The organism is Ruminococcus sp. 8Y-12 (assembly GCF_058119865.1).
Genome location: NZ_CM176623.1, coordinates 576,712 through 634,382 on the forward strand (window position 1 = coordinate 576,712; position 57,671 = coordinate 634,382).

51 protein-coding genes (2 of these 51 only partly in view) are annotated in these 57,671 nt (G+C 49.0%); 15 read left to right on the top strand and 36 right to left on the bottom strand.

The window, feature by feature from the left end:
- Window positions 1-217 carry the end of a fibronectin type III domain-containing protein gene (locus AC0THY_RS02155; protein WP_489994134.1) on the top strand. 3,869 nt of this gene lie to the left of the window's left edge, so 217 of the gene's 4,086 nt are visible here — the last part of the coding sequence; its start codon lies off the left edge, out of view; it ends in the stop codon at window positions 215-217.
- Window positions 218-271: 54 nt separating this feature from the next.
- On the opposite strand, the gene AC0THY_RS02160 is transcribed toward AC0THY_RS02155, so the two are convergent.
- Both AC0THY_RS02160 and trmB read right to left on the bottom strand, forming a co-directional pair.
- Entirely contained in the window at window positions 272-415 is a 144-nt protein-coding gene (locus tag AC0THY_RS02160; protein ID WP_489992828.1) for a hypothetical protein, read from the bottom strand.
- Between the two features lie 116 nt (window positions 416-531).
- On the bottom strand, window positions 532-1,197 hold the full coding sequence (gene trmB, locus AC0THY_RS02165; RefSeq protein ID WP_489992829.1) for a tRNA (guanosine(46)-N7)-methyltransferase TrmB: 666 nt from the start codon (window positions 1,195-1,197) through the stop codon (window positions 532-534).
- 269 nt (window positions 1,198-1,466) lie between these two features.
- Here trmB and AC0THY_RS02170 point away from each other — a divergent pair, with 269 nt between their 5' ends.
- The 11 genes from AC0THY_RS02170 (at window position 1,467) to AC0THY_RS02220 (ending at window position 13,903) form a co-directional block, all read left to right on the top strand.
- Window positions 1,467-1,778 carry a hypothetical protein gene (locus AC0THY_RS02170; RefSeq protein WP_489992830.1) on the top strand — a complete coding sequence of 104 codons (312 nt, stop codon included), beginning with the start codon at window positions 1,467-1,469 and terminating at the stop codon, window positions 1,776-1,778.
- Between the two features lie 3 nt (window positions 1,779-1,781).
- Window positions 1,782-2,819 (top strand): V0D/AC39 family V-type ATPase subunit, encoded by a 1,038-nt coding sequence (locus AC0THY_RS02175; RefSeq protein ID WP_489992831.1) that lies wholly within the window; start codon window positions 1,782-1,784, stop codon window positions 2,817-2,819.
- 18 nt (window positions 2,820-2,837) lie between these two features.
- Complete coding sequence (locus tag AC0THY_RS02180) at window positions 2,838-4,775, top strand: V-type ATP synthase subunit I (protein WP_489992832.1); 1,938 nt, start codon at window positions 2,838-2,840, stop codon at window positions 4,773-4,775.
- Between the two features lie 38 nt (window positions 4,776-4,813).
- Window positions 4,814-5,260 carry an ATP synthase subunit C gene (locus AC0THY_RS02185; protein ID WP_489992833.1) on the top strand — a complete coding sequence of 149 codons (447 nt, stop codon included), beginning with the start codon at window positions 4,814-4,816 and terminating at the stop codon, window positions 5,258-5,260.
- Window positions 5,260-5,568 (top strand): V-type ATP synthase subunit F, encoded by a 309-nt coding sequence (locus AC0THY_RS02190; protein WP_489992834.1) that lies wholly within the window; start codon window positions 5,260-5,262, stop codon window positions 5,566-5,568. The genes AC0THY_RS02185 and AC0THY_RS02190 overlap by 1 nt, the downstream gene beginning before the upstream one ends.
- Before the next feature lie 14 nt (window positions 5,569-5,582).
- Entirely contained in the window at window positions 5,583-6,170 is a 588-nt protein-coding gene (locus AC0THY_RS02195; protein ID WP_489992835.1) for a V-type ATP synthase subunit E, read from the top strand.
- A complete protein-coding gene (locus AC0THY_RS02200) occupies window positions 6,163-7,929 on the top strand; it encodes a V-type ATP synthase subunit A (RefSeq protein ID WP_489992836.1) in 1,767 nt (588 codons plus the stop codon). Before AC0THY_RS02195 ends, AC0THY_RS02200 begins: the two co-directional genes overlap by 8 nt.
- Before the next feature lie 12 nt (window positions 7,930-7,941).
- Entirely contained in the window at window positions 7,942-9,339 is a 1,398-nt protein-coding gene (locus tag AC0THY_RS02205) for a V-type ATP synthase subunit B (RefSeq protein ID WP_489992837.1), read from the top strand.
- A complete protein-coding gene (locus AC0THY_RS02210; protein WP_489992838.1) occupies window positions 9,336-9,956 on the top strand; it encodes a V-type ATP synthase subunit D in 621 nt (206 codons plus the stop codon). The genes AC0THY_RS02205 and AC0THY_RS02210 overlap by 4 nt, the downstream gene beginning before the upstream one ends.
- 207 nt (window positions 9,957-10,163) lie before the next feature.
- Window positions 10,164-12,044, top strand: coding sequence for a C40 family peptidase (locus tag AC0THY_RS02215; protein ID WP_489992839.1), 1,881 nt, complete (start codon window positions 10,164-10,166; stop codon window positions 12,042-12,044).
- A gap of 179 nt (window positions 12,045-12,223) precedes the next feature.
- Complete coding sequence (locus tag AC0THY_RS02220; RefSeq protein ID WP_489992840.1) at window positions 12,224-13,903, top strand: C40 family peptidase; 1,680 nt, start codon at window positions 12,224-12,226, stop codon at window positions 13,901-13,903.
- 235 nt (window positions 13,904-14,138) lie between these two features.
- Here AC0THY_RS02220 and AC0THY_RS02225 read toward each other — a convergent pair whose 3' ends face one another.
- The 4 genes from AC0THY_RS02225 to trxB form a co-directional block, all read right to left on the bottom strand.
- Window positions 14,139-14,303 carry a hypothetical protein gene (locus AC0THY_RS02225; RefSeq protein ID WP_489992841.1) on the bottom strand — a complete coding sequence of 55 codons (165 nt, stop codon included), beginning with the start codon at window positions 14,301-14,303 and terminating at the stop codon, window positions 14,139-14,141.
- A 450-nt stretch (window positions 14,304-14,753) separates the two neighbouring features.
- The gene (locus AC0THY_RS02230) at window positions 14,754-16,364 is read right to left on the bottom strand and encodes a C40 family peptidase (RefSeq protein WP_489992842.1); all 1,611 of its coding nucleotides are present in this window, start codon (window positions 16,362-16,364) and stop codon (window positions 14,754-14,756) included.
- A gap of 521 nt (window positions 16,365-16,885) precedes the next feature.
- The gene (locus tag AC0THY_RS02235; RefSeq protein ID WP_489992825.1) at window positions 16,886-18,127 is read right to left on the bottom strand and encodes an IS4 family transposase; all 1,242 of its coding nucleotides are present in this window, start codon (window positions 18,125-18,127) and stop codon (window positions 16,886-16,888) included.
- Between the two features lie 358 nt (window positions 18,128-18,485).
- Entirely contained in the window at window positions 18,486-19,400 is a 915-nt protein-coding gene (gene trxB, locus AC0THY_RS02240; RefSeq protein WP_489992843.1) for a thioredoxin-disulfide reductase, read from the bottom strand.
- Between the two features lie 289 nt (window positions 19,401-19,689).
- Between trxB and AC0THY_RS02245 the strand changes: the two genes are divergently transcribed.
- Together AC0THY_RS02245 and AC0THY_RS02250 are read left to right on the top strand one after the other, a co-directional pair.
- Window positions 19,690-20,079: a Fur family transcriptional regulator gene (locus AC0THY_RS02245; RefSeq protein WP_489992844.1), complete on the top strand. Its 390-nt coding sequence runs from the start codon at window positions 19,690-19,692 to the stop codon at window positions 20,077-20,079.
- Window positions 20,080-20,182: 103 nt separating this feature from the next.
- On the top strand, window positions 20,183-20,725 hold the full coding sequence (locus AC0THY_RS02250) for an NADH peroxidase (protein WP_489992845.1): 543 nt from the start codon (window positions 20,183-20,185) through the stop codon (window positions 20,723-20,725).
- Between the two features lie 135 nt (window positions 20,726-20,860).
- On the opposite strand, the gene AC0THY_RS02255 is transcribed toward AC0THY_RS02250, so the two are convergent.
- The 4 genes from AC0THY_RS02255 to AC0THY_RS02270 form a co-directional block, all read right to left on the bottom strand.
- The gene (locus AC0THY_RS02255) at window positions 20,861-21,481 is read right to left on the bottom strand and encodes an ECF transporter S component (RefSeq protein WP_489992846.1); all 621 of its coding nucleotides are present in this window, start codon (window positions 21,479-21,481) and stop codon (window positions 20,861-20,863) included.
- A gap of 106 nt (window positions 21,482-21,587) precedes the next feature.
- Complete coding sequence (locus tag AC0THY_RS02260; RefSeq protein WP_489992847.1) at window positions 21,588-23,174, bottom strand: DEAD/DEAH box helicase; 1,587 nt, start codon at window positions 23,172-23,174, stop codon at window positions 21,588-21,590.
- A gap of 271 nt (window positions 23,175-23,445) precedes the next feature.
- A complete protein-coding gene (locus AC0THY_RS02265) occupies window positions 23,446-24,600 on the bottom strand; it encodes a toxic anion resistance protein (protein WP_489992848.1) in 1,155 nt (384 codons plus the stop codon).
- Window positions 24,601-24,655: 55 nt separating this feature from the next.
- Window positions 24,656-25,897 carry a 5-bromo-4-chloroindolyl phosphate hydrolysis family protein gene (locus AC0THY_RS02270; protein WP_489992849.1) on the bottom strand — a complete coding sequence of 414 codons (1,242 nt, stop codon included), beginning with the start codon at window positions 25,895-25,897 and terminating at the stop codon, window positions 24,656-24,658.
- A gap of 349 nt (window positions 25,898-26,246) precedes the next feature.
- Between AC0THY_RS02270 and trhA the strand changes: the two genes are divergently transcribed.
- Window positions 26,247-26,933, top strand: a complete 687-nt coding sequence (gene trhA, locus AC0THY_RS02275) for a PAQR family membrane homeostasis protein TrhA (RefSeq protein WP_489992850.1) — start codon at window positions 26,247-26,249, stop codon at window positions 26,931-26,933.
- Between the two features lie 91 nt (window positions 26,934-27,024).
- Here trhA and AC0THY_RS02280 read toward each other — a convergent pair whose 3' ends face one another.
- The 26 genes from AC0THY_RS02280 to AC0THY_RS02405 all read right to left on the bottom strand — a co-directional run.
- Window positions 27,025-29,481 carry a hypothetical protein gene (locus tag AC0THY_RS02280; protein WP_489992851.1) on the bottom strand — a complete coding sequence of 819 codons (2,457 nt, stop codon included), beginning with the start codon at window positions 29,479-29,481 and terminating at the stop codon, window positions 27,025-27,027.
- A gap of 15 nt (window positions 29,482-29,496) precedes the next feature.
- Window positions 29,497-30,636, bottom strand: a complete 1,140-nt coding sequence (locus AC0THY_RS02285; RefSeq protein WP_489992852.1) for a class I SAM-dependent methyltransferase — start codon at window positions 30,634-30,636, stop codon at window positions 29,497-29,499.
- Window positions 30,637-30,820: 184 nt separating this feature from the next.
- The gene (locus AC0THY_RS02290) at window positions 30,821-31,831 is read right to left on the bottom strand and encodes a hypothetical protein (protein WP_489992853.1); all 1,011 of its coding nucleotides are present in this window, start codon (window positions 31,829-31,831) and stop codon (window positions 30,821-30,823) included.
- A gap of 121 nt (window positions 31,832-31,952) precedes the next feature.
- Window positions 31,953-32,690: a YwmB family TATA-box binding protein gene (locus AC0THY_RS02295; protein ID WP_489992854.1), complete on the bottom strand. Its 738-nt coding sequence runs from the start codon at window positions 32,688-32,690 to the stop codon at window positions 31,953-31,955.
- A gap of 57 nt (window positions 32,691-32,747) precedes the next feature.
- The gene (gene atpC / locus AC0THY_RS02300) at window positions 32,748-33,170 is read right to left on the bottom strand and encodes an ATP synthase F1 subunit epsilon (RefSeq protein ID WP_489992855.1); all 423 of its coding nucleotides are present in this window, start codon (window positions 33,168-33,170) and stop codon (window positions 32,748-32,750) included.
- Between the two features lie 12 nt (window positions 33,171-33,182).
- Window positions 33,183-34,574 carry a F0F1 ATP synthase subunit beta gene (atpD, locus tag AC0THY_RS02305; RefSeq protein WP_489992856.1) on the bottom strand — a complete coding sequence of 464 codons (1,392 nt, stop codon included), beginning with the start codon at window positions 34,572-34,574 and terminating at the stop codon, window positions 33,183-33,185.
- 44 nt (window positions 34,575-34,618) lie between these two features.
- Window positions 34,619-35,476: an ATP synthase F1 subunit gamma gene (atpG, locus tag AC0THY_RS02310; RefSeq protein ID WP_489992857.1), complete on the bottom strand. Its 858-nt coding sequence runs from the start codon at window positions 35,474-35,476 to the stop codon at window positions 34,619-34,621.
- A 16-nt stretch (window positions 35,477-35,492) separates the two neighbouring features.
- The gene (atpA, locus tag AC0THY_RS02315; protein ID WP_489992858.1) at window positions 35,493-37,001 is read right to left on the bottom strand and encodes a F0F1 ATP synthase subunit alpha; all 1,509 of its coding nucleotides are present in this window, start codon (window positions 36,999-37,001) and stop codon (window positions 35,493-35,495) included.
- Window positions 36,998-37,573, bottom strand: coding sequence for an ATP synthase F1 subunit delta (gene atpH, locus AC0THY_RS02320; protein ID WP_489992859.1), 576 nt, complete (start codon window positions 37,571-37,573; stop codon window positions 36,998-37,000). Before atpH ends, atpA begins: the two co-directional genes overlap by 4 nt.
- Window positions 37,561-38,076: a F0F1 ATP synthase subunit B gene (gene atpF / locus AC0THY_RS02325; RefSeq protein ID WP_489992860.1), complete on the bottom strand. Its 516-nt coding sequence runs from the start codon at window positions 38,074-38,076 to the stop codon at window positions 37,561-37,563. The genes atpH and atpF overlap by 13 nt, the downstream gene beginning before the upstream one ends.
- A gap of 102 nt (window positions 38,077-38,178) precedes the next feature.
- Window positions 38,179-38,445 (bottom strand): ATP synthase F0 subunit C, encoded by a 267-nt coding sequence (atpE, locus tag AC0THY_RS02330; protein ID WP_489992861.1) that lies wholly within the window; start codon window positions 38,443-38,445, stop codon window positions 38,179-38,181.
- A 75-nt stretch (window positions 38,446-38,520) separates the two neighbouring features.
- Window positions 38,521-39,249, bottom strand: a complete 729-nt coding sequence (gene atpB, locus AC0THY_RS02335; protein ID WP_489994135.1) for a F0F1 ATP synthase subunit A — start codon at window positions 39,247-39,249, stop codon at window positions 38,521-38,523.
- Between the two features lie 7 nt (window positions 39,250-39,256).
- Entirely contained in the window at window positions 39,257-39,667 is a 411-nt protein-coding gene (locus AC0THY_RS02340; RefSeq protein WP_489992862.1) for a hypothetical protein, read from the bottom strand.
- Window positions 39,664-39,891: an AtpZ/AtpI family protein gene (locus AC0THY_RS02345; RefSeq protein WP_489992863.1), complete on the bottom strand. Its 228-nt coding sequence runs from the start codon at window positions 39,889-39,891 to the stop codon at window positions 39,664-39,666. Before AC0THY_RS02345 ends, AC0THY_RS02340 begins: the two co-directional genes overlap by 4 nt.
- A gap of 332 nt (window positions 39,892-40,223) precedes the next feature.
- On the bottom strand, window positions 40,224-40,664 hold the full coding sequence (locus AC0THY_RS02350) for an RbsD/FucU family protein (protein WP_489992864.1): 441 nt from the start codon (window positions 40,662-40,664) through the stop codon (window positions 40,224-40,226).
- A 101-nt stretch (window positions 40,665-40,765) separates the two neighbouring features.
- Window positions 40,766-46,087: an Ig-like domain-containing protein gene (locus AC0THY_RS02355; RefSeq protein WP_489992865.1), complete on the bottom strand. Its 5,322-nt coding sequence runs from the start codon at window positions 46,085-46,087 to the stop codon at window positions 40,766-40,768.
- Window positions 46,088-46,417: 330 nt separating this feature from the next.
- Window positions 46,418-47,611 (bottom strand): ABC transporter substrate-binding protein, encoded by a 1,194-nt coding sequence (locus tag AC0THY_RS02360; protein WP_489992866.1) that lies wholly within the window; start codon window positions 47,609-47,611, stop codon window positions 46,418-46,420.
- Window positions 47,612-47,744: 133 nt separating this feature from the next.
- A complete protein-coding gene (locus AC0THY_RS02365) occupies window positions 47,745-48,737 on the bottom strand; it encodes an ABC transporter permease (protein ID WP_489992867.1) in 993 nt (330 codons plus the stop codon).
- An 18-nt stretch (window positions 48,738-48,755) separates the two neighbouring features.
- Entirely contained in the window at window positions 48,756-50,249 is a 1,494-nt protein-coding gene (locus AC0THY_RS02370; RefSeq protein ID WP_489994136.1) for a sugar ABC transporter ATP-binding protein, read from the bottom strand.
- A 373-nt stretch (window positions 50,250-50,622) separates the two neighbouring features.
- Entirely contained in the window at window positions 50,623-51,612 is a 990-nt protein-coding gene (locus tag AC0THY_RS02375; RefSeq protein ID WP_489992868.1) for a substrate-binding domain-containing protein, read from the bottom strand.
- Window positions 51,599-53,395 carry a cache domain-containing sensor histidine kinase gene (locus tag AC0THY_RS02380; protein WP_489992869.1) on the bottom strand — a complete coding sequence of 599 codons (1,797 nt, stop codon included), beginning with the start codon at window positions 53,393-53,395 and terminating at the stop codon, window positions 51,599-51,601. The genes AC0THY_RS02375 and AC0THY_RS02380 overlap by 14 nt, the downstream gene beginning before the upstream one ends.
- Before the next feature lie 3 nt (window positions 53,396-53,398).
- Window positions 53,399-55,003 (bottom strand): response regulator, encoded by a 1,605-nt coding sequence (locus AC0THY_RS02385; protein ID WP_489992870.1) that lies wholly within the window; start codon window positions 55,001-55,003, stop codon window positions 53,399-53,401.
- Window positions 55,004-55,113: 110 nt separating this feature from the next.
- Window positions 55,114-56,169, bottom strand: coding sequence for an AI-2E family transporter (locus AC0THY_RS02390; protein ID WP_489992871.1), 1,056 nt, complete (start codon window positions 56,167-56,169; stop codon window positions 55,114-55,116).
- 73 nt (window positions 56,170-56,242) lie between these two features.
- Window positions 56,243-56,914: an RluA family pseudouridine synthase gene (locus tag AC0THY_RS02395; RefSeq protein WP_489992872.1), complete on the bottom strand. Its 672-nt coding sequence runs from the start codon at window positions 56,912-56,914 to the stop codon at window positions 56,243-56,245.
- Window positions 56,915-56,931: 17 nt separating this feature from the next.
- Window positions 56,932-57,621, bottom strand: coding sequence for a response regulator transcription factor (locus AC0THY_RS02400; protein WP_489992873.1), 690 nt, complete (start codon window positions 57,619-57,621; stop codon window positions 56,932-56,934).
- On the bottom strand, window positions 57,614-57,671 hold the end of the coding sequence (locus tag AC0THY_RS02405; RefSeq protein ID WP_489992874.1) for a sensor histidine kinase. Its footprint extends 1,436 nt past the window's final position; the window shows 58 of its 1,494 coding nt (coding positions 1,437-1,494); the start codon falls outside the window, past its right edge; its stop codon occupies window positions 57,614-57,616. The genes AC0THY_RS02400 and AC0THY_RS02405 overlap by 8 nt, the downstream gene beginning before the upstream one ends.

Sequence of the window (57,671 nt, forward strand, 5' to 3'; positions counted from 1 at the left end):
CGCAAAGAAAAAGACTCTCAGGGTAAAGAAAACCCTTCAGCTAAAGGCAAAGCTGAACAGAGGAAGCGCTGGGAAAATCACCTTCAAGTCCAGCAACCGCAAGGTGGCAACGGTTGACTCCAAGGGCAAGGTGACTGCAAAGAAAAAGGGTAAGGTAACGATCACTGCCACTACCTACAATAAGAAAAAAGCGAAAATTACTATAAAAATTAAATAGCTGGCAAAAAACGGCCAGACTGTGCACATTCCCCGCACAGCCTGGCCGGCCTACCTATTTGGATTTTTTCTTGTCATTGTTCAGGATGCCATTCACTTCATCCAGAGATCTTTTGATCACCAGCATCTTCTTATTCATCCCAGGCTTTATCATTACCGCCTGGCCGATCTTGTCCTTGATCCCCTGTTTTCTCGCCACCTGTCACACATCCTTTTGAGTAGCTGCCACGTACCCCTGCAGCCACCTTTTTCTTCCATTATATGCTTCAGTCCGGAAACGGTTCGTTCATCAGGGGACCCATCCGCCTTCCCTCACTACGCTTCCTTCTCTGCTCCGGTTTGGCGGCTGATGATCATCTTGTGGATCGGATTCCCAAGACCGGAAAACTTTTCCTCATACTCTGTCATCACATTTCCCCTCATCATGTCCTCTTCTCTGTGCAGATCATAGGTACAGGCATCCAGCGTCCATCCTGCCTCCCGGGCCTGCGTCAACGCAAAGTCAAACAGCCCCCTGTTGTCCGTCTTGAACTCCACGGCTCCATCCCGTTTTAAAATCTGATCATAACGTGCCAGGAACTCTCTGGAGGGAAGTCTCCTCTTGGCATGCCGGTCCTTTGGCCATGGATCGGAAAAGTTCAGGTAAATCTTCCCAACCTCCTCCCGCTCAAAAATCAGAGGCAGGTCCCTGGCATCAATGCAGAGATAACAGAGATTGGGAATTTCCTCCAGGGTCTCCCGTTTCTGCACAGCCCTCAGCAGCACACTGGTGTACCGCTCAATTCCCACATAGTTAATGTCCGGGTGCAATTTTGCCATCTCTGTGATGAATTTTCCCTTTCCCATCCCCACCTCAATGTGTATGGGATTGCTGTTTCCAAAAATCTGCTGCCAGGTCCCTTTCTTTTTTTCCGGCTCGTGTATCACATAGGGACTTTCCGCTATGATCTGGTCTGCACCAGGTATATTTCTAAGACGCATCCTTTTATCTCCTTGTACTTCCTTTTTTGTTACTGTTCACAGTAACATGCATAAATCCATGGAAAATCGCCTGCGGCGTTGGGATTTATGCACTCCTGAATCATTTTCTCACGGTCTGAGCAGTATATGCTCAGACCTGAGTGAACAGTAACCTTTTTTCTACCGGGATTCTATCATAAAACTTTACAGATTACAATTTAGTTATGGCTTTTTTTGAAAAATGGTGTATGATAAATAGTAGCAACAGCAGCAGATAGGAGGATACAAATATGGATATGATTGTAAACCGATTATCTGAGATTGAGCTGGCAGCTTCCAGAATCATGGAGGCCGCTGCCCTTGAAAAAAAGGACCTCGAACAACAGTCTCAGGAAAACATCAAAGCCTTTGATGCAAAGATCGACCAGGAAACCAAAGAAAAGCTGCAGAAATTAAAGGAAAACCTGGATGCTCAGATGGAGCAGGAGCTTTTGCAGCTACGGCGGGATACGGATAAAACAATCCAGACAATTGAATCGGACTATAAGGCCAACCACGAACAGCTGGCCCGGCAGCTCCTTCAAAAAATGATAGAGGGGTAGACTATGGGAAACTTGTTATCCTACAGCGGAACCACCACCAAGATACGGGCCATACGCAGCCGGCTGTTGACGCCGGATAACTACCGGGAGCTGGCTTCCTCCAAAAATGTGACAGAGGCGCTGGCTTACCTGAAAAAGCAGCCCGGATACCGGGACCTGTTCGCCGGTGTGGAGGAGTCCGGTCTGCACAGAAGCGATATTGAGAAGATGCTCACCAATGCCATCTACATTGATTTTCAGAAAATATACCGTTTTGCTCCTGTGGAGCAGCGCAAGTTTTTGGACCTCTACTTTCACAGGTATGAGGTCTCACTTCTGAAAACATGTATGCGGATGGTCTTTGACCACAGGGATATGACCCTGGATCTGCGGATCTTTGAGGCCTTCTTTCAGAGGCACTCGGATATTGACTTAAGAAAGCTGTCCGCAAGCCAGTCGGTGGAGGAATTTGTGGCAAACCTGAAGGGCTCGATCTACTATCCCGCTCTGATGCGGCTGTCCAGTCTCCCAAACCCCACACTCTGGGACTATGAGATGGCCATTGACCTGTTCTATTTTAAATGGTTCTGGAACAATGGGGAGAAAACCCTGAGCAAGGCACAGCTTAAGTACTTCAAGGAAGCCTACGGCACCAAGATGGATCTTCTGAATGTGCGGTGGATTTACCGGTCCAGGCACTATTTTCAGATGACCCCTGCGGATATCTATGCCCATCTGATTCCCGTTCTGTTTCACCTGCGGCGGGAGGAGGTCAAGGCAATGGTGGAAGCACCCGGCAAAGATGATTTTGCTGCTGCCGTAAAACGCACCTACTACGGCCGCCACTATGAGGACTACGACGCGGATACACTGGATGAGACTTACAATGTTATCCGGCAGAATGTACAGCGCAAGGCAACTGCCAAAGATCCTTATTCCGTGGCAACCGTGATTTCTTATCTCTTTGAAAAAGAGCACGAAATCGATAAGCTGACGATTGTCCTGGAGTGCGTCCGCTATGGACTGACGCCCAGTGAAATACTGGAATATATTAAACATTAGACTTAGGAGGTGTGACCGGTGATTGTCAAAATGAAATTTCTAAGCATCACGGGTCCCAAGGCCGACATTGACCGTGTGGTAAATAAATACCTCTCCAAATACGAGATACATTTGGAAAACGCACTGTCGGAGCTTAAGACCGTAAAAAACTTAAGACCTTATATTGAAATCAATCCCTACCGGGAATGGCTCTCTAAGGCCAATGAGTTTGCTGAACTTTTAAAAGATGACACCGATGTCCCCACAGAGGACATCACATTAGAGGAATCCATTGATGCCTTAAAGAATCTGGACAGCAGGATGGAAGCAATCCGCAAAAGGCGTTCAGAGCTTGAGGCCCACAGGGAGGAGCTATACACTTCCCTGCACAACATCGAGCCGTTTCTGGATTTTGACTACGATATCCACAGCGTGCTCCGTTTTAAGTATATCCGATACCGATTCGGCAAGATCGCCAAGGATTACTACGAGAAGCTGGAAAAATATGTGTACGAAAACCTGGATACCGTATTTTTCAAATGCCACAGCGACGACCAGTATATCTGGGGCGTCTACTTTGCTCCCGCGGGGCAGACCACCAAGTTGGACGCAGTTTACTCGTCCCTGCACTTTGAACGCGTGTACCTGCCGGATGAGTATGACGGAACTCCTAAGGAGGCCTATGACAAGCTGAACGCAGTGATCAGTGACTACACTGCTAAGATTGCAGAGTGCCAGAAAGAGATCCTGACCATCCTGTCAGATGAGAAGGCTGTTATCCTCTCTGCCAGGGAAAAGCTGGCCTCCCTGTCCACGAACTTTGACGTGCGGAAGCTGGCTGCCTGTACCAAGGAAAAGCCAAAGGTCTTTTACATCCTGTGTGGATGGATGTCCGAGGCGGATGCCAGGGCCTTTGAACAGGATATTTCCAATGACAGCAATCTCTACTGTATTATAGAGGATGACCACAATAATCTGCTGAATCCTCCGCCCACCAAGCTGAAGAATCCCAGGCTGATACGGCCCTTTGAGATGTTTGTGCGGATGTACGGCCTCCCCTCATACAATGAGCTAGACCCCACACCCTTTGTGGCCCTGACATACGCCTTTATCTTTGGAGCTATGTTTGGGGATGTGGGCCAGGGACTCTGCCTGGTACTGGGCGGCGCCCTGCTGTATAAGTTTAAAAAGCTGGATCTGGCTGCCATTATCAGCTGTGCCGGCGTATTCTCCGCCATCTTTGGTTTCCTGTTTGGAAGCTTCTTTGGCTTTGAGGATGTGCTGCCGGCCCTGTGGCTGCGGCCTACGGAGAGCATGACCACGCTGCCCTTTATCGGAAAACTGAACACGGTCTTTGTGGTTGCAATCGCGTTCGGTATGTTCCTGATCCTCATGACCATGATCTTCCACATCATAAATGCCGTCAAGGCCAAAGATGCTGAAAATACCTGGTTTGACACAAACGGCCTGGCCGGCTTTGTGTTCTACACAGCCGTGGTGGCTGTGGTTGCCCTGTTTATGACCGGCCATGCGCTGCCCGCGGGGATCGTTCTGGCAATTATGTTCCTTCTTCCCCTGCTCCTGATTGCTTTAAAAGAGCCTCTCACCAGGCTTGTGGAGCACAAGGCAGAGCTTCTGCCCGGTGGAAAGGGGATGTTCATTGTCCAGACCGTGTTTGAGATGTTCGAGGTACTCCTCAGCTACTTCTCCAACACCCTCTCCTTTGTGCGTATCGGCGCCTTTGCGGTGAGCCATGCTGCCATGATGCAGGTGGTCCTGATGCTGGCCGGCGCAGAGAACGGGGGCTCCCCCAACTGGTTTGTCATTATCCTGGGAAATATCTTTGTCTGCGGCATGGAGGGACTGATCGTAGGCATTCAGGTACTGCGTCTGGAATATTATGAAATGTTCAGCCGTTTCTATAAAGGCGGCGGACGCGAGTTTAAATCCTTTACCAAAAGAAATGCAAAAGCATAACAGAATAAATCTTATTTATTGAAACAGGAGGAAATCTTATGTCAACTTTAGTCTCAATCACATTAGTCATCGCACTGGTACTCAGCATTATTGTTCCATTTGGAGCCTATTTGATCGGCGAGCGCAACAGGGGCCGTTACAAAACCTCCCTTGCTGTAAACTGCTTTTTCTTCTTTGGTACACTGATCCTGGCCAACATCCTGGCCTTCACCAGCGATTCCACTGCCCTGGCAGCCGCATCCGCTTCTGCCGAAGGCGTCTCCGATCTGTCTGTGGGTATGGGGTATCTGGCCGCAGCACTTGTAACCGGATTGTCCTGTATCGGCGGCGGTATTGCAGTTGCCAGTGCTGCAAGCGCTGCTCTTGGAGCCATCAGCGAGGACCAGAGTATTCTGGGTAAATCACTGATTTTCGTAGGTCTTGCGGAAGGTGTTGCCCTTTACGGACTGATCATCTCCTTCATGATCTTAGGTAAACTGGGCTGATGAAGCTGTATCTCATCAGTGATAATGTGGACACCTACACGGGAATGAGACTGGCCGGCGTGGAGGGCTGCGTGGTCCATGAAAAAAATGAGCTCCGGGAAGCCCTGGAGCGGACCATAGCAGACAAGAGCATCGGTATCATCCTTCTGACAGAAAAGTTTGGGAGAGAATTTCCAGACTTGGTGGATGATGTGAAGCTGAACCGAAAGCTCCCGCTGATTATTGAGATCCCGGATAGGCACGGCACAGGACGTAGACCGGACTTTATCACTTCTTACGTCAATGAAGCCATCGGAATAAAATTGTAAAGAAGGTGAAAAGCTTGACAACTGAGGAAAAATTAGAGCATTTCCAGGAAGCCTCCCTGCAGCGCGCCAAGGAGGACAGCATAGGCATGATCTCCGAGTATAAATCCTCCCTCAAAAAGCTGGAGGATGAGCACATCGCTGACAAAAAGCGCCAGGCAGACCTGCAGCTTCGGACAGAGGCCATCAGCCTGAAGCGGGCCAAGAACATGACACTGTCTAAAGAGAGGCTGGAGATCAAACGCCATATCATAAAGAAACACAATGAGTTAAAAGAGAAGCTTTTTGCAGAGGTGAAAATCAAGCTGGAGGAGTATATGGACACCCCCGCGTATCAGGACCTCCTGGTACGCCAGATCAGGGATATCCTGAAATTTGCCGGGAATGATAAGGTTACCATCTATATCGACCCTGCGGACTCCTCCAAGCTGCCCAGCTTGAGCGCAGCCGTCAACACCACCCTCACGCTCTCCCAGTATTCATTCATGGGCGGCACAAGAGCCGTTGTGGAAAACCGCCACATCCTGATTGACAACTCCTTTGCCACAAAACTTGAGGAGGAGAAGGCGGCATTTACGTTTGACGGAGGTATCAGCCATGAATAAGACCGGAATTATCTATGGAATCAACGGCCCTGTCATCTACCTGAAGGGCAATACGGGGTTCCAGATGTCAGAGATGGTGTATGTGGGCAGAGAGCGCCTGGTGGGAGAAGTCATTGCACTTGACAGGGACACTACCACCATCCAGGTGTTTGAGGAGACCACAGGCTTAAAACCCGGTGAGACCGTGGAGGCCACAGGAGATGCCATCTCAGTGATCTTAGGCCCCGGGATTCTAAACAATATTTTTGACGGAATCGAGCGGCCCTTGAGTGAGATCGCCAGATCCACAGGAAAATATATCGGGCGCGGTGTGAGCGTGGACTCCCTGGATACCTCCAAAAAGTGGGAGGTGCACATGACCGTGAAGAAAGGGGATGAGGTGAGCGCAGGAACCATCATTGCCGAGACGCAGGAAACCCCTGCCATACTTCACAAGTCCATGATTCCCCCAAAGCTTTCCGGCCGCGTGGTGGATGTGGTGCCGGATGGCTCTTACACCATCACGGAACCTCTGGTAACCATTCAGCTGGAAAACGGAAATGAAGAAAAAATCTGCCTGGCCCAGAAATGGCCCATCCGTATTCCCAGGCCCGCATCTGCCCGCTACGCAGCCAACCAGCCTCTGATAACCGGCCAGCGTATCCTGGATACCCTGTTTCCCATAGCCAAGGGAGGCACAGCCGCCGTCCCCGGAGGCTTTGGAACTGGTAAGACCATGACCCAGCACCAGATCGCCAAGTGGTCCAATGCGGATATCATTATTTATATCGGCTGCGGAGAACGCGGTAACGAGATGACACAGGTATTGGAAGAGTTTTCAGAGCTGGTGGACCCCAGATCGGGAAACCCGCTGATGGACCGGACCACCCTGATTGCCAACACCTCCAACATGCCGGTGGCTGCCCGTGAGGCATCCATCTACACAGGAATCACTCTGGCAGAGTACTACCGGGATATGGGGTACGATGTGGCCATCATGGCGGACTCCACCTCCCGCTGGGCGGAGGCCCTGCGCGAACTCAGCGGCCGTCTGGAGGAGATGCCCGCTGAGGAGGGCTTTCCCGCCTACCTGGCATCCCGGCTTTCCGCCTTCTATGAGCGCTCCGGCCTGATGCAGAACTTAAACGGAACAGAGGGCAGTGTATCCATCATCGGAGCTGTCTCCCCCCAGGGTGGAGATTTCTCCGAGCCGGTTACCCAGAACACCAAGCGTTTCGTGCGCTGCTTCTGGGGTCTGGACAAATCCCTGGCCTACGCAAGGCATTTCCCGGCCATCCACTGGCTCACCAGCTACAGCGAGTATCTCAATGATCTGGCCCCCTGGTACCGGGACAACGTGGACCCCAACTTTGTGGATTACCGCAATCAGATCATGGCCATCTTAAACCAGGAGAGCAGTCTGATGGAGATCGTAAAGCTCATCGGAAGCGATGTGCTCCCGGATGACCAGAAGCTGACCCTGGAGATCGCCCGCGTGGTCCGACTGGGCTTCCTGCAGCAGAATGCCTTCCACCCGGAGGACACCTGTGTGCCCATGAAAAAACAGTTCCTGATGATGGATATCATTCTCTACCTGTACCAGAAGTCCAAGATCCTGGTGACCATGGGAATGCCCATGTCCATCTTAAAAGAGAGCGATATCTTTGATAGGATTATCGCCATCAAATATGATGTGCCCAACGGTGAGCCGGAAAAATTCGCTCAGTACAAAGCCGCTGTGGATGCGTTCTATGACGAAGTATTAGCAAAAAATGCGTAGGGAGGTTAGCATATGTCAATCGAATATTTAGGACTCAGTCAGATCAATGGCCCCCTGGTCGTATTGGAAGGTGTCTCAAATGCTTCCTTTGAAGAGATCGTTGAAATCACGGTTAACGGCACAGAAAAAAAGCTGGGACGTATCGTAGAGCTGTATGAGGACAAAGCCGTTATACAGGTGTTTGAGGGGAATGAGGGAATGTCCCTGAAAAACACCCACACAAAGCTGACCGGCCGCCCCATGGAGATTTCCCTCTCCACAGAGATCCTGGGACGCACCTTCAACGGAATCGGCCAGCCCATTGACGGGTTGGGGGAAATTGCCTCAGATGTGCGCCTGAACATCAACGGCCTCCCCCTGAATCCGGTAACCAGGGAGTATCCCAGAAACTATATCCGAACCGGTATCTCAGCCATTGACGGGCTTACCACCCTGATCCGAGGGCAGAAGCTTCCTATCTTTTCCGGAAACGGCCTGCCCCACGACCGGCTGGCAGCCCAGATCGTAAAACAGGCGTCCCTGGGGGAGAATTCCGATGAGGAGTTTGCCATCGTGTTTGCAGCCATGGGCGTAAAGTACGACGTGGCTGAGTTTTTCCGCAAGACCTTTGAGGAGAGCGGTGTATCCGACCATGTGGTCATGTATCTGAACCTGGCCAATGACCCTGTGGTCGAGCGTCTGATCACCCCCAAGGTGGCCCTGACCGCCGCCGAGTACCTGGCCTTTGAGAAGGGAATGCACATCCTGGTCATCTTAACGGATATGACCTCCTTTGCGGAGGCCATGCGCGAGGTCTCCTCCTCCAAGGGCGAGATCCCCAGCCGTAAGGGGTTTCCGGGATACTTGTACAGCGAGCTGGCCACCATCTACGAGCGCGCCGGGATCGTACAGGGCATCAATGGATCTGTGACCCAGATTCCTATCCTGACCATGCCCAATGACGATATCACCCATCCTATCCCGGACCTGACCGGGTATATCACAGAGGGGCAGATCGTGCTGGACCGCCAGATGCACGGCCAGGCCATCTACCCGCCCATCAATGTACTGCCTTCCCTCTCCCGTCTGATGAAGGACGGTATCGGAGAGGGGTATACCAGGGAGGACCACCAGTCCATTGCCAACCAGCTCTTCTCCTGCTACGCTAAAGTGGGGGATGCCAGAGCCCTGGCCTCTGTAATCGGCGAGGATGAGCTCTCTCCTCTGGATAAAAAGTACCTGGAGTTCGGCAAAGCCTTTGAGACACAGTTCGTAGGACAGGGGGAGGAGGAGAACCGGACCATTATCGAGACACTGGATAAGGGCTGGGAGCTTCTGGGCATGCTGCCCAGGGAGGAGCTGGACCGTATTGACACAAAGATACTGGATAAATACTACAAACCCGAAGCTGATTCCGAGGTGATTTCATGAATCCAAATACCTTTCCCACAAAAGGTAACCTGATTTTAGCGAAAAATTCTCTGGCTCTGGCCAAACAGGGCTTTGAGCTCATGGACAAAAAGCGGAATATCCTGATCCGTGAAATGATGGGCCTGATCGATAAGGCACAGGCCATCCAGTCAGAGATCGACGTAACCTTCCGCACCGCCTACGCGGCCCTGCAGAGAGCCAATATCGAGTTGGGCATCAGTCTGGTGGAGGAGATCTCCTTCTCCGTGCCGGTGGAAAACTCCATCCGTATCAAGACCAGGAGCATTATGGGTACAGAAATACCTCTGGTGGAGTATGACTCCTCACCCAGCGCTCCCACCTACGCCTACTACAGCACCAAGCAGTCTCTGGATGAGGCAAAGGTGGCGTTTGAGCGGGTAAAGGATTTGACCATCCGGCTCTCTATGATAGAGAACTCCGCCTACCGTCTGGCAATCAACATCAAGAAGACTCAGAAGCGGGCCAATGCCCTGAAAAACATCACCATTCCCACCTACACAGAGCTCTCCAAGAGTATACAGAATGCCCTGGAGGAAAAGGAGCGTGAGGAGTTCACCAGGCTGAAGGTGATCAAACGTATGCAGACAAAAGCGTGATTCCAAAAGCCCTTTGAATTGACAATTTATCCCAATATGTTAAGAGATTTTACAAAACCCGCATTTATGAAATCCTTCTAAAATGCGGGTTTTCTATTGACTTTTTCCCACTAATCATGTAGTATTTAATGGAGATGTAATAATTTCGTAATTATTTCTTCACGGTTACAGCATGTTATAACAGATTAGATTAGTAAGGAGTGTTTCATGAAAAAGAGAGTATTGGTCGTTCTTACCCTTGTGGGAATGCTCACGGTTCTGGCTCCAAACCTGAACGCGGATGCAGCATGGAAAAGCGATTCCAATGGCAGGTACTACACAGCGCACACCTCCAAAGGTTATCTGACAGGATGGAAAAAGATCGGTAAATATAAGTACTATTTTGAAAAAGACGGTTACGCGGCCACAGGCTGGAGGTATATCCAGCAGCACTGGTATTACTTTGATGTAAAGGGCCGTATGCTGACAAATATCTGGGTGGATGGATCTTTTTTAACCTCCTCCGGAAAGATGGCAACCAACACCGTGATTGACGGCATCCGCGTGGATGCAAACGGCAACCGTGTCGTCACTCCCCCGGAGGATACTTCCGACACGGAGGGGACCGGCGGCACTACCCCCGAAAAAGTAGAGCGCAAAAACTGCTGGGTGGAGGAAAACGGCAGTAAATACTACTATGATTACAGAGGCAAACTGGCCAAAGGATTTTTGACCATCAAAAACACTACATATTACATGGACCCTGAGACTGGGGCTATGCAGACAGGCATTCTCAAGATTAACAAAAAGTATTACGCCTTTGACACCACCACCGGCATCCAGAAAAAGGGCTGGGTAACTTACCGGGGAAAAACCTACTACTTTAGCTCCAAGACTAAAGCGGCCCTCAAAGGCTGGCAGAAGATACGCAAAAAGTATTACTACTTTAACACCAAAGGGATTCTGCAGAGAAATGCCTGGGTGGTGAACAAGAAGTATTATGTGGATGCCAACGGTCAGCGCACCTACGGCTGGCTGACCCAGGGCAAATACCGCTATTACTTAAACCCCAAGACAGGGGTCAAGACCACTGGCCGAAAAAAGATCGGCAAATACTATTACTTCTTTAACCGGGTGGGACGGATGGTCACCGACAAGTGGATGAACGGAAAATACTACCGAACCAACGGCCGGATGGCCCGGAACATGTGGGTGGGCGGTAAGTACGTCAACGGTTCCGGCGTTGTGGCAAAGACCCGTTCCACAGGCTTCAACACAGAGAACGGCAAAACCTACTACCTGAATGAGAATTTCGAGACTGTGAAAAACGGATGGTATCAGATCAGCAGCAAGTGGTACTACTTTGACGCGGAGGGTGTGCTCCAGAAAAATACCTGGATTGAGGGTTCCTATTATGTAAATGCAAAGGGTGTGCGTATAGCCAACAAAATGTACACCGTCGGCAATGACACGTATCTCTTCCTGGCTGACGGCAAGATCGCAAAGGGTGTTACCGTTTTTAAGAACAAGACCTACTATTTAGATTCCGATACCGGAATCCGCAAAACAGGTTTCCAGCTGGTCAACGGCATCAATTATTACTTTGATCCCAAAGACAGAGGCGCTATGTCGGCTGACAAGACCCTGATTATTGATGGAATCACCTATGTGTTTGACAAAACAGGAGCCTCCACCTATGATGCATCGGAGTCGGCTAAGGGGAGGGCGATTGCGGAGTATGCGCAGAAATTTGTCGGATATCCCTACGTATATGGCGGCGACCAGGATCTGACAAAGGGTGTGGACTGTTCCGGGTTTACTATGCTTGTATTCCGATATTTTGGAATCAATATCCCGCGCGTTGCAGCGGCACAGGCATTGGGAACCTCTGCTTACGGCGGCCCCTTTGCACCAGCTAAATTTCTCTCTGAGGAAGAGCTTCAGCCGGGGGATATTATCTGTTACTACAGCCCTGTATCCCATGTGGGTATCTATATAGGAAACGGCAAAATTGTACATGCATCCAACAGTGCGCCCTATCCCCAGGGCGGAATCAAAATTTCTAATTACAATTACGCAAAAATTACAAAAATAGTTCGTTATTGGTAAAAACACAGCGGTTCCCATTACAAGGGAGCCGCTCTTTTTATGCAGTTCTTGACTTTTCCTTATCTTTCCTGTAGTATTTGTTTAAAGGCACTGTAACAATTATGTAATTTATAGATTCAACGTAACTGTAAAAGTCCTGAACAGCTGCGTATCATCAGAAATTGAATGAGGGATTCTTTATGAAAAAAACCAGATTCGCCGGATTGGTTTTGGCAGGGACTCTATGCGCGTTTGCCCCCTGTCTGCAGTCCAATGCGGCATGGACCAGTGGCTCCATGTTGGCCCCCAATATGGCCAGTACAGCCGCTTACATAGCCTACAGAACGGTTAACACCCCCAGGGCCGGCGCTCCGGAAGACGAAGCGGCAGACAGCAGCCCTGACATCCCCGAAACGCCTCCCGTGCGCAAAAACTGCTGGGTGGAGGAAAACGGCAGCAGATATTACTACGACAAAAAGGGAGAACCAGTGAAAGGCCTGTTGACCATTGACAACGCCACCTACTACATGGACCCTGCCACAGGAGCCATGCGCACCGGTATCTTCCGTATACAGAAAAGGTATTATGCCTTTGACACAGTTACGGGAAAGCAGAAGAAGGGCTGGGTGACCTACCGCGGTAAGACATACTACTTTCACGCTAAGACAAAAGCCGCTCTCACCGGATGGCAGCGCATACGCAGAAAATATTATTTCTTTAACACAAAGGGCGTGCTCCAAAAAAACTGTTGGGTGAGCTCTAAGAGATACTATGTAAATGAAAGCGGGCAGCGAACCTACGGCTGGCTGTCACAGGGAAAATACCGCTATTACCTGCATCCCAAGACTGGAATCAAGACAACCGGCTTCAAAAAAATAGGAAGCTCCTACTACTTCTTCAATCGCGTGGGAAGAATGGTCACGGACAAATGGCTGGCAGGACGCTACTACCGCCCCAACGGCAAGATGGCTCGTAAGATGTGGGTAGGTTCCAAATATGTGAACAGCTCTGGTTATGTGACTAAGACCCGTTCCTCCGGATTCCAGACCCGGAGCGGAAAGACTTACTACATAGATGACAATTACGAGACCGTCAAGAACGGCTGGTTTCAGATAAACGGAGAGTGGTATTATTTTAACAAGAAAGGCGTACTGCAAAAAAGCACCTGGATCGGGAATATGTATGTGGATGCCAAAGGCATCCGGATCGCAGACACCTTCTATAAGATTGCCAATGACTACTACCTCTTTTTAGCTGACGCAACGCTGGCAAAGGGTGTGACCGTATACAACGGCAGAACCTACTATCTGGACCCTGACACCGGAATACGCAGAACCGGTTTTCTCTTGGTAAATGGCGTAAACTATTACTTTGATCCCTCGGACAATGGAGCGATGTCTGCTGACAAAACCTTGATTATCGATGGAATCACCTATGTCTTTGACAAGACAGGGGCCTCCACCTCCGATGCCTCGGAATCCGCCAGGGGACGGGCCATTGCGGAGTACGCAAAACAGTTCGAGAAATATCCCTACAAATACGGCGGAGCCGAGGACTTAACCAAAGGGGTGGACTGTTCCGGCTTCACCATGCTAGTGTTTCGCTACTTCGGCCTGAACATCCCCCGTAACTCTCAGGGCCAGGCGAAGGGCACCTCCATTCACGGAGGAGGGCCATTCGCACCAGCTAAGTTCGTATCCGAGGCGGAGATGCTGCCGGGCGATATCATCTGTTATGAGAACGACTTCTCACATGTGGGAATCTACATCGGGGACGGCAAAGTTGTCCACGCGTCAAACAGCGCACCCTGGCCACAGGGCGGCATCAAGATTTCAGGCTATAAGTTTGCAAAGGTAACAAAGATCGTACGGTATTGGTGAGCAGCCAGGAGGCCAGCCCCCGGCAGTCTGCCAGGATACCGATGCCTCAATAAAGGATCTCCGTTCTCCGGGCGGAGGTCCTTTTTTCTCACTATTTTTATCCCCCTTCTCAAAGGCCGTTAAAAGCCCATTTTACTGTTTTTCACCCTTCCAGGTAATTTTCCCCACTTGTCCGTATTTCCCGCTTATTTGGGCAATTAAAATACGCCTCAGCGTATTTGCAGCAAAGCACACGTCACCTACAGGATGCCTCAGGTGTGCTGCGCACGGCACAAATCATCTGCGCGCTTCTGCATCCGCCGCAGACTGCTATTCTGCCATTCTTCCCCCTCTCCACCCCCATTCTTCTCCCTGCATTCACAATCCTTTCCCAATTATCTGAAAATACCAGAATTTTCACCCGCCAAATTCTCATATTTTGACGATTAAAATGTCAACATTTTTTTGAAACTTTTTGCGGTATTTTAACGATTTATCATATCTACACAAAACACCCGTTCTCAAAAAAACCTATGTAAACCAGTTAGAAACACACAAAAAATGTGGATAATGTGGATAACTCAGTGTATAACTACATTTCGCCCCTTTTTTCCAGTTTTTTAATGTGGATAAATCGTCGACTTCCATCGGCTGCATTGTACCCATTTGTGTACATATCCGGTTTTTTTGTGCAAATTGCACACGGCCTAAAATGTTAAAGGAATTTTTAACTCTGTAACATGTTTGTAAATTTTATCTATATACCCTATTTGTCTTACAAATCTGAATTATGGAACACCTCGCCGGATACTCTTTATACAACGGAAAAAGAGGCCTACCAAAAGGTAAACCTCTTTTTCACTGTCCCTTATTAATCTATATAACTCCTTGCGCAAGTCGGTGTGCGGTATCCAATATCAGATACAATAATACCTGATGTGGAATTGCTGGCATGTACCACCTGTCCATTCCCAATGTACATAGTAACATGTCCAATACCGTAATCTCCGCTTCCGCTGTAGAACAACAGGTCGCCCGGCTGAATACTGCCGAGATCCACTGCGCGTCCGCTTACTGACTGGGCGCCCGCTGTACGCGGGATGCCGATTCCAAAATTCGCCATTACTGACTGAGTAAATCCTGAACAGTCCGCACCGTTTGTCAGGCTGGTTCCGCCGTATACATAAGCGTTACCTACAAACTGCAGTGCAAAGTTTACAATACTCTGCCTTGTGCTGGATGTACCTGAGGTGTCCACGGTGGTGGTGCTGTCATTGGAAGAATTGTCCTGTGTGCTGTCCTGTGAATTATCCTGTGAGCTTTGCTGCTGCTGTTGCTGCTGAGCCTCAGCTTGTGCCTGCGCCTGCGCTGCCGCCTCGGCCTCTGCCTGTGCCTGCTGTGCTGCCTGAGCCGCTGCATCGGCCTCTGCCTGTGCCTGCTCGGACCACTGCTGGTTGGCCTGCTCCTGTGCCTGCTGTGCTGCCTGGGCCGCTGCCTCTGCCTGAGCCTTCTTCTGCGCCGCTAAATCGGCTTCCGCCTGTGCCTGAGCCTGAGCCTCCGCTTTGGCCTGTGCTTCCGCCTCCGCTGCCGCCTGTGCCTGCTCTGCCATCACAGATGCATAAGCCGCCTCGTCTGCCGCTGCAACTGCCGCCTGGGCAACGGCCTGGATATCGTAATCCAGCTGCTGCTCAGATGCCAGCATCTTGGCCTCTGCCGCTGCTGCGGACGCTTCAAAGGCTGCATAGGCTGCCTCATCCGCAGATGCACTGTTCATAGCCTCAATTGCTGCATTTAACATGTCCTTTGCCCTCTGGGCTGCATCTTCCACTGCATCTGCCCTCAGCTCGGACTTCTCAATAGATTCCGCTTCCACAAACTCTGTCTTACATTCCACATAGTCCTTGGAAACATATCCCTGAACATCATCATCAACCGCTACCTTCACCCAGTCACCTTCGTCTGAAATCACCTCAAGATTCTCGGAATCTCCAACCATGGTCAAGACGTCTGCCTTCTCATTCGCCTTTGACCGGACCATCAGGGTGGTAGTGTTTACGGTAGCTACCTCTGTTCCCACTTCCTTCGCAAGCTTCTGCGCCTTGTTTCCGGTAGCAAAGAACTCGGCCTTTACGTATCCCGTCACGTCGCCGGACTTAATCAAATACCAGTCTCCCTCCTGGCCTAAGATATCGGCTCCGGCATTGTTATAGAGTTTACCGATCACAGCGCCCTCTTGACTTGCCGCGTCACGGATATTTACATATTCATCTACCTGGGCAATGGCGATGGTTTCATAACCAGTGGCCGGAACCTGAACGGTACCGCCTGCGGCTTCCTTCTTAGCCACCTGCTCCTGGACTTTTGCTTCCAGGCCAGCCAATGGTATGTCAAACCCAGCTGCCATTGAAAGAATCCCACTGCCGGCAAATGTCATGGTCCCTGCCAGACAACATGCCGTAATCTTCAAAACTCCTCTTTTCATTATTATACTCAACCTCCGTGTGTACTGCCTAAATACATTTATTACAAAAGTATTAAATTTATTACACGGATATCATAACAAATATTACGAGTTTTGTCAACCATCATAATAAGTTTTTTTCTTTTTGTAAAACCTAATTAATAACAGTTCAGACAGGGGCAGATGTGTTATTTACGTTGCCGCCCGGGTGACTACATTCTGGAACCTAAAGATTTCCCAAAGCTTGTTAGAAAATCACCTGAGTGGCACCATCTCCCGACTGCGGGAAACAGCTACCTCCGGCGCAGGGCTATGCTTCGTGGACAATTGGCGTGCGTTTTTAATGGAGATGAAATCCTCTGCTTACGGAAACTTAAACGCGAAGGCCAATGTCATCAACTTAACCAAATTTAAAGAGTACCTTGACAACTAAATAATGTACAAAAAATTTCGAATGACAAATCTAATAATTTAAGGTAAACTTAAAGAGACCAAGCGAAAAATACACAAGGCCTAAATAAAATTCATATTAGCGTGTGGTTTTATTTATGATTAAGAATGTATCTTTTCACTGTTCTTGGTCTCTTGCGCTCAGAATGTCGTCCGGGACGAATCGCTGAGCGCTTATTTTTTAGGACTTCCGACATCTTTTCCAGTATAGGTATCCTGGGGACAGCACCATACAACAGCACTACCATATTTTCACGCATTAGGTTTATCACCGCAGTTATGGATATCTGGTATACCCACTTACTCGCTTTCTTTTTTGTCCTTCTTTTTTCTGCTTCTCTTTTTAGCATTGCAGAAAGGTTTAATAAAAGCAGGCAGACGTAAAAATCCTGGCGTATCCCATCCGGACGGTATCCGGTAAACTTTTCCAGCTCTGTTTTATGTTTGATGTCTAGGTATTTTGTCTCAATACTCCAGCGCAGATGATATAAATGATAGAAGTCTTCCACTGTGTATCTGGGATCGAACAGGTTGGTGGCCAGATACTCTGTTTCCCCGGAGGGGAGATGGATTTTTAGGATTCTTTTTACAATGGAGTGGTTCCTGCTGTCTATAATGATGTTATCGTCTCCTTCCATATCCAGCACTGCCTTGGGGACGGCGCTCTGTAAACGGACTAGATATTGATATCCATGGTTTTTCAGGAACAGGTACATTTCCCTGGATGGGTATCCGCGGTCCAAAAGAATTAATTTTTTGGAACTGGTGAAAGAAGCGTCATCTGTTTTTTCAATCATGTCATAGCAGTCCTTTCGTTCAGAAGAAAACCGCCGTCCGATCACTGCATCTATAACGATATCATTTAAAACATCATAGAAAATAGAGGCAGAAGCAGAGGCATAAGTCTTTTGAGCATTTCCACAGGAGCCAAAGGTATCCCTGTTTTGGGGAGTATCCGGAAGAAGGAGGGAGGTGCCGTCAACAGCAAAAACGCGGTATCCATGCAGGGTGATCAGATCTTTTTCTATGCAGAAGCGTTTTGCCGACTGCCGAAACGCTGCATAAAAAGCCCCTGGATGGATCTTATAACGGGCTTTCGAAAAGGCCTGTGGTGAAAATACAGGTATGTCGCGGGAAGCTTTCATAAGAAAGGAAGACAGTTCTGTATGGAGCGAACGTTTTTGCGAAGAACAGATACAATAGAAAACCGTCTTAAAGTCCAGAATGCGTTTTCTGGAGAAAGCTTTTTCAGAAGTCCGGTTGTCCTTAATGAACTGAGGGTCGTCAAGTAACTGGTCCAATAATCCAAAGGTCTGATTTAAAGTATCAAACATAGGCACACCTCCTAATAGATGGTTATATAAGATGCATTGCACATCTTGGCTGCCATGTCAATACCTAAAGCAGAAATAAAACCAACAAAAATATCACTCGTTATTTGTGCATTATTTAGTTGTCAAGGTGCGTAATATCTAAAGTTGATGACATTGAACGCGAAGGCTTTCCTGAGCGTTTTATGCCTCAGTATGCAGAAAAGCTGCCAGTGGCAGGTTTTCTGCAGTTGTAGTTAGCAGAGAGTTCATCGGAATGGTGCACGCGTCCCCGAAGCATAGCCCTGCGCCGGAGGTAGCGTCCTCCTCATCCGATAACAAACCTGACCCGTCACCCTCATTAAAATTTTTGAATAACCCTCTACAACAGATATTCCTGGGCGGCGGTCACCGCATTGGCCCCGTCCGCAGCCGCCGTGACAATCTGTCTAAGAGCTTTTGTGCGCACATCCCCTGCTGCCAAAATGCCGGGCTGACTGGTAACACAGTCCTCTCCTGCCTTCACATAGCCCTGCCCATCCATATCCACCAGTCCTTTGAAGCCCTCAGAGTTGGGCAGAATCCCAACTGCAATAAATACGCCGTCCAGTGCAAGATTATGCTTCTCCCCTGTTTTCACATTCTCCAGCTTGACAGCCTCCACGCGGTCCTCCCCGTTGATCTCCTTCACCACAGTATCCCAGATGATCTCCACATTTTTGCAGGCGAACAGCTTTTCCTGCAGACTCCTGGCAGCCCTCAGCTCGTTCCTGCGGTGCACCAGATATACCTTCTCGCAGGCCCGTGCCAGGAAAATGGCATCCTCCACAGCCACATCCCCGCCGCCTACCACAACTACGGTCCGCCCCCTGAAGAAGGCTCCATCGCAGGTGGCGCAGTAGGAAACTCCCATGCCTGACAGCTCCTCCTCACCGGGAACTCCCAGCTTTCGGTGCTTTGCCCCTGTGGCCAGTATCAGACTCTTCGCCAAATAGGTCTGCTCCTCTGTCTCCACCTTTTTTTGCTTTCCTTCTATTATAATGCGCTTTACCTCCGCAGTCACAAACTCTGCCCCCAGGCTGTCCGCATGTTCCCTAAACTTCAGTCCAAGCTCATAGCCGCCGATACCGGGCAGCCCGGGATAGTTGTCCACCTCATAGGTATTGACCACCTGCCCGCCGCTGATATATTCCTTCTCAAGCACGAGTGTATCCAGCCTTGCCCTCTGTGCATAGATCGCTGCCGCCAGGCCCGCAGGTCCTGAACCAATAATGATAAGATCGTAAACTTTTTCCATATCTGATTCGCCTCCACATTTTAAATAGTCCGTATTGTAACTGTTCAGTACTCACAGTTACATGCAAAAATCCATTTAAAATCACCTTCGGTGATTGGGTTTTCGCACTCCTGATTCCTTTTCTTACGGTCAGCGCAGTAAATGCGCAGACCTGTTAAATAGTTACTCCGTATCTATATTATATATCACTTGAAAAAGAAATCATACCAAAATAATTGACAAACAAATATATTTCCTATATAATTATATCAATAACTATTACTGTTATCAAGCAAGAAAGGAGGAGCACATGGGTACATTAAAGTACAGCAGACAGCGCGAATCCATTAAAGATTTTTTGGCGTCCAGAACAGATCATCCTACTGCTGATACCGTATACACGAGTTTACGGGAAGTATATCCCAACATCAGCCTTGGTACTGTGTATCGGAATCTGGCACTTTTATCAGATATGGGAGAAATCCTGAAGATCACCACAGGTGACGGACCCGACCGCTTTGATGGAAACACACATCCCCACAATCACTTTATATGTAGAAAGTGCCATTCTGTCCTGGACCTGAAAATGGAGAATATTGACTCCATCATAGATGTGGCAGGCAAGAATTTTGAAGGTCAGATTGACAGTTATGTCACTCATTTTTTTGGTGTTTGCGGAGACTGTATAAAAAAATCATAAATTTGCAAAAACCTCTTGACGGATGGAAAAATTTATGATAAATTAATATCAGTAATCATTACTAATTTAAAAATGAAAATATTAAAAGAAAAGGAGATAAAAAATGGCTAAATTTGTATGTAATGTATGTGGTTATGTTCACGAGGGAGATTCCGCACCGGAGGCCTGTCCAATCTGTAAGGCACCTGCAAGCAAGTTCACAAAGCAGGAGGGTGAGAAGACCTGGGCTGCAGAGCACGTTGTAGGAATCGCTAAGGGTGTTCCCGAGGATATCATTGCTGATCTGAGAGCAAACTTCGAAGGTGAATGCTCAGAGGTTGGTATGTATCTTGCAATGTCCAGAGTGGCACACAGAGAGGGTTATCCGGAGATCGGCCTGTACTGGGAGAAAGCCGCTTACGAGGAAGCTGAGCACGCTGCTAAGTTTGCAGAGCTGTTAGGCGAGGTAGTGACAGACAGCACAAAGAAAAATCTGGAGATGCGTGTGGACGCTGAGAACGGCGCTACCGCTGGTAAATTTGACCTTGCAAAACGCGCAAAAGCTGCTGATCTGGATGCAATCCATGACACCGTTCATGAGATGGCTAAGGATGAGGCAAGACATGGCAAGGCATTTGAGGGACTTCTTAAGAGATACTTCGGTTAATCAAAACGCCGGATTTTAAAAGATTTTTGAAATTAAGGGAATGAAATAGGCAGGGACATTTTATATCTATAATGTCCCTGCCTGCTTAAATGGCTTTTTGCATGTAACTGTGAAGGTACTGAACGTTGCATCTTATCAATTCTTGGAATTTTCTGTCCCTGGCGCTCCTGTCACTGCAAGCAGTCCTGCCTTAGCCAGAGCCGGCCGCAGCACATTGTAGATCACTGCCACCAGAATTACAGAGACCACTGCATTCACAAATGTGGTTGCTGTGCTCCATTTCGCAAGCACACCCGCCATCTCCTGGGGCTGGCCCAGTATATACATTTTGTAAAAATACCCTGCCAGGGGATCAAAGATCACATTAAATCCCAGACCGCACACCGAGGCGATAGTACTCCACTTAAAAATGTATTTGGGATCTCTGCTCTTTCCGATCTTGGCAATTCTGTGGGCCACCAGTCCCGTGATCAGGCCAATGCAGAACTTCAGCACAAAGGTCTTGGGAGCTCCCAGAATATACACTGGGTCCAGCAGATCCGCAATTGTCATACCCACAGCCCCCGCCAGTCCTCCATATCCGCCGCCCAACAGCAGTGCGGCCAATACACAGAAGGCATTCCCGATGTGCAGGGACGTGGCGTCACCTCCGGGCATAGGTATCTTGATTTGTAAAAATGTGAAGGATACAAAACAGAGGGCCGCCAGCAGCGCCGTCTGAACCCATTTCATAAATACATCATTTTTTCTTTCCATGATAATCTCCTCTTTTCCTATAGGATTCCTATGTGATTGAGGAAATCTTACCACCAATCTGGTTTATTCTAAATATCCAGTTTTCACTTTTTTGTACAGACCAGTATTATTTTCCGCCGTTTGCAGGCTCGATGTTAATGGATTTGCCTTTAATCTTTGAGTGGTCCATGGCATTTAATACATCCCTGGCATTTTCCTTGGGAACCTCCACAAAGGTATACTTGTCATACATATCAATACTGCCAACCAGCTTACCGGGCATTCCCGACTCCCCGGCAATGGCTCCTAAGATATCCCCTGGTTTCACGCCCTGTTTCTTACCGATGTTGATAAAGAGACGCACCATGCCCTCCTCTGCACCGGTATCGCCAAAGTCATAGGAGTTTTCCACTGCTCCGTCCTCTGTTCCCATGGCTGACTTCAGAAAGGCGGCAGCCACATCCATGGCTGTGTAATCTTCCTCATTGATTTTCTGCTCAATGGCTGAGATCATTGCACTCAGGTCCTCATTCTGGATCACTGTACTGATGTCATCCAGTACCTTCTCCATTCTCAGTGCTGTCACATCATTTAAAGAGGGGATGGGCTGTGCATAGATCTTGGTCTTACAGTATCTCTGGATATCTTTCAGCTTGTAGACTTCCTTGCCAACAATAAAGGTGAACGCCTTGCCCACACGCCCGGCACGCCCTGTCCGGCCGATGCGGTGCACATAGAACTCGTCATCCTGGGGCAGGTCAAAGTTGAAAACCGCCTCTACATCATCCACATCAATTCCCCTGGCTGCCACATCCGTGGCAATCAGTATCTCTGTCTTCCCATTGCGGAAACCATTCATGACCCGGTCTCTCTGTGACTGCTTCAGGTCTCCGTGAAGGCCCTCTGCAAAATAGCCCCTGCCTTTCAGATCAGCAGTCAACTCATCCACACGTCTCTTGGTATTGCAGAATACCAGGGAGCGCTTAGGATTGTACATATCCAAAAGTCTGGAGAGCACCTCTTCCTTGTTCTTCTGCTTTACCTCATAGTAGTACTGGTCAATATTCTTGACCGTCAGCTCTTTCTTGACCACCTTGACCATAACAGCATCCTTCTGATAGTTCTTGGTGATATCCAGGATCGGCCCCGGCATGGTGGCGGAAAAGAGGATGGTCTGGCGCTCTTCGGGAGCATCCTTTAAGATAGTCTCAATATCTTCCCGGAATCCCATATTCAGCATCTCATCCGCCTCATCCAAGACAATGGTGTGCAGATAATCAAACTTCAGGGTATGGCGCCGCAGATGGTCCATCACGCGGCCCGGCGTACCGATCACAAGCTGTACCCCGCCTTTCAGGGAACGGATCTGTTTCCCGATGTCCTGTCCTCCGTACACCGGAAGCACTTTGATTCCGTGCATAAACTTGCTCAGGCGCCGTATTTCATCCGCCACCTGAATCGCCAGCTCCCTGGTGGGGCAGAGGACAATGGACTGCAGCTTCTTGATCTTGGGATCTATTTTCTCAAGCATGGGAATTCCAAAGGCTGCGGTTTTTCCGGTTCCTGTCTGCGCCTGCCCAATCACATCCTTTCCGGACATAACCTCCGGAATGGCTCTGGCCTGTATGGGGCTTGCCGCCTCAAATCCCATCTCTGTCACTGCGCGCAAAATCTGGGTACTCAGCCCCAGCTCATCAAATCTAACTGTCTCCATATTTACTTCCTTTCTTTATCAAAAACAATCGCCCTAAGACGGAAAACAGCCCTGCAACATAATCTTATGTACAGGGCTAAACTCACAATCTATTTTATCGTCATGTTTTCATCCGAACAAAATGCCACGCTTCGTATCATAGCATAAATGTGGACGCTATGTCAATGTAAACCTTCCTATTGTTACCATGCACACACATAAGCGGCATTTTTTCTGGGAAAACCCCGGGTTATCCGGCCTGCCATCTGACTGCTCCCAGGCAGTTTTAAGGCTAAGCGTGAATCTGCAGCAGCTTGCTTTTCAGCTCCCCTTCGATCCTCTGCATCTCCATCTCTGCAGCCTGGCGTTTCTCATGGCCCTCTTTCTGGATGCGCATCACCTCATCCAGGGTGGAAATCAGGCTCTCATTGGTCTGTTTCAGGGTTTCGATATCCACGATTCCCCGCTCTGACTCCTTGGCTGTCTCTATGGTGGCCATCTTTAGGGTCTGGGCATTTTTCTTAAGCAGCTCATTGGTCATGTCCGTGACCTCTCTCTGAGCCCTGGCCGCCTGTGTGGAGTGGGCAACGCCCAGGGCCAGCACCATCTGGCTCTTCCACAGAGGAATGGTATTGACAATGGTGGACTGAATCTTCTCCACCATAAGGGTGTCGTTGCTCTGAACCATACGGATCTGGGGGGCTGTCTGAATGGATATCTGTCTGGTGAGCTCCAGATCATGCAGCTTTTTCTCAAAGCGGTTACACATGGAATCCATATCCCTCACCGCCTGTGCGTCCTCCGGCAGTCCACTCTGAGCCGCCTTTTGGGTGAGCTGCGGAAGCTGGGTGGTACGCACCTCATTCAGCTTTTTCTTTCCAGCCATAATGTACATGGAGAGTTCCTTGAAATAAGTTTTGTTCAGCTCATACATCTTATCCAGCACAGCCACATCCTTCATCAACTGCACCTGGTGCCCCTCCAATACCTGACAGATCTTCCCCACATTCGTCTCGGCCTTGGCATATTTGCTCTTCATAGCATTGATCTTGTTGGTGGATTTCTTGAAGAAACCGAAAACACCCTTTTCCTCCTCCTCCACGTCGAAGCTCTTCAGCTCCGTAACCACGCTGGTAAGCATCTCGCCCACCTCGCCCAGATCCTTTGTCCTGACATTCTCCAGGGCTGACTCTGAAAAATCCGCCATCTTTTTTTGTGCGCCCACACCGTACTGCAGGATTACTGTGGAGTTGCTCAGATCAATTTGATTGGCAAAGTCATCCACCAGCTTTTTCTCATCATCCGTCAATATATCTTCATCAAAAACAGGCTGCTCTACCGGCTTCATCTCCTCTTTTATGACGGGCATTTCTTTGTCCTTTGCATTCCCAAAGGGGTTCAGGGTTAATGTAGGAGCCTCCTGAAAATCTTTAAATTCTTCACTCATTTTATCTTCTCCTTATTTAATCAGTTCGTATCTGTTGCGTTCCCTTGCAGCTACATCAATTCTTTGTAAAATCGGAATTTGTCAGCCCCTCCTGGGCCAGCATTGTCTGAAGTACCGAGATATCTGATGAGATATCCCACGCGGTATCCTGGAAAAAGCTATCCAGCAGATTCTCAAATGCCTGGTTGATGGTATCCAAAGTCCCTTCAATCTCCTGCTTAGAGGAGAGGATATTTGGCCCCTGCACCGGCTGGGAATCCAGTTCCTGGTATGCGTTTAAAAGCTTTACCGTGGTGGGCAGATAATAGCCCATAAACTTGTGCAGGTCCGAAACCAGCTCCGGACACTGCTCCACTCGGTTGAAAATCTTCTGGGTAATCAGTTCCATTCTGGTGATCTTAGCGGATATCTCCTCACCCGGAATGGCCTCATTGCTCCTGCGTATCTCCTGAATGTAGGCATTTCCCTCCTGAATGACCCTGCGTACCTCCTCCGGAAGCTGATTGCTGTCCTCCCCGGAAGGAGTCTCCTCAAGCTTCTCAGGTTTCCGCTGCTGTGCTTCCACCTGCGCCTGGGTCATCTGGTACTGCTTATAGATTTCATCCGTAACCATCAGGCAGGTGAGCTGCCTGTCCAAATGTCCCTGCAAAAACATATTCCGCTTCAGCATGTCCCTCACATCTTTGAGCACGTAGCTCTCCGATTTGCCAATATTCTGGGCCAGCTCTTTAATGGAACAATACTCTCTGCCCTTCAGGCCCCTCATGTATGTTTTAAAGCGCTTTACGCGCCCCAGTATCCTGGTTCCTGCCCCTGCCATAAAGGCGCTACCGATCAAAAGCGGAAGCAATATGCCCAGCGCAATGGTCTGGCCCGGCCCCATACCTGTGACCATTCCCACCAGGAATACAACCAGGGCCCCGATCCCCAGCCCTCCTGCTGCCAGATATCCGGTTATGGAAAGCGCCATCCCAGCGCCTGTCATTCCCACAGTACTTTTATACAGACGCGGGCCTGCCACCACATTCTTCGGAACTGCCCTTTTGCTGTCCCAGGGATTTTGCGGTCGCTCTGAGCGGTAACGCTTCTCGTACTGTCTTCCCGCATGGTTCAACTTTTCCCCTGCTTCATTGAGCTTGTCCCCAGCGTGGGCCAGCCCCTGGTTCACATTTTCCATGGCGTCATTGATCGTTTTTCCAATAGTTTCATTGAGCCTTTTAAAGTCCTGTGAATCGATAGCAGTCTGCACTAAATTTTTTATCTCATTTCCAAGATTTGACCAATCCTGATTAGCCATGATTTCCTCCTAAACTTCCATTCCTGCTTTGCAGGTGCGGACCTCCCGCATTTTTACCATTATTTTAAATTATATATGATAGAGTGGAAAAATACAATGCATTGCACTATGGAAATCACATATATGAAACCTTAATTTTTTTTTAACAAGAAATCTCCCCTTGCATTTTTCATCTTATTGGGTATAATATTATTATAGCAACACATAGTTTTAAAAACTACATGTCGAACTTTGTATATTGCAAAATAAAGTTTTAAAACTTAAATAAACCTGTCTCATTACTGTACAGACCGAAAAACAACAAAGGTACCGGACAGTTATCAGGTTTTTGTAAAAGGAGGAGATTATTATGACTGAAAAATTGAAAGCCGCACCCAAAAAACTCAAGGACCCCGGCAGCGCCATCACCCACTTTATCGGAATGTTGATGGCCATCTTTGCCGCCACCCCGTTGCTCATCAAAGCTACCCGGGAGCCTGACCGCATCCACCTGCTCTCTCTGGCAATCTTCATAGCCAGTATGATTCTGCTGTATGCAGCCAGCACGATCTACCACTCACTGAATCTCTCAGAGAAGGCTAACCGGATTCTGAGGAAGATAGATCATATGATGATTTTTGTCCTGATTGCAGGCTCCTATACACCCATCTGCCTTATTGTGTTAAATAATACCACAGGCAGGCTGCTGTGTGCCCTTGTGTGGGGAATCGCCATTGTTGGCATTGTGGTGAAAGCGTGCTGGATTACCTGTCCCAAATGGTTTTCCTCCGTGCTCTATATCGGAATGGGGTGGATCTGTGTGCTAGCCTTTACACAGATTGTCAATGCCCTGTCCCCGGCAGCCTTTGGCTGGCTCTTAGCCGGCGGCATCATCTACACAGTAGGCGGAGTCATCTATGCCCTGAAGCTTCCCATCTTCAATTCCAGACACAGTGCCTTTGGGTCTCACGAGATCTTCCACCTCTTTGTCATGGGAGGGAGCATCTGCCATTTTATACTGATGTATGTATTTGTAGCGGGAATGCCGGTTGCATAAATGTGGGTTGGTAGCTATTTCAACAGGTCTGCGTTTTTACTGCGCTGACCGTTAGAAAATGCCTGGGCGTACTGATTGCCCAGGCATTTCTCTATTCTGTCAATGGATCTAAATAGGTAACGAAGATGTTGCCGGCCTCCTCAAACAAAGCCGTGCTGTCATCCATTCCATAGTAGGTGAGTTCTGTATCCCCCTTCTTTAAAAGCCGGGTGTTGTACTCGTCATATCCGCCGATGATCACCGCACCGTCCGGTGTCTTGGCCAGCACCGGCGTGCCCTCACTCACAAAGTAGAGTACCTGCTCCAATGTGCAGCCGCTCAAATCCAGTATGGTCTTATCCATCTTAGCCTGAATGGCGTTCACATCCAGGCTGTATTCCATAAAGGCGCCCGGGAAGGTGTTTATATCCAAATCCAGTTTTGTCTTCTTATTTCCCCTCTCCCACACGATCTGCTGTTTCGCATTCACTACCACTCCCAGCTCCTCATCCGCCATCTGCACCGCCTGGTTTACTGCCGAGTAAATACCCTGCAGGGAACCTTTGGCATATACATAATACATATTGCTCTTCTTTTCCTTGGGTTCCAGAACAATCTCTCTGGAGCCTTCATAGATCACCTGTCTGCTGTGTACAATCTGGGGAGCATCCACGGCGCTGAGGCTCTTTCCAACCTTTAGAACCGTCTCCGTCTTCTTCCTATCCGTTTCCCTGCTGGCCAGACCGTAGGCATTCTCTTCGTCCGCCTCACTGCTCACGATGTGGTCCTCATCAATCTCCTCATAGCCGCCTCCTGCCTCCCGTATGCGGGTCAGCGTGATCAGCTTATCCTCAATCCTGGCATCCGATACATAGCTGCCGCTGGGTACATAGTCCTTCACCGTTTGCCCTTGTGCATTTACAATCAGTATCTCATTCATGGGGAAGAGCTCATATCCCTCGTGGGACACGTCAATATCTCCCTGGTCTGCCAGTCCGTATACCAGATCCTCCTCTATAAAGCCCAGAATGCGCAGCTTCTTTCCCGCAGGGGCTGTGATTTCCGTAGCTGCGTGGGTATCCAGGTCCATGACAGTGATGCCGGTGGAGTTGTAAAGCTCATTTTCCTTTGTCCATGCAAACCTCTTTCCGGTTTTGGAACCTGCATAGCAGCCTGGCGTCAGGTCGGAGACCAGATTTTCAACCTGGCGTGTCTCCATGTTGATCCCATACACCTCCCCGTCAATCACAGTGTAAAAGCCATTCCTGTCCTCCGTCACATACGCCAGCTGCTTCACATCCTGCTTCAGCAGGGCATAGGACTGTTTGGTGTCCACAAAAAGGCACTCATTTACCGTGTAGGAAGCGGCATCGTAGTAGTAGACAGCCACCCCGGATTCCCCCTCATGGCTGCCCCGGTTCATGTATCCGCAGACCAGGAAATAAATATTTCCCTGTTCGTCTATATTGATGATCTGTATATCATTCTGGCTGTACATATCCCGAATGCCCATATTTTTTTCCTGCGGGAAACTGAAGATCTCAGCCATCTTGTTTCCACTCACATCGTAGCACCACAGGGCGCCCTCACGCACAAAGGCAAAATAGTTGTTTTTCAGGTCATTCTTGTACGTGATCTCCTTACCGGCAATCCCCAGGTTGATTCCCTTGTCCGTAAACACCGGATTGCCCGGGTTGAATACTTCGCTGGTATTTCTCTCAAAATTCAGCAGCATCACGCGCGCCTCTGTGTAGCGCATCCGGTAATACTCTGATACGTGATACAGCTCCACATTGCCGTCATTATCCGTGGCTGAGACCATGTAATCCATGACCACCGTAGCGGTGTTCTCATTAATCTCCCGGATATTTGGAGTAGGCTTTTGGTAGACCTGGGGATTTAACTGGCCCCAGGTGAGCTGGCCGGAATCACTGTGAATGTTTACATACGCCAGCGTATTTTTATCCACCGAGTTGTCCGGCTCCATCACCTCGCCGATGTTGAAATCATTATTCACATTCATACATGCCTCATAGAAGCCTTTGACAAAGTCCAGATACGCCTCAGCGTGGAGTCCGTCCTCCCGGATGATCCGCGTGTAGTAATAGACCTCCCTGGTCCCCACCGTTACCGCTATCTTCAGCATGTACTCTGTGTTAATCAGTGTCTTATTCTGAAACTCCAGGGTTGCGGTTACGTAGTTCTCATCCTCCTGGATCTTTGTGACCTTAGTGTTCTCTAAAGAAGAACTCCCGTCAGCAGTCAGCACTTCGAAGCTGATTCCATTTATCTTTGTCTGAAACGGTTCCACCTGAATCGTCACCGAACGATCGCCCTCGATAGGTGTGAGCGCATCCCTCATAGCAGTCACGTCCATCTCTTTTACATAGCCGTGCAGACAGTTCATCTGCGTATCCCCGTTCATCATGTACACCAGCGGCAGAGTGGCCGCTCCCATGGCCTGTGTCGTGTCCGGTGTATCCCTGTTAATGAATTTTCCAATTCCAAACACTGCCCCTGAAAATACCAGAAGCAGTACCACTACCCTTATTATTATTTTCTTGACCATCTCTGTGTGCCTCCCCTATGGCTCCAACAGCCTGCCCAGCAGCGGATCTACTCCCAAAAAGTCCACGCAGGCCTGCAATTGTTTACTTTTTCTTTTGTCTCCCGTCTTTACCGCACGAATAAGTATGTTCTTCGGCGTGTGTTCCATGTCAATAAACTCCAGGATTTGAACCTGATAGCCCTCTTCCTCCAGGCGGCCTGCCCTCAGTGCATCTGTCACCAGAGCGGCCATTCTCTCCTTAATCAGTCCGTATTTCAGCACCGGCTCCAGCATCTGGCTGTGAATCTGCCCATTCAGCTCATGCTGGCAGCAGGGAACCGATAAGATCACCTTTGCCCCCCACTTTACCGCCTTTTCCAGCGCATAGTCTGTGGCTGTATCGCAGGCATGGAGGGTGACCACCATGTCCACCTTTTCCGCTCCCTCATAGGAAGCAATATCCCCGGTGAGAAATTCCAGCTTTTCATACCCATAGCGATCCCGCAGACTGCTGCAGTGCCGAATCACCTCCTCCTTCAGATCCAGACCAATGATCCGCACGTCCAGTCCCTTGAGCACCTTTAAATAATAGTACATCGCAAAGGTCAGGTAGGACTTCCCGCATCCAAAATCCAGGATCGTCACTTCCCCTTCCCGCTCAAGCCCGGGCCGAACATCCTCAATAAACTCCAAAAAGCGGTTGATCTGGCGGAATTTGTCGTATCGGGCTTTCACTACCCTGCCCTCCGGCGTCATCACACCCAGATCAATCAAAAAGGGAACCGGAACCCCCTCCTTGAGGATATACTGCTTTTTCCTGTTATGCGACAGCAGAACAGCCTCACCCTCCTGCTCCCGCTTTCTCCGTTTTACTGTCATGTTCCCCTTTTTCCCGGAGAGAACCGTTATGTTCTCCCCAGTAGTCAATATCTGAAGCTGTTTAAAGTCCATGCGCATCCAGTCCATGACCACATCCAGCAGTTCCTGCTTTTCATAATTGGTGTGAAACTCCTGCTTTCCCTCCTGCCTGGAGGCCTGAAAGGCCAGCCTGCCTCTCTGCTGAATGGGCCGAATCCTGACCTTTGCCGGCCCTTCCTTTTTCCTTGCCCCACTGAGCACCATATGTACCAACTTATCACTGGCGCACTCAGCCAATATATCGCGTACCTTTTCCATTGTCTGCTCCCCTTTTGCCAAGTACCCTAAATACCTCTGCACTGTCATGTACAGAAGTTTGTCTCTATCTGAGATAAAGTCATGGCGAAACGCCATGACTTTACTGTCATGTATCTATTGTAATGTCTTTACCCAAAAACCTCAACAACAATTTTTTTAAATTTTTGTGTCATGTATCCTGGATTTAATACCATCTGCGGCAATTTCTGTGCCTGCACCTTCTGCGGTACATCTCCTGAAAAAGCAATACCTCTATCAGGTCATTCAGCCAGTTTTTATTTGGGGGATATCTTCTCCTGGTTTCCTGGTTCATGACAAAGACTTCGTCCTTGTCATCCGTTTCCGTGAGTTCATGGTTGTCTTTTACCTTATCATAGATCCCATCCCTAATCCTGGAAAGCATTACCCGGTCGGGCTGTTCATCAAACATCATGCTTCCCTCGTACTCCATCTTATCACATTCTTCCTCCACAAACTTTAGAATGTCTCTGGCAACCTCAGGGTACATCTCCTTCAGCCTCTGCATATCTCTCTCGTTTTCCTGCTCCTCCATAAAGGCCACGGGATATCCGTAAGCCTGGTAGTAGGGTAGAGGCGTCTGTTCTGTTCCGGAAAAGGGAGGCATTGCCGGCCCAGGCCCCATGGGCATCTGCTGTCCCGGCATACCAGGGCGGTAGTCCGGCTGCATTCCATTTCCGGGCGTAAAGGGGCTGTAGCCAGGCTGCATTCCATTCCCGGGCATAAAGGGGTTGTAGCCAGGCTGCATTCCGTTTCCGGGCACACCGGGCTGGTAGTCCGGCTGCATTCCGTTCCCGGGCATTCCGGGCTGGTAGTCCGGCTGCATTCCATTCCCGGGCATTCCGGGCTGGTAGTCCGGCTGCATTCCGTTCCCGGGCATTCCGGGCTGGTAGTCCGGCTGCATTCCGTTCCCGGGCATCCCAGGCTGGTAGTCCGGCTGCATTCCATTTCCAGGCATTCTGCGCTGGTACCCCGGCTGTATCCCATTTTCCATCATTCCGGACTGGTAGCCAGGCATCCTTTCATTTCCCGGCATCCGGTTTTGATATGAGGGCGGCGTACCGGTCTCTGACTCGGACGAATCTTGGCTGTGAACCGCTCCCCTATCGCAAAGCCCCGTATCAGCCGCGTTTCTCCTGCAGTATGGACAGCCTGTATAATTTGCACGATCTTCCATATTTAATACATATACTCCTTTTAGGACGTTTACTATAGTATATGTGAGAAAAGCGGAAGTGTACATTTTATTGTAATTTTGAAACTGTTCCATACTCACAGTTACATAATTTTTTCTACTGTCAAAAGTCCAGGCCAAGTACTGGCACAGCGGCATAGACAAAGGTGCAGTCCTTTGTACTGCTGTAGTACATTGCCACATTTAAATTTATTGCCTCATCCTCCTGCATCACATATTCTCCCAGCCATGGTGTGTATGCATAAACGGTATAGAGCTGCATGTCCCTGTTTTCAGACACTACTTTGGCTCCCATGTCCTCCAGAAGCTTATCCGTAATGGCATTTCTCTCCTCCAGCGACAGCTTGCCCTGGTAGCTTCCAATTATATTAGCGGAGCTTCTGCTGTTTTTGCCATAGGTATCCATCAGCTTATCCAGCTTCTTGCGATAGCTCAGGGCATCTTGCATCCCGCTGTCAAGGGAAAGGTTGATAATCACGTATTGTACCGGTTCCTCCCCTTCCTTGGTTGACGTGATCAGCCTCAGAACGGACTTGGCCTTCCACGCCTCCTTGACAAGCTTTGTCTCCTCCCTGTCATCGCCGTAGGTCCTGGTCACTGTCATATTGTCATGTATGCCCAGCTGAAGGGCTATTTTTTTCAGGAACATCTCGCGTTCATCCAATTCCAGAAAGTCTTTTTTATACACCCCATAGTATTCCACCACACTGCTCTGGTCAAAGGCTCCCACGTTGGCGAATACCTCCACCACCCGGTCCTCCTCGCTGGCCCGGCCTTGAACCAGCTGACCTGCAGCCAGTACCCAGAGAATAAAAAGAGGCAAAATCCAAAATTTTTTCATAAAAAATCCCTCCATTCAGTTACCAAAAGTATTACCAAATGGAGGGGTTCTATTCGATTATTTTTTTTCTCCAGTACGGTCCGCCAGCTCGATTCTGACTAATGCCTTGTGCAGGGCTATCTCCGCTCTGGCCAGGTTAATATTGGGGTCCTGCATCTGAAGTCTGCGCTCCGCGCGCACCTTTGCTTCCTCTGCGCGATTCCGGTCAATCTCCTCCGGCCACTCTGCCTCCTCCGCCAGGATACTCACTTTATCCGGCAGGATCTCCATAAACCCAGAGTGAATCGCAGCTGTGCGCTGTCCTTCATCGTCCTTGATCACTACTATGCCCGGCTCCAGGATCATGGTCATGGGAATATGCCTTTTGTAGATTCCCACCTGTCCCTCTGTGGTGTTGAGCTCTACCATGCTGGCTTTACCCTTAAAAAAGACCCGGTTGGGGGAGATGATCTCCAGTTCAAAATATTTGTCATCTGCCATCTGCACACCCCCCTATTTCACGCGGGCGGTTACATCATCAATGGTTCCTGCGTTTAGGAAATAGCTCTCCGGTATGTCGTCATACTTGCCCTCCAGGATCTCTTTGAATCCCCGGATTGTCTCCGACAGGGGCACGTACCGTCCGTCCACGCCGGTAAACTGCACAGCCACAAAGAAGGGCTGGGACAAGAATCTCTGCACCTTTCTGGCACGGCTCACCACCAGCTTCTCATCCTCGGAGAGCTCATCCATACCCAGAATGGCGATGATATCCTGAAGTTCTTTATATTTCTGCAGTATCTCCTGCACTCCTCTGGCCACTGCATAGTGTTCCTCACCCACAATACGCGGGTCCAGGATGCGTGAGGTAGACTCCAGTGGGTCCACTGCCGGATAAATTCCCAGCTCCACAATGGATCTGGACAGCACTGTGGTGGCATCCAAATGGGCAAAGGTGGTTGCAGGCGCAGGGTCGGTCAGGTCATCCGCAGGCACGTAAACTGCCTGTACGGAGGTTATGGAGCCGTGCTTTGTGGAGGTAATGCGCTCCTGGAGCGCTCCCATCTCGGTCTGCAGTGTGGGCTGGTAGCCCACTGCTGAGGGCATTCGTCCCAAAAGTGCGGACACCTCAGAACCCGCCTGGGTAAACCGGAATATGTTGTCGATGAACAGCAGCACATCCTTTCCTCCCTCATCGCGGAAGTATTCCGCCATGGTGAGTCCGGTCAGACCCACACGCATTCTGGCTCCGGGCGGTTCGTTCATCTGCCCGAATACCATGGTAGTTTTGTTGATTACGCCGGATTCCTGCATCTCATGGTAGAGGTCATTTCCCTCACGTGTCCGCTCTCCCACTCCGGTAAACACAGAGTAGCCTCCGTGCTCTGTGGCAATGTTTCGGATCAGCTCCTGGATCAACACGGTTTTTCCCACCCCGGCTCCCCCGAACAGACCGATTTTTCCGCCCTTCTGGTAAGGACAGAGCAGGTCAACCACCTTGATTCCTGTCTCCAGCACCTCGGTGGAGGTGGACTGTTCCTCAAAGGGAGGTGCGGACCTGTGGATGGGCAGGTGCTTCACCTTCTTTGGCGCCTCTTTATTGTCAATGGGATCGCCTGTCACATTAAAAATGCGCCCCAATGTCTCCTCACCCACAGGTACACGGATGGGGCCTCCGGTGGCAATTGCCTCCATACCCCGCACCAATCCGTCTGTGGAGCCCATGGCGATACATCGCACTGTATCATCTCCCAGGTGCTGGGCCACTTCTGCCACTAGCCTGGACCCATCTTTCATGGCAATATGGATGGCTTCATAGATATCAGGGAGCCTTCCCCCCGTAAACTTAATATCCAGAACGGCGCCGATGACCTGAGTGATTTTTCCTTTATATTGTTCTGACATGGTTTGTATTCACTCCTTTATTATTCCTGTCTGCCGCAGCTGCCTCAACTGATTGCCTCTGCTCCGGCTATGATTTCCGTCAGCTCCTGTGTGATAGAGCCCTGTCTTGCCCGGTTGTACTGCAGGGACAGTTTATCAATGATTTCCTCCGCATTGCTGGTGGCGGAGTCCATAGCCTGCATCCTGGCTCCATTTTCACTGGCAACCGCCTCCACCAGTGCGCCGTACAGCAGACTGGTCATATATTTCGGGATGATGATGTCCAGCGCCTCCTCTTCCTCCGGCTCGTAGTTCATCATGGCCCTGGACTCATCCTTTGTCAGCTCCGCCTCGGAAAACTCTACGGGCAGCAGCTTGATCAGCTTTGGCTCATGTACCACGGTATTTTTAAAGGAGGTGTAGGCCAGGTAGATCTCTCCCACTTTGTTCCCGGAGAAGTCCTCCAGAACCCGATTTCCGATCTCCCTGGCATCGGAAAACATAGGGGCATTGATCACATCGCTGTAGTCCTCTTTGATCTCATATCCCCTTTTTTCCAGGGTTTCTTTTCCCTTCCGGCCTATGGTATAGATTTCCAGATCCTCTTTGGGAAACCCGCTGTCTGTGACCAGCTTTGTCACATTGGAGTTGTATCCCCCGGCAAGCCCCCTGTTGGAGGAAATGACGATCACTGCCTTCTTTTTGGAGTCCCCCGGCCGCAGATATTTATGGTCTATATAACCTGACCGGGCCAGAATGGAGGTCACTGTCTCGTACATATAGTCAAAATACGGCTTGGAACTCTCCGCCTGCGCCTTAGTCTTCTGCAGCTTTACTGTGGACACCAGCTTCATGGCCTTGGTGATCTGCTGAATACTGGAGATACTGTTTTTACGTCTTTGAATGTCTCTCATGGAAGCCATATGCTCTCACTCCCCTCTAGCTTTTAAAACGCTCTTTGCATTCTTCAATTGCCTTCTGAAGAGCAGCATCCGCTTCCCCGGAAATCTGCTGTGTTCTTCGGATCTCCTCAGGAATCTCGGGATATTTTGTATCAATATACTCAAATAGCTGATGTTCAAAATCCAATATATCCTTAACCTCTATATCCAGCAGAAACTTTTTCGTGGCTGCATACAGGATGAGAACCTGGTACTCAACAGGCATGGGCTGGTACTGAGGCTGTTTCAGCACTTCTTTGATGCGCTCGCCCTGGGCCAGCTTCTCCTTGGTATCCTGATCCAGCTCGGAACCGAACTGGGAAAAGGCTGCCAGTTCCCGGTACTGGGCCAGCTCCACACGGATGGGTGCGGCAATCTTTTTCATGGCTTTGATCTGGGCCGCACCGCCCACTCTGGATACGGACAAACCTGCATTGACTGCGGGCCGAAAGCCTGCATTGAACATTTCGGTCTCCAGGTATATCTGTCCGTCTGTGATGGAAATGACGTTTGTGGGAATGTAGGCGGATACGTCTCCCGCCTGTGTCTCAATGATGGGCAGTGCCGTCAGGGAGCCTCCTCCCAGCTCATCAGAGAGCTTGGCCGCCCGCTCCAGCAGCCTGGAGTGGAGGTAGAATACATCTCCGGGGTAAGCCTCACGGCCTGGCGGACGCCTCAGCAGCAGGGACAGGGTACGGTATGCGGCCGCGTGCTTGGTCAGATCATCGTAGATCACCAGCACGTCCTCACCTTTTTCCATCCACTCCTCACCTATAGCACAGCCCGCATAAGGGGCAATGTACTGCAGAGGTGCCAGCTCACTGGCTGTGGAGGCCACCACCGTGGTATAGTCCATAGCGCCGTATTCTGTCAGGGTCTTTACGATTCCGGCCACTGTGGACGCTTTTTGTCCAATGGCAACGTAAATGCATTTTACCCCCTGGCCTCTCTGGTTGATAATGGTATCAACTGCAATGGCAGTTTTACCTGTCTGTCTGTCTCCGATAATCAGCTCACGCTGCCCTCTCCCAATGGGTACCATGGAGTCAATTGCCTTGATTCCTGTCTGTAGAGGTGTGTCAACGGATTTTCTGGTGATAACTCCGGGTGCCACTCTCTCAATCTGACGGTATTTGTCCGCTGCTATGGGACCCTTGCCGTCTATGGGAAGGCCCAGGGCATTTACCACACGCCCCAGCATGCCATCGCCTACCGGCACCTCCACCACAGTTCCTGTGGTTTTTACAGTGTCGCCCTCACTGATGCTGGTGGCTCCGCCCAGCAGAACGGCGCCCACATTGTCCTCCTCCAGGTTGAGCACCATGCCGTGCACATCTCCTGGGAACTCCAGCAGTTCGCCCTGCATGGCATTCTCCAGCCCGTGGATTCTGGCTATACCGTCAGCTACCTGGATGACGGTACCCACATCTGATACGGACATCTGGGAGGAATATCTTTTAATCTGCTCTTTAATCACAGAACTTATTTCCTCTGGTTTCAAGTTCATAGAGCCTGCCCACCTTCTTTCTGTTCTTCTAATGTTATTTTCAAAAGCTGCCCTTTGAGTGTCTCCAGCTTATGCTTCAGACTGCTGTCCACCACCCGGTCTCCAAGCCGGATCACCATACCACCCAGGAGGCTTTTATCCACCCGGTAGGTGATTTCCATCGTCTCATATCTGGTGGTGACGAGAAGCGTCTCTTCTATTTTCTTCTTCCACTGGGGGCTTAGCTCCATAGCAGAGTCCACCTGGGCAATACCTATCTTTTTATACTCCTTCATCTGGCTGATCAGATAAGTAAATATAGCCGGGAGCTCCTGATACCTCCCTTTTCTAACCACAGTCACCAAAAACCCGGTGACATCGTCCGACACCCTTCCTTTGAAGCAGTTTTCAATCAATTTTTCTTTTTCTTCTTTTACGATATCCGGATGCTCCATCAGGCGTGTAAGCTCCGGGTTCTCCTTCAGCACTGCGTCCACAGCCAGGATTTCCTCCATGACCTCATCCACCCGGTGCTCCTCCACAGCCAGCTGAAACAGAGCGTCTCCATACACCTTTGATGCTAACTTAGCCATGTCTGATCACCTATATCCTTTAAGGTCTCATCCACCAGAGAATCCTGAAATTTTGTATCCACCGCGCCTGCAACCACCTTTTCAGCCATGAGCGAAGCGATCTGAACCATCTCCCTCTTCATATCATCCGCAGCTGCTTTTCTCTCCAGCTCGATCTGGGCATTGGCCCTGGCAATGATTCTGGCCGCTTCCTCCTTGGCATCCTCCAGGATTTTTGCTTCGTTTTGCAGCGCTTTCTGTCTGGCCACACTCAAGATCTCTTCCGCTTCCTTATCGATCCGCCTGATTTTTTCATCGTACCGGGCTTTAAGGGCAGCGGCGTCTTCCTTATCCTTATTGGCTGTGTCAATATCATCCTTTATCTTATCCTGACGCTTCTTAAGCATCTCCCTTGCTGGGTTAAACAGCAGGTAGGACAGGAAAGTGAACATAACAAAAACAGCCAGCGCCAGCAGTATGGCGTCGTGGATCAGCTGCGGGTCCAGATTAAACAGTCGTTCCAAGGTCCTGCCTCCTTTCTTCGTCATTTTGCACAATTTTTGCATTTTCGACCGGGTCATTTTTCAAAAACGACCAGGTCGTTTTCGGAAATGACCCGGTCAAAATTAAAGTTTTCCGAGTAGTGGGTTTGCAAACAAAAGAATGAAGGCAATTGCCAATCCGTAAAGTCCCGTTGTCTCCGCTACCGCCTGTCCCAAGAGCATGGTGGAGGTAATGTCTGACTTTGCCCCCGGATTGCGTCCTACCGCGCTGGCGCCGTATCCGGCTGCGATTCCCTGGCCGATACCAGGTCCGATACCTGCGATCATTGCCAAACCTGCTCCAATGGCTGAACAAGCTAAAATTAAACCTTCATTTGTTATCTGACTCATATTGTGACTCCTCCTGTTTCTTATAATTTGTTTATGTTTCCACAGCCTGTAGCAGGCTGGTTTACATTGAATCCATTATGCCTCCGGCAGCTTGTCCGAGACAAACACCATGGTCAGCATACAGAACACGTACGTCTGGATCGCCCCCGAAAAGATATCAAAATAGATATGCAGAAACCCCGGCCACCCTATGGCGATTGGCGACAGCAGCGAATAAATCAGGGACATCATAACCGTTCCCGAAAGAATGTTTCCGAAAAGACGCAGCGACAGTGAAAATGGCACCGCAATCTCTCCGATCAGATTGATTGGGAACAGAAAGGGCAGAGGCTTAAACAATCCGGTAAATGCCCCAAACTTATTGTACCTGATGTTGTTATACTGGATCAGTGCAAAGGTAATCAGGCCCAAGGGTAAAGTAACCCCATAATCCGCAGTGGGCGGCCGCAGGCCAAACAGGCCTGAGATATTGCTGATAAAAATGAAAACAAAGATGGAACCAATATAGTTCACAAACTTCTTGGCGTGTACCCCCATGCTGTTGTACACCATCTTATCAAGCATCTCCACAATCATTTCCACCACATTCTGAAACCCTCCCGGAATCTCATCGGCATGGCGCATCTTCCGGTTGGCCGCAATGGCAAAGATCAGAAGCGCAATCATGACAATCAGAATGCTGACGTGGGTTGTGGTGATCCAAAACTCCTGTCCAAACAGTGTGTACTTGAACAATCCATGAATCATAAAATCCACATCATTACCCGACGCCAGCAACTGACCAGTTAAAACTCCAGCAGTCATCACATTTTCACCTCCCCTTTTTACATAATTTTTGATTGAGCCTGTGCAGTACAGGCTGTAAGTAAGCTCCAAATTTCAGGGACAGCACCCCCAGGAACAGCGCTGCCACACTTCCCAGATGCAGAAAACAGATGGCAGCCATGGCCAGGATCATGACCCCCATGCGCAGCACAACCATTTTTCTCATATACCCCTGGGCATCCTCCTCCTGCATTTCAAGGGACTGTTCAATGCTGTAGTTCATGTGTACAGCCATAAACACCGCAATCCCAACTCCCAGCCAGAGGCCTACGGCAAAGCTTCCCTTATCGGATGTAAACCAGACAAACAGAAGTTGAAAAACAACTCCCAGTAACAGGATACCGAAAATCAGCTCTTTTAATACAGTGCTCATCTCCTTTACTGCATTTTTGATCATTTCTTCTTCCTCCCCTCCTCATCTGTCAGTCTGCGCACCAGCAGATAGGTATTCCTTGCACCAGCCAAAATTCCCAAGATCAGCAGAGGAATAACGGTACTCCACCCAAATCTGCGGTCAATCCAGTATCCCGCGAAAACACATAAAATAACAGGAGCCAGCATGCTGATGCCAATCTGTGTGATCATAGCAAGATTTCTCATTACGCTTTTGTCGAATTTCATCAAACTGTCTCCCTTTCTGTACTCACCTCTTACCTGGAAGAGATTTTAACCTTATCTTAATTCATTTTCTCCAAATTGTCTAGTAATATATACCAATTTTGCAGAATTTTTTTGTTATACTTTTGACAATATTGCTTATTCTTTAACACAGTATTCAGATAATGATGTGATCTTGTTTTGTTTTATTTAACAGTGAGATACATATACACCAGCATGTATATTTTACCATATTTACCCCAATTTTCAAGCCAAATTATGTCATATAGTACAAAAATGTCAAAAGCGACCGGGTCATTTTTGAAAAATGACCCGGTCGCTTTTGACATGAAATTTTATTCTATTACCACACCTTTTTGAAGCATTACATTGGCGTAAAGTGCTTTTTCACCGGAGGTGAGGACTGCATATGCCGTTCTTGTCTGATCGTAAAAATCAAACCTTTCAATGGTTCCGATAGCCTCCGCTCCCCTGCTGTCATACTTCGCTACAATTTCTTTGTAAGTATCCCAGATGGGTGTCTCCACTGTATCCCCCGGCATTACTTCCATCAGCTTCACCGGCTTATCCACGTATGTGTCCAGCGGAAATACCTGCAGTATTGCGTCCAGCAGTTCCGGCACTCCGTGTCCGTCGCAGTGGATAACAATAGCATTTTTCCCCATGGACTCTGCCGGAAAGTTTCCATCCCCGATTACCAGACGGTCGCTGTGTCCCATCTCGCAGAGTACTTTTAAGAGTTCAGGTGATAATATTTTTGGAATTCCTTTTAGCATGTTTATTGCCCCCTCCTGTGCTTCCTATAGTTGTTTTTTCTGAGAGCCAATGCATAGGCATTGACTCTCTCATTATAACACACTTTTCCTTTTTCCAGCAACTATTTCATTCGCACAGACCTCATGGAAGAAAAGCTACCATATACGACTTTCGATCCATTTTTTACATAAGCTCTTACCTTAAAGCTATACTTTCTGCCCTTCTTTAATTTACTTTTTATGCAGCTGGTTTTCTTTGTGGTTGCAACCTTCTTAAACTTTCCGCTGCCCGCCTTCATATAGATCTGGTAACCGGTAGCCCTTACTTTTTTATAAGAGATTTTCACCTTGCCGTTACTCTTTTTAAGATTTGTGATCTTTGTCTTACCCGGCTTTGTGGCTGCCAGAACTTCCTGTGAAGCTGTTCCTTCTCCTGCTTTGTTTATTGCCGCTATGCGTACCTTGTATTTTGTACCGCTGTTCAGCTTTGAAATATTCAGGCTGGTAGAAGCAGTCGTTCCGGCAGTTGTCCATTTCTTCGTGCTGTAATTATAGACATCTACCTTATAGGAGTCTGCTCCCTCTGCTGCGTTCCAGGTCACGTTCATCGACACGGTAGTCTCACTTCCAACCTTCACAGAACTTACCTTACCAGGCACCGTCTGAGCTGTCTTCACCGCCACGGTAACCCTGCATATTCCCACAAAGCCTCCGTCTGAACTAATAGCAAGTACACTGGCCGCTCCCTCTGCCACTGCAGTTACCTTGCCCTCCTGACTCACTTTTACAATCCTCTCATCCGTTGAGTGCCAGGTCACCTTTTTATCTGCTGCATTTTCAGGCAGTACCTGTGCCTGCAGTTGTAAGGTTTCCCCAATAGCCGCAAGCTTCGCTTCCTCCTTGTCCAAAGCAACTCCGGTTACCGGAATTTCTTCCCGAATTTTTCCTACATTTACTTCACATTGTGCGGTAAATCCGCCATCCTCTGTGACTGCGGTCACCGTGGCTCTTCCTTCCCCGACTGCCGTAACCAGCCCGGTCTCATCCACTTCAGCAATCTTGTCATCAGATGAAGTCCAGGTCACTTTTTTGTTCGATGCATTTTCCGGTAAAAGGAATGCCACCAGTTGTGAACTCTTTCCAACTTCCGTTAAGGTCACGCTGCTCTGATTCAGAGTGATGCCTGTCACACTGACGGTTTCCTCTGCAATTTCCACATGCACTTTACACTCTGCTGTAAATCCGCCCTCAACGGTAGTCACAGTTATAACAGCATCTCCATTCGCAACAGCGGTTACCAGTCCGTTGTTATCAACAATGGCAGCCTTTGGGTTGGATGTACTCCAGGTTACCTCTTTATTGGTCGCATCATCCGGTAATACGGAAGCACTCAACTGAATAACTGCACCCGCCGCTGTCAGCTGGGCTGTATCCTGGCTGATCGTCACACCTGTTACTGCTACTGTCTGAGGAGCCTTTACCGTAATCTCACATGTTGCCGTAAAGCTTCCGTCTTCCGTGGTTGCAATAATCGTTGTATTACCTACGGCCACTGCCGTTACCAGGCCGTTTTCATCCACTGCTGCCACTTCCGGCACCGTAGATGTCCAGGTGACTTTTTTGTTATAGGCATTGTCCGGCTGCACGGTTGCAGTCAGCTGCATCTTTTCTCCCACCTGGGACAGAACTGCGCTTTCTCTGTCCAGTAAAATTCCCTCTGCCGGCTGTTTGTATTCCATTTCAAATTTATCAATCACAGGGCCTGCCTTGGCGCTGGCAGTAAACACCCACTCACCTGCTCCTGCTTCTGGAACAGTAATGTCAAATTCCTCAGTCTTATAAACATTTGGATCTGGTCCATAGACATCCGCAGCGCCTGAGGAGACGTTAGTTCCGTCCCACTCAAAGGCATTGGGACTGGCCTGAGCCCTGCCGCTGCGGTAGGTTGCCGTCACATGATAAGTTCCCGCTTTTTCCGCCCGGAACGCCAATCTGATTTTATTGCCATCCTCGAACCAATTGATCTCTTTTCCGTTGCTGGCATCGGTTCTGGTTGTTATACGCACGTACTTATTTCCCTCAATAGGATCCAGCTTGAAATGCTCTGCTTCCAGGGTTCCTTTTTGAATGGGAAGCACATACGGATGAGCCTCTGTATAGTAACTGAATGCAAACTCAGCCTCAATCACAGCGTCCTCCTTGAGATCCGCAAATGTATATGAGGAAACAGCCCCCACAGATTCTCCGTTCACAAGCACATCACTGATCTCATATCCCTCATCGGGCGTGATAGTATAAGTTTTGCTGTCCAGCTCATTTATTTTCGTCTCGCCGGGATCAGAGATACTTCCTCCCTCCCCTGCGGAAGCGGTAATTGTGTAATCGTGCAGTTTAAGCTCCTTAGGAGAAACTACAAGCTTATCAATCACAGGGCCTGCCTTTGCTCCTGCTGTAAAGATCAGTTCTCCCTCGCCTTCCTCTGCCACCTCTAAATCAAATTCCGCTGTTTTATAAACATTTGGCTCCGGTCCATAGACATCCAGGGTGCCTGAGGATACATTTGTTCCGCTCCACTCAAAAGCATTTGGTGACGCCTGGGCTCTTCCGCTGCGGTAGGTTGCCACAACATGATAGGTTCCTGCCCTTCTGGCTGTAAAGGCCAGTTTAATTTTATTTCCTGTCTCAAACCAGTTGATCTCCTTGCCATTGCTTGCATTGTTGCTCTCCGTAATGCGCACGTACTTGTTTCCCTCAATGGGATCCAGCTCAAAGAATTCCGCCTCTAAAAGACCATTTTCACTGTCTCTGACAGGAAACACAAACGGATCTTCTTTTGAATAGGAGGTCCTAGCTACAAGGGCTTCCAGTTTACTCTTCAGTTCCCCGTATGCCTCCCTGATCTGAGTTGAAGTGGGATTTTCCCTTGCTACTACATCCTGCGCTGCCTCCAATGCTGTTTGAAGCTCCCCATAACTCTCCCCAAGATAATGGTTGCTGTTCTTGGTCTGAGCTGTGCTGATCAGCTCTTCCAATCTTTCCCTGGTAATCGAAGTCTGATCAATAATCGTCACAGTGGCTGTAGAATTAAATCCAACAGCCGCATTCTCATCGTCCGCTGCTGGCACTACCTCCAGGTAAAACTCACAGTCATCTGTCTTCTCGTTGTTGATCTTCGTCTGAATTGTTGCCTCTTTTTCTGTCTCTCCGTCCGCAAATTCAAGTCTCAGTCCATCTGTAGGCACATACTCGCTCTGTACGGCGCTTCCGGGATTGTCCTGGAGCAGTACGGTCATACTTCCGGCTGTTCCCCCCACTCTTCTGACTTTTACAGTCAGGGAATCTCCCTCGTTTACCACATACTCATCCTGTTCCAGCTCAACCATGCCCCTGCTCTGATTATCCAGTGCATAGGCTCCCTGGATTCCAATCGCTTTATTTGCGGTAATGCCTTTGATCCTTACAGTATGTACTCCGGGCTCCAGAGTTGGGGTTTCATAAATACGCACATTTACTTCTCTGGCCTGCCTGTATGTATCAAAGGTTTCGTTCGGCGTCTCACTGCCGTCCAGATAAACCTCTGCTTTTCCGTGATTGGGGTCAACGGTTCCCACGATCCATGCCTTAGTCCCTGTAAAGGTCAATGTACACTCTGCAGGTGCATTTGCCCACATACCAGTACCATTGATAAAGGATGCGTTGGACTCCTGCGTCCACGCGGATGCATTGTAGATAAAGCCATTCCCATCCGTTACGTCCTTGTCCAAGTTATCAATCACTGTGAGAGAATCCGGCACTGCATTTCCTATGGCAAATTCCTTGCTGGCCTTGTAAACCCCTACTTCACTGATCAGCGGAACCGCATACTGGCTGTTTACAGTGATTCTCAGCTTATCCGCCTTCACCGGTGTCTTCCTGCAGAGACGCTTCGCGCCGACGGTAGTCCCCTCCTCAAACACCTGCCAGTTTCCGCTTCCATTTTTATACTCTACCTTATAGGAAGTGATCCTCTGTCCAAGCTGAATGGCCTCCTCAATAGAAACCACGTCAAAAGTCTTGGTGCTACCCAGATCCAGAGTGAGGCTTCCGGACTTGCTCTCATCATCCATAGTCCAGTAGGTATTGTCATCTCCGTCCAGCACGTTATCAGGTGCAAAGGCCACATCATTACCTCTCACAGAAGATGCTGTCACAGTGGCATTCCCTGCCAAATTGTTACCGAATGTTTTCTTAACCTCCTGGCCAAACTCCGTAATACGGTTTAAGATGGCTTCATCTACGGTTCCATCTCTGTTTGGCGGCACATTCAACAAAAATGTAGAATTGTATCCCACAGATCGGAAGTACATCTCGCTGAGCTGCTGCATAGTCTTGGGCGTTGCCTTGTTTGGTCCCCAAAACCACCCTGAAGTTATGCGCGCATCACACTCGGGCACAGTCCACTGATTCCCTTCCGGAAATCCCTTTGTGTAGCTGCCGATATTGTTGCTGTTTATCGTATTCTTCTCTTTGTCCACATTTGACTTTGACCACGTCTCCTCATTTGCAAAACCCAGTTCGTTTCCTATCCAGCGAACCGTGGTATATGCCTGCGCGCCAAAAAGCATACAATCCGCTTCTCTTCCCGCAGCTTTACCCTCGTACTTTTGAATGGTGTCAAACCATTTGACAAAATCATAGTTCTGAACAGCGGAGCCGCTTCCTTTTGCCCCGTCCATCCAAACTTCATTAAACTTGCCCTTATTTCCATATTTGTCATTTCCAAGTATCTCAATAATCTGGTTATTATAATACTCATTATAATCCAGTACATCCTTTTTATAAACCTCTTCCCAGGTCATGCCGTCCTTTGGGTTTCCCGAACTGTCAACAAGGGCATTTCCGTTCTCATCATAATAGCCATAGCTGGCATTATTTACATCCCACGGCGAGAGATATAAGCCCATGTTCATATCGTATTTTGTGCAGGCAGCTGAGAGTTCCTCTAAGATATCGCCGTTATAAGGGCTGCTCTCCACATCATGATCCGTATAGGCGCTTTTCCAAATACAGAATCCATCGTGATGCTTGGCCGTAACAATCACCTTCTTAAATCCCGCTTCCTGAAGCGTCTGCACATAAGTGTCTGCATCAAACGTTTTCGTGGGATTGAACTGGCTGGGGGATTCTTTTCCATTTCCCCACTCAGATCCTGTAAATGTGTTCATTCCAAAATGACAAAATGCCGCCAATTCTTCTTTCTGATACTGGTATTGATTGGCATCCGGTAATGCTCCCCATGCTTCAGGCGGAGTTGACTGATTATTCCTTAGAATTTTACCCCCCCCCCCTAATGCAATTTCATTTTCTGCTGCTTCTGCGGTTGATGCACCTGCAATTCCTCCCAGGGAAGGCACTGCCAGTAAACCTGCCAAAGCCAAAGACATGATTCTCTTCCATGTACGCATGCTTTTTCCTCCTTAAATTTAAAATATAAAAAAGCCTGTGCTGCACTGGCTGGAAACTCTTCGTTACTGTCCACACCTTGATCAGCAACATCTCTTCTGTCCCAAACCAGCAAAAGAAAGAATTTTTTACTGGACGTTTGGCATTATCCAAGCTATACTATAGAACAGAAGAAGTCTCCAGTTATCTCAATTGTTGTTTGGACGCGTCAATTTTGATACCTATGCTGCAGGCTTCTTTTTCTTTGATAACAAAAGCGGGGACAATCTCATCCCCGCTTTTCACTTTTTCTAAGTGTAATTATTATAGAAATGTTATAATATAATTGCCGATTACTCGTACAGACACGGAGCGATTTCTTCGCTTTCCATATTATCTGCTGTGTACCATAAGCATCCTGTATCAACATCCTCTACAGCCTCGCCCTTAGCTGCTTTTGCTGCCAGCTCAACTGCTTTGTAACCGATCTGTACAGGGTTCTGTGTGATGGAACCAGCCAGGATGCCATCTCTGATTGCCTGTAACTGGATAGCGCCTGCGTCAAATCCAACACCAACAACTTTTCTGTCAGAGTTTGCGCCCAGTACCTGTAAGCTCTCGTTTGCTGTAACAATGTTCTTAGCTGAGAACTCGTTGGAGCCGTAGATTGCTACCAGGTCAGTCTTGTTTAACAGAGTGTTTGCAACCGTTACACAAGCTGCATCGTCAACTGTTGCAGGGATACCAACTTCGATGATAACCTTTGCACCGTCAACTGCTTTGTTGTATTTGTCATGTCCCTCAACACTTGCTTTGTCCTCTCCGATCAGAGAAACCATCTTGTCCACGAAACCACCGGTACGCTCGCCGATAGACTGGGAAGTAGCATCCTGAGAAACAACACCGATTCTTACAGTCTCAGCGGGATCTGTAACCTGATCCTTGATCAGCTCGTACAGATTCTCTGCTGCCAGCTCGCCTGCTGCATAGTTGTCGGTTGCTGCATTGGCAACTACCACATCTGTGGAGGCTCCCGGAACACCGGAGTCAAATCCGATAACAGGAACGCCTGCGGACTCCAGAGCGCCCATTACGGAATCCGGATCAAGAGCTGCGAGGCAGATCGCGCTCGGTTTTTTGTTGATAGCGTTGTTCAGCTGCTCTACCTGCTCTGCAACTGCACTCTCGTTCTGAGGTCCAACAAAGTTGGTTCCAGCCAGACCTAAGTCTGCTGCTGCCTGCTCGGTACCTAATTTAACTGCCTTCCAGAAGTCGTGCTGGAAACCTTTTGCAACGATCTCAATGGTAACATCACTGTAATCGCCAGATCCTGCATTTGCATCATCTGCAGGTGCTTCTGTAGTTTCAGCCGGAGCCTCTGTAGTGTCTGCCGGAGCTTCTGTCTCAGCCGGAGCTTCTGTTGCTGCTGTAGTCTCCTTCGGAGCCTCTGTTGCTGCTGCTGTCTCTGCGGACTTGTTGCCGCATCCTGCTACCATTGCTGCTACCATAGTTGCACAGAGAAGTGCACTGATTGCTTTTCTTTTCATTCTGAAATTCCTCCCTTAGAATAGATTAAAAGAATAAGATTGTTAAAACCTGTATATAATCCCCGGCAGCTTTTAGCTGCCAGGTGTATTATATCGATATATAGTGTTTACTGCGCTGTATTTCGCGCTGTTCTTAGCCCTGTTTTTTTCTGTTTACAACGTCCGCAAATACGGCGATGATCAGAACAAAACCAGTGATGAATAACTGCCAGTGAGGCTGTAAGCCTACAAACGGAAGTCCCGTCTTCAGAACCGACATGATGAACACACCGATTAAGGTACCCGCGATGGAACCAACACCACCGGAGAGGGATGTGCCGCCGATGACAACGCCTGCGATGGCGTCCAGCTCAAATCCGTTTCCTGTTCCCGGCATCAGAGTGGAGTAGATAGCCGCATAGGAAATACCTGCCAGTGCTGCAAAGAAACCACTGATAATAAAGGCCAGAGTCTCCCATTTTACTACGTTCACACCAGACAGTCTGGTTGCCTCTTTGTTGCTTCCAAGCGCCAGAATGTAACGTCCCGGACGAGTCTTATTTAAAAGGATTGCCATCAGAACAGCCATTACAAGCAGTAAGATGAATCCTGTGGGGATTCCCGCTTGGGGAAGCCCGTCTGCCCTTAACTTGAAAATACTTCTGAACCAGGCGCCTGCTGCCTCTCCCTGCGGGAAGGTAACGCTGGCGGTTCCTGTCACAATAGAGCCAAGTCCTCTGGTAATCATCATGGTACCCAGAGTTGCGATGAAGGCCGGAAGCCCCATCACGGAAACCATAAGTCCGTTTGCCAGTCCGAACAAAACGCCGATCAGCAGTGTGAGGATCAGGCAGAGTGCCATGGGAAGCCCCGCTTTTGTAAACAGCGTACCGCCGATCAGTGAACAGCAGATACACAGAGTACCGATGGACAGGTCAATTCCGCCTGTAATGATTACAAAGGTTACGCCGATGGCCATGAAGCCAATATAATAAGATGAATCCAAAATACTTACGAATGTGCTGTACTGTGCAAAGTTGGCTCCTGCAATGCAGAAGAACACGAACAGTACCACCAGGGCGGCAATGGCCACCAATTTCTGAGTGCCGATGGCACCAGCAATTCCTTTTTTATTTGCTTTTTCCATTTCTCTTTACCCTCCTGATTAATCTCTTAAAGTTGCCGCATGCATGATATTTTCCTGGGTAGCCTCCTCAATGCTCAGCTCCCCTGTCTTTCTTCCCTCGCACATTACAACGATTCTATCGCTCATACGCAGAACCTCTGTGAGCTCGGAAGAAATCATAATAATGGATTTCCCCTGTTTTACCAGATCGTTCATCAGAGAATAGATCTCACTCTTGGCGCCTACGTCAATACCTCTCGTAGGCTCATCAAAGATCAGAATGTCACAGTCTCTGGTCAGCCATTTTGCAATAACAACCTTCTGCTGATTACCACCGGATAAATTTCTCACCTTCTGCTCTATGGAAGGTGTTTTCGTCTTCAGAGCATTCACATATTTTTGGGTGACTTCCTTTTCTTTCCGCTTGTCAATGAAAAGACCGTTGGTAAAGTGCTCCAGGGAAGCCATTGTGGTGTTCTCAGCCACCGTCTTCTCAACATTCACCCCGTACCGTTTCCGGTCCTCAGACAAATATCCAATTCCTGCCTTTACCGCGTCCTGAGGGCTGTTGATCGTCACCTTTTTGCCATTTATGTAGATATCGCCACTGTCTTTTTTGTCCGCCCCGAACAGTGCCCTTGCGGTCTCTGTTCTTCCTGCGCCCATCAGACCTGAGAAACCTAGGATCTCTCCTTTGTGAAGCTCAAAGCTCACATCGCGCACCATCTTGCCCGCGTTCAGATGCTCTACTTTGAGCACCACCGGCGCATTTTTAGGTACGTTGCTGTGGCTCTTGGGCTCCTCGTAAACCACGCGCCCAACCATCATGTTAATGATGTCATCCTTTGTGGACTCCTCCGTCACGATGGTTCCCACATACTCTCCGTCACGCATAACGGTCACACGGTCCGTGATCCGCTTGATCTCATCCATTCTGTGAGAGATATAAATAATACCGATATTCTTTTTGCGCAGATCCTCAATGATCTTGAAAAGCTCATTGATCTCCGCGTCTGTCAGCGCCGCTGTGGGTTCGTCAAATACGATTACCTTGGCGTCAGTGGAAATGGCCTTGGCAATCTCGCACATCTGCTGGCGTCCTACCGTAAGCCTTCCCATAGTCTCCTTGGGATCAATATCGATGTTCAGAAGCTTAAAGAGCTTACTAGCCTCCTCATTCATCCTTCTGTCGTTGATAATCTTGCCATTCATACTCTCACGGCCAATGAAAATGTTCTGTGCAACTGTCAGATGGTTCATCATATTCAGCTCCTGATGCACAATCACGATTCCTGCCGTCTGGGCTTCCTTGGGATTCTTAAATTCTACTTGTTTTCCTTCAAAGGTAATTGTGCCCTTGTCCTTGGCGTAGATGCCTGTCAGCACCTTCATCAGAGTAGACTTTCCGGCACCATTCTCTCCCATCAGCGCGTGAACCTCGCCTTTTTTCAGCTCCAGGTTTACCTCTTTTAAGGCATGCACACCAGGGAAAGACTTGTCAATACCTTTCATTGTCAATATTACGTCGCCCACTATTTCACCTTCCATTCCCTTTCACATTTAACATTTATCGCTTCAGCTTATGAATATTTTATGACCAAATTATGAATAAAACAATGGAATATATTCTGAGAAAAGGTAAAAATTTTACTTAAATGAAAAAGAATCCCGCGAGCGGGATTCTCCGCCTGCGGCGGGTCGCTTTAGCGACATTATTCCTTTCCGCCGCAGTGCGATCCCGCCCGGAGGGCTTTTTATATCATAGGGAATTCCGAAGGACTTTCTTATGATATAAAAAAGAATCCTGCGCGCAGGATTCTCCGCCTGCGGCGGGGCTGACCCGGCAACCCACCGGAGGCTTTCTTAACTACATGTCTTTTTAATCCAAATCTGCTTATGGGATAAATCAGCTTGTCCAAAACGGAAACAGTAGCTTTTGATTTTCTTCAGTAAACATGTTCGCCTTTGTCACTGCCACAGAGCCGGAGTCCACCATGGGCTCCACTGCGCTGTTGTGGTACGCTTCCACCGCCTTCTGCACGGACAAATACCCCATGTTAAAAGGCTTTTGAATGACAATACCTTCAAAAATGCCTGCCTCCAACAACTGGATTTCCTCGTTGGAGCTGTCAAATCCCACCATGACAATCTGATCCTCCATCCCCAGGTCCTTCACGGCCCGGGCTGCGCCCACCGCGGAATATTCGTTCAGCCCTGCGATGGCATTGACCTCCGGATGCTCCGAAATCAACTTTTTCGTGACCTCATAGGCCTTGTCATAATTGGAGTTGCAGAACACAGGGGGAAGAATCCGGGAGCTATACTTTTTGAGTCCCTCCCGAAGCCCCTTTTCCCGCTCTATGGCTGTGGATGCTCCCTTTACATGTGAGACAATGCCGATTGTGGGATTTTCCGGAAGGGCATCCTTCAGAAGCAGCCCCAGTTTCTTTCCCGCCTCAAAATTGTTGGTGGCAACCAGGGTAGCGCCCATTGACTCCTCCATGTCCGAATCCACCAAAACCAAATGAATCCCTGCTTCCACCACCTCCCGGGCCACTTTCGCCGTCTTGGTATAGCTGCTGGGTGAAATCAGAATGGCGTCCGGATGCTTTTCGATTGCCTGACGGATCATCTTGTTCTGCGCCTCATAGTCCCCCTCAGAGGAGGGCCCCATGACCGTCAGCTCCACATTGAACTCCTTCGCAGCCGCCTGGGCCCCCTGTATAAGGGAAGTCCAGAAATCAGAGTCATCTATGATTTTCAGAATACAAACTATATTTAGCTTGCCGTTGCGGTTCTGCCAGGACTTTACACTGAAAGCCAAAATCATCATAACCATGATTCCCAACAGAATTGCAATGGATATATACTTTTTAAAACTTCTACGCCTCTCCATTGTGTAACTCCTCCTCAGCCGGAATAATCACATAAACGGTAGTCCCGATTCCGGGCGTACTCTCATAGCGCAGCCCATACCCTGGTCCGTAATGCAGCTGCAGCCTGTGGTGCACATTGTAGACACCCACCCGGTTGGACTTTACGCTTGGAGCCTTGGGTTCCAGAATATGGCTCAGCACCTCTTTCTCCATACCCACTCCGTTGTCCTGCACAATCAAATGTATATTATCCCCCACTTTTCCTCCCATAACGGCAATCATTCCCTTATGCTCCAAATATTTGATTCCATGATAAATGGCGTTTTCCACAAGCGGCTGAATCACCAGTTTCACAATCTCAGTCTGCAAAATTTCCTGGTCCACATCTATCATGAACTCCAGCTGGTCCCGGTAGCGCATCTTTTGTATCGTGAGATAGCTCTGGGTGTAGGCAATCTCCTGTGCAATGGTTACAAGCTCTTTCTCGTTGCTGATACTCTGGCGTAAGAGCTTGGCGAGGGAGGACGTCATCAGCACCACCTCATCCTTTTTGCCGCCCTCAGCCATCCATATGATAGAATCCAGAGTGTTGTACAGGAAGTGGGGATTAATCTGGGACTGGAGCGCGCGCAGCTCATTCTTACGCTTTTCCTTCTGCTCCTGAATGTTCTCCTCCATCAAATTCTGAATTTTCCCTGTCATAATATTAAAGGATTGTCCCAGATTGGCAATCTCATTCTTCCCATTTACAGAAAACTCCGCATTGTCAAAATGTCCCTTTTGCACATGAACCATCGCTTTCTCCAGCTCCCGGATAGGTCTTGTGATCTCCCTGGAAATCAACATGGAAAATAGAATCGCCATAATGGAGAGCATCAGTGCTGTTATCCCGTATAGTGTCTTGGTTTCCGCACTTCCCTTCATTAAGTCATCGAGATAGGCCACGCCCACAACCGTCCACCCGGTGTTTGAGGAGGTACTGACTGTGTAGAGTTTCCGGTTTTCCCCTTCATCTGTGATGAAGCTGCCCTTCTGCTTATCCATTACCTCATGCGTCAGCTCGGTTTTCAGCCCGCTGTAGATCAACTGCTGCTGCGGATGATATATATATCTTCCGTCCTTATCCAATATAAAGAGGTAACCCCGGTCGCCCAGGCTGATATTCTCACACTGTTTGCTGATGGAGCTGTAGTTCAGGTCTACAAAGAAAATCCCCTCCGCATTTTGCGTATGCGGGTTTAGAAGCGCCTTGCTGACCGTTACCACCCACTGGTAAGAACCCTCCAGTATATTCTGCACATGGGAGGATGAGATCACGGAATAGCCCTTGGCAGCTACCGTGTCCTGATACCACTCCTTTGCCTGTATGTCCACATAGGGGTTTAGCTTGGCAGCTCCCCTGTTTAAAAACATGCGTCCGTTGTCCGCCATCACGCCGATATTACAGATATCCGACCTGGTATCCATCACGGTTTTAAACTGCTGGGACAGCTTTTCCCGCAGCTCACTCTGCTTATCCTCCTCCCCGAATAGAAACTCCGAGACATCCGCATTTCCAACCACGGTGTTTGAGAGCGCCTGCATATAGTTTATGTAAGAGTCCAGATCAGAATTTACCTGCTTAACCAGCTGCATAGTGTAATCCTGGGAATTTTGCAGCACCGTGCTCTCTGTGTAGGTCAGAGATATCACCAGAAAGATAGCAAGCGCCAAAACTATTATAAGCAAAAAGGGCAGAAGGATGGCATCCTGAATGCTTCTGAAATGCAACAGGAGATTTGGAAATTTACTCTTTTTCTTCATGTCTTACCTTATCCTTTTCGCATATTCCGTTGGAGTCATCCCTGTCATTTTTTTAAAGGAGCTGCTGAAATAGTGGGGATCGCTGTAGCCCACCTGGCCTGCAATCTCATAGGTCTTCATGGAAGTATTTTCAATCAGGCTTTTGGCCTTCTCAATCCTCTTTTTGGTGAGCGCCTCAATAAAGGTCTCCCCTGTATATGCCTTAAAAATAGAACTGAAGTAGCTGGTGCTCATAGCCAGATGGGCGCAAACGGAATTCAGGGAGATATCCGGATTCCCATAATTTTTCTCTATATAGTCCTGCGCCATGACAGCCTGCTTTTTGCAATAGCTGTCCTTCTGGTCCTTAAGCCCCTCGGCCAGATGCAGACAGAAGGAGATCAGATCCTCCCCGATCTCAGAGATATGCTCTTTGCTGTAGATGGTATTTAAGAGCTCTCTCTCCTCCTGGAAAAGCTCTGTCTCGTTGAGGGAGGAGGTATCCAGCCCATTCATGATAGAGAGGATGGCATTCTGCACATAAAAAATACAACGGTTTCTGGACAGATAGGATTCCCGTATTACCTGTATAAACGCCTCCACATTTCTACGGATCTCTTTTGGACGGTCCATCTTGATCTCCAGTACAATCTTTTCCTTGTACTTGGAAAGTTCTGCGCTCACCTGTTTATTCTCATGACCCAGACTGGCCGCATGGATGACCTGATTCCCGCCCAGCAAAAACTTGTACTCCAGAGCCCTCTTGGTATCCTCAAAGGATATGTACAGCTGGCTCAGCGTACTCACAGGCTGTCCCACCGCAATGGTGCTCTCAATCTTCAAATATTTATGCAGGGAAGACTGAATTTCCTCGCAGATATCCAGCACCCTCTTCTCCATCCCCGGCTCTCCCCCAAACACCAGAATGGTCCGCTCCTCCACATCCTGAAAGGTCACGCCGGCCTGATACCGGTTCATGATCTCCTCCGTGATATTATAGATAGCGAAATATGCCAGATCCGGCTTAAAATTATCCCCCTCTTTTAAAAATGGGGAAAGATCGTCAGCCACCACCATTGCAGTCATAAATCTGCGCCCCGGCAGCCTGATCTGATAATCCACCAATTTCTCTTCCAATGTATCCATCGGTACATTTCCGGCCAGCAGGCTGTTCAGAAACCGCCCCCTCATAAGCGGAAGGTTGCTTACGTAGGCCCCCCGAATCCGCTTTATATTTTCCTTCTTCAACCGCTCCTCGTCCAGTTTTTCCCGGACCTTCAGAAGCGTCTCTGAGAGCTCCACAGCAGTGATGGGCTTTAAAATATACTCTGCCACCTGGTACTTTACCGCCTTTTTGGCATACTCAAACTCATCATAGCCGCTGATGATGACCACCTTAATCTCCCTGTGCTCTTCATAGACGAACTTGGTAAGCTCCATACCATCCATGTGGGGCATGCAGATATCAGTAAGCAAGAGGTCCACCTGCTCTCTCTCAATAAAATCTTTGGCTTCCCTCCCATTTTTGCAAGTTCCCGCCAGCTCATACCCCAGTTCATTCCACTTTGTGTTCTCACTGATCGCCTCACGGATCAGCGCCTCGTCATCCACCAACAATACCCTGTACATAGCTTTCTCCGTTCTTTGTTATACTTATATCCCCATTCGTAACGGTTTCGTTCCTTCAGACCTGTAGAATAGTTAACTCCATTCTAACTTATTTTGCTTCGAAATACAACTTAGTGTTCCTCACCCTCCTCGGCTTTCCCAGTTCCCCAAATTTCCCTGGTACATTCCAGAATAATGAGCAGAGTCAGCGGACCCAGGATGACTCCCGCCACTCCATAGATACAGAGACCCGCATACACCACCATAGCGATCACGATAGGATATACGCCCACCTTGTCGCCGATCAGACGGGGTTCCAGATATTCCCTGGCTGTGTTCGCCACCAGAAAGATGGTGAAGTAAGCAGCTGCGTGAAAAAAATCCCCCTGTATCAGCACAATCACAGCCCATGGTACCAGGACGGTTCCGGTTCCAATAAAAGGCAGTACATCCAGAAGGCCAATAATGATCCCCACCAAAAGGGCGTAGGGATTGCCAGCCAGCCATAGACCTGCCACGCAGATCACGATCACAATCAGCATGATGGTTCCCTGGGCTTTCAGGTAAGCTCCGCCCAGGCCCCACAGCCGGTCCGTGATATTCACCATTTTCTGGTACCCCTTAAAGCCCTCCAGCTTTTCCCGAATCCCATCGTAATCCCTCATCATCAGGATCACTGCAATGAATACCAGGAAAAATCCGCCCAGCACCTTTAAAATCACAACCGCGTACTCCATGGAGCGCTCCATCAGACCGGGAACCAGGTAGACCTCAATGCGCTCCTCCACCCTGGCCATATTCTGCTGCAGGAACATCATTACCTCATCCCCGTCAATCCCAAAGGTATTTTCCACAGCGTCACAGCATCCTTCCATCATGTTCTGGAATCCTGCCTCATAGTACTCCAAATGCTCCACCACACTGCGGATCTGTTCACAGAGTTTGACTGCCAAAAACCAGCACGCAGTCCCCAGCAGCGCTCCGCCCAGAACCAGCAGGATCAGTGTCACGGTTTCTTTTTTCAAATGCATCTTTTTTCCCATTCTGGTGGCCAGTGGATAAATCCATCGGACCAGAAGATAGGCAATAAAAAAGGGAGCTACCACTGGCAGAAGGTATCGCATACCCAGGTAGACTGCCAGCGTAATTCCCGCTATTCCCAAAATCTTTTTTGTCTTCTCCGCCATACCAGCTTCCCCACTTTTCTTATGTTGAAGTTAGTATGTGCCGCCCTTTTCGTTTCATTCTCTTCCGGTTGGCTTACCTGAAATTGTCAAAGGCCGGGCCCTGCGGTTTTATTTCAAAATCCATTTCTTTTTTTGTAGACGGATGGATAAAAACCAAACGGCAGGCTGCCAAGGCTACCCCTGTCCCCAGAGGGGCTTCTTCCTCTTCGTTATATTTACGGTCCCCTGTCAGCGGCATTCCAGCTCCCGCCATCTGAACCCGTATCTGATGGTGCCTACCTGTCATCAGCTCCACCTGGACTAAGGCGTATCCTCCCCTTTGTTCCAGCAGCCGGCAGGAAAGCCTGGCACGCTTGGCGCCCTTTGTCCCCTCCGGCACAATCCTGGAGGTGTTGGTCCTGCCATCCTTCAGCAGATAGTCCTCCAGAACTCCCTCCCGGACAGGAGCCTTTGTACACACAACAGCCTGATAAAACTTTTTCATCCTTCCATCCCCCACCTGGGAGGACAGACTTGCTGCCGCCTGCTTTGTCTTGGCAAACACCAGCAGTCCCTGCACTGGCTGATCCAGACGGTGAACCACCCCGATATAAGGTTCCCCGCTCATTTGCTCATGCTCTTTGCGGTAATTTTTCAGCATACTTACCATATCCTTGGTCCCGGCCCTGGCGCTCTGCACAGGAATCCCTGCGGGCTTTTGACAGACGATCAGCTGCCTGTCCTCATAGATGATTTGAAATTCCATATTTTTTCCTTCTGGCCTTAAATTTTAAACCGGTAACCAACGCCCCAAATGGTCTCAATGTACTGTGGCTTGGCAGTGTTGAACTCGATCTTCTCCCTGATCTTCTTAATATGCACTGTCACAGTGGCAATATCCCCGATGGACTCCATATCCCAGATTTTGCTGAAAAGCTCTTCCTTGGTAAACACATGGTTTGGGTTCTGAGCCAGGAAAGTGAGCAGGTCAAACTCCTTGGTGGTGAAGGCCTTCTCCTCCCCATTTATCCATACCCTCCTTGCAGTCTTATCGATCTTGATCCCGCGGATTTCAATAATGTCGTTCTGGGGGGCATTGGTGCTCACCAGACGGTCATATCTGGCCATATGGGCCTTTACCCGGGCAACCAGCTCGCTGGGGCTGAAAGGCTTTGTCATATAATCGTCCGCGCCCAGGCCCAGGCCGCGGATCTTGTCAATATCATCCTTTTTGGCAGATACCATGAGAATGGGTGTATTCTTTTGGTTTCGGATCTCCTTACAGATCTCAAATCCATCCATTTCCGGAAGCATCAGGTCCAGAATATACAGGTCATAATCCTCCTCCAGCGCCCGCTTCAGTCCCACGTCCCCCCTGTTTTCAATCTCCACCTCAAAGCCGCTCAGCTCCAGGTAGTCCTTTTCCAAATCTGCAATGCTCTCCTCATCCTCAATGATTAAAATCCTACTCATTAATCGGTACCTCCTGATATTTTCTAAGTACAAAAAACATAATGGTTCCG

Bases quoted from the DNA above. Each gene is read 5' to 3' on its own strand.
- AC0THY_RS02375 (WP_489992868.1), bottom strand. From the start codon at position 51,612: ATGGAGAGGCGTAGAAGTTTTAAAAAGTATATATCCATTGCAATTCTG.
- trhA (WP_489992850.1), top strand. From the start codon at position 26,247: ATGACTGAAAAATTGAAAGCCGCACCCAAAAAACTCAAGGACCCCGGC.
- AC0THY_RS02295 (WP_489992854.1), bottom strand. From the start codon at position 32,690: ATGAAAAAATTTTGGATTTTGCCTCTTTTTATTCTCTGGGTACTGGCT.
- AC0THY_RS02365 (WP_489992867.1), bottom strand. From the start codon at position 48,737: ATGGAAAAAGCAAATAAAAAAGGAATTGCTGGTGCCATCGGCACTCAG.
- AC0THY_RS02280 (WP_489992851.1), bottom strand. From the start codon at position 29,481: ATGGTCAAGAAAATAATAATAAGGGTAGTGGTACTGCTTCTGGTATTT.
- AC0THY_RS02230 (WP_489992842.1), bottom strand. From the start codon at position 16,364: ATGAAAAGAGGAGTTTTGAAGATTACGGCATGTTGTCTGGCAGGGACC.
- AC0THY_RS02290 (WP_489992853.1), bottom strand. From the start codon at position 31,831: ATGGAAGATCGTGCAAATTATACAGGCTGTCCATACTGCAGGAGAAAC.
- AC0THY_RS02185 (WP_489992833.1), top strand. From the start codon at position 4,814: ATGTCAACTTTAGTCTCAATCACATTAGTCATCGCACTGGTACTCAGC.
- atpA (WP_489992858.1), bottom strand. From the start codon at position 37,001: ATGAACTTGAAACCAGAGGAAATAAGTTCTGTGATTAAAGAGCAGATT.
- AC0THY_RS02390 (WP_489992871.1), bottom strand. From the start codon at position 56,169: ATGGCGGAGAAGACAAAAAAGATTTTGGGAATAGCGGGAATTACGCTG.
- AC0THY_RS02220 (WP_489992840.1), top strand. From the start codon at position 12,224: ATGAAAAAAACCAGATTCGCCGGATTGGTTTTGGCAGGGACTCTATGC.
- AC0THY_RS02350 (WP_489992864.1), bottom strand. From the start codon at position 40,664: ATGCTAAAAGGAATTCCAAAAATATTATCACCTGAACTCTTAAAAGTA.
- atpH (WP_489992859.1), bottom strand. From the start codon at position 37,573: ATGGCTAAGTTAGCATCAAAGGTGTATGGAGACGCTCTGTTTCAGCTG.
- AC0THY_RS02175 (WP_489992831.1), top strand. From the start codon at position 1,782: ATGGGAAACTTGTTATCCTACAGCGGAACCACCACCAAGATACGGGCC.
- AC0THY_RS02355 (WP_489992865.1), bottom strand. From the start codon at position 46,087: ATGCGTACATGGAAGAGAATCATGTCTTTGGCTTTGGCAGGTTTACTG.
- AC0THY_RS02250 (WP_489992845.1), top strand. From the start codon at position 20,183: ATGGCTAAATTTGTATGTAATGTATGTGGTTATGTTCACGAGGGAGAT.
- AC0THY_RS02235 (WP_489992825.1), bottom strand. From the start codon at position 18,127: ATGTTTGATACTTTAAATCAGACCTTTGGATTATTGGACCAGTTACTT.
- atpG (WP_489992857.1), bottom strand. From the start codon at position 35,476: ATGGCTTCCATGAGAGACATTCAAAGACGTAAAAACAGTATCTCCAGT.
- atpC (WP_489992855.1), bottom strand. From the start codon at position 33,170: ATGGCAGATGACAAATATTTTGAACTGGAGATCATCTCCCCCAACCGG.
- AC0THY_RS02360 (WP_489992866.1), bottom strand. From the start codon at position 47,611: ATGAAAAGAAAAGCAATCAGTGCACTTCTCTGTGCAACTATGGTAGCA.
- AC0THY_RS02265 (WP_489992848.1), bottom strand. From the start codon at position 24,600: ATGAGTGAAGAATTTAAAGATTTTCAGGAGGCTCCTACATTAACCCTG.
- AC0THY_RS02255 (WP_489992846.1), bottom strand. From the start codon at position 21,481: ATGGAAAGAAAAAATGATGTATTTATGAAATGGGTTCAGACGGCGCTG.
- trxB (WP_489992843.1), bottom strand. From the start codon at position 19,400: ATGGAAAAAGTTTACGATCTTATCATTATTGGTTCAGGACCTGCGGGC.
- AC0THY_RS02345 (WP_489992863.1), bottom strand. From the start codon at position 39,891: ATGAAATTCGACAAAAGCGTAATGAGAAATCTTGCTATGATCACACAG.
- AC0THY_RS02340 (WP_489992862.1), bottom strand. From the start codon at position 39,667: ATGATCAAAAATGCAGTAAAGGAGATGAGCACTGTATTAAAAGAGCTG.
- atpE (WP_489992861.1), bottom strand. From the start codon at position 38,445: ATGAGTCAGATAACAAATGAAGGTTTAATTTTAGCTTGTTCAGCCATT.
- atpD (WP_489992856.1), bottom strand. From the start codon at position 34,574: ATGTCAGAACAATATAAAGGAAAAATCACTCAGGTCATCGGCGCCGTT.
- AC0THY_RS02245 (WP_489992844.1), top strand. From the start codon at position 19,690: ATGGGTACATTAAAGTACAGCAGACAGCGCGAATCCATTAAAGATTTT.
- AC0THY_RS02270 (WP_489992849.1), bottom strand. From the start codon at position 25,897: ATGGCTAATCAGGATTGGTCAAATCTTGGAAATGAGATAAAAAATTTA.
- AC0THY_RS02395 (WP_489992872.1), bottom strand. From the start codon at position 56,914: ATGGAATTTCAAATCATCTATGAGGACAGGCAGCTGATCGTCTGTCAA.
- AC0THY_RS02260 (WP_489992847.1), bottom strand. From the start codon at position 23,174: ATGGAGACAGTTAGATTTGATGAGCTGGGGCTGAGTACCCAGATTTTG.
- AC0THY_RS02200 (WP_489992836.1), top strand. From the start codon at position 6,163: ATGAATAAGACCGGAATTATCTATGGAATCAACGGCCCTGTCATCTAC.
- AC0THY_RS02380 (WP_489992869.1), bottom strand. From the start codon at position 53,395: ATGAAGAAAAAGAGTAAATTTCCAAATCTCCTGTTGCATTTCAGAAGC.
- AC0THY_RS02190 (WP_489992834.1), top strand. From the start codon at position 5,260: ATGAAGCTGTATCTCATCAGTGATAATGTGGACACCTACACGGGAATG.
- AC0THY_RS02205 (WP_489992837.1), top strand. From the start codon at position 7,942: ATGTCAATCGAATATTTAGGACTCAGTCAGATCAATGGCCCCCTGGTC.
- AC0THY_RS02210 (WP_489992838.1), top strand. From the start codon at position 9,336: ATGAATCCAAATACCTTTCCCACAAAAGGTAACCTGATTTTAGCGAAA.
- AC0THY_RS02400 (WP_489992873.1), bottom strand. From the start codon at position 57,621: ATGAGTAGGATTTTAATCATTGAGGATGAGGAGAGCATTGCAGATTTG.
- AC0THY_RS02170 (WP_489992830.1), top strand. From the start codon at position 1,467: ATGGATATGATTGTAAACCGATTATCTGAGATTGAGCTGGCAGCTTCC.
- trmB (WP_489992829.1), bottom strand. From the start codon at position 1,197: ATGCGTCTTAGAAATATACCTGGTGCAGACCAGATCATAGCGGAAAGT.
- AC0THY_RS02215 (WP_489992839.1), top strand. From the start codon at position 10,164: ATGAAAAAGAGAGTATTGGTCGTTCTTACCCTTGTGGGAATGCTCACG.
- AC0THY_RS02285 (WP_489992852.1), bottom strand. From the start codon at position 30,636: ATGGAAAAGGTACGCGATATATTGGCTGAGTGCGCCAGTGATAAGTTG.
- AC0THY_RS02385 (WP_489992870.1), bottom strand. From the start codon at position 55,003: ATGTACAGGGTATTGTTGGTGGATGACGAGGCGCTGATCCGTGAGGCG.
- atpB (WP_489994135.1), bottom strand. From the start codon at position 39,249: ATGACTGCTGGAGTTTTAACTGGTCAGTTGCTGGCGTCGGGTAATGAT.